Source organism: Serratia sp. NPDC087055, assembly GCF_044900985.1.
In the GTDB taxonomy this organism is placed as follows: domain Bacteria; phylum Pseudomonadota; class Gammaproteobacteria; order Enterobacterales; family Enterobacteriaceae; genus Serratia.
The window spans coordinates 2,069,344-2,127,014 of sequence record NZ_JBJDOG010000001.1 but is presented as its reverse complement, the minus strand read 5'-3'; the positions used below and the strand labels follow the sequence as shown (position 1 = coordinate 2,127,014).

Genomic DNA, 57,671 nt, shown 5'->3' with positions numbered 1-57,671 from the left:
AGCAGCGTATTTTGTCGCTTGCCTGATGTCACTGGCTGTCTCCTCTGCAACCGGTTTGGGCGTGTTGCTGATGGCCACACTATTCCCGCTGATGGTCAACGTGGGGATTAGCCGCGGCGCAGCGGCGGCTATCTGTGCTTCACCGGCTGCCATTATCCTTGCACCTACCTCTGGTGACGTGGTGCTGGCTGCTAAGGCTGCGGAAATGCCGTTGGTCGATTTCGCGTTTAAAACTACCTTACCGATATCCATTGCGGCGATTGTCTGCATGGCCATTGCGCACTTCTTCTGGCAACGCTACCTCGACAAGAAGAACAACGAACAGCACCACATTATGGATGTGAGTGAAATAACTACGCATGCACCGGGGTTTTACGCTGTTTTACCTTTTACACCGATTCTCGGCGTGCTGGTGTTTGACGGCAAGTGGGGGCCGGAACTGCATATCATCACTGTATTGGTGGGGTGCATGTTATTGGCGGCAGTGATTGAGTTCTTGCGCAGCTTCAGTGCCAAACAGGTATTTACCGGTCTTGAAGTGGCCTATCGGGGAATGGCGGACGCTTTTGCCAGTGTGGTGATGCTGTTGGTCGCTGCGGGCGTATTCGCTCAAGGGTTGAGTACCGTTGGATTTATCAGCGGGTTAATCAGTTTGGCACAGTCGTTTGGTACTGGCGGGATTATCATGATGCTGGTGCTGGTGGTGATTACCATGCTGGCGGCAATGACTACCGGTTCGGGAAATGCGCCGTTCTATGCTTTTGTTGAACTGATTCCTAAACTGGCGGCTCAGATGGGGGTAAATCCCGCGTATTTGGTGATCCCCATGCTGCAGGCGTCGAATCTGGGTCGTACGTTGTCACCGGTTTCCGGTGTGGTGGTGGCGGTATCTGGCATGGCGAAAATCTCCCCGTTCGACCTTGTGAAACGTACGTCGGTACCGGTGATTGTTGGGTTGATCGTGGTGATTGTGGCGACGGAGCTGCTGGTACCTCAGCATTTGTAACAGGTGGCCGGGCGATGCCCGGCCCCTGGTTACACCTCGTAGTCAGGCTCTGGTACTGACAGCGGAGTGATCTTCACTTTCAAAATACGATGGCTACTGACTTCCAGTGGTTCAAACAGATAGTCACCAATGCGTAACTGTTCGCCTTCTTGAGGAATACGTTGGCTGTGTTCCATCAGCAAGCCGGCCAACGTGTGGTATTCACGTCTCTCTTCCAGCGAAAGTGGCAGATATAACACCAAATCCTCCAGTGGCATATAACCATTGGCGGTCCAACTGCCGTCAGCATTTTGCTGAATATCATGCCGCGCATCGACCTCTTCACCGGCTTCCGGAAGGTTACCGGCAATGGTTTCCATCACGTCAGTTAGCGTCACAATGCCTTCAACTGAACCGAACTCATCGACGACAAAGGCAAAATGCGTCTGTGCCTGGCGGAATTGCTCCAGCGCGCTCAGCAGGGTTAACTGCTCCGGGAAAATCAGCGGCTGAAGGATTAACGCACGTAAATCGAGCGGAGCCTGAGCCAGTTGCTGTTTCAGTACATCAATAGTATGGATCACCCCGAGCGGTTCATCGCTGGCACTGTTCTCCACCACGACAATGCGCGTATGCTGATTTCTTTCAAGTAGCTGTGTCAGCTTTTCTTGCGGGTCATTCAGCTCAAGATATTCCACATCGTGGCGTGAAGTCATGATGCTGCTTACCGTGCGCTGCGCCATGCCTAACACCCGTTCTATCATATGCCGTTCCTGCCGATTGAAAATCTCACCGTTTTCACTGGTGCTATCGGCCAACAGGTTGGCGGAGTGACTGTCCACTTCCGCTTCCTCGTGTTTACCACTCAACATACGCAATACCGCTTCCGCAGTTCGTTCTCGCAGCGGCCGTACCGTTGACAGAAAACGACGCCGGTTGAACTGGGACAGTTGGTTCAAGGCCTCAATCATCACCGAGAAACCAATGGCGGCATACAGATAACCTTTCGGGATATGGTAGCCAAATCCTTCAGCAACCAGGCTGAAACCAATCATCAACAAGAAGCTTAGGCACAGGATAACAATCGTCGGGTGGGCGTTGACAAAGCGCGTTAGCGGCTTGCTGGCCAGCAGCATCAGCCCGATAGCGATACAGACGGCAATCATCATTACCGCCAGATGATCGACCATGCCGACGGCGGTGATCACCGAATCTAGAGAGAATACGGCATCCAGTACCACGATTTGTGCCACAACCGGCCAGAAACGGGCGCCTTTGCGCGGGCCGTGCTGTTCTTCATCTTTACCCTCCAGCCGTTCGTTCAACTCCATGGTGGCTTTGAACAGCAGGAAGATGCCCCCGACCAACATAATCAGATCGCGGCCGCTGAAAGGGTGCCCAGAGGCAAAGAACAGCGGTTGGGTCAGCGTGGCCAGCCATGAGATAGACGCCAACAGTGCCAAGCGCATCAATAGCGCCAGCAACAGGCCGACGACGCGGGCTTTATCCCTCTGATGTTTTGGTAGTTTTTCCGCCAGAATGGCGATAAAGATAAGGTTGTCTATACCCAGAACGATTTCCAGCACGACCAAAGTGGCCAGGCCGGCCCAAATTGTTGGATCTGCGATCCATTCCATACGCCCAATTTCACCTGTAAGTTCGACGGCTTATGCCGCAGGGGAATGATGGGTGCTGAGGCGGGAAAATTCAACTTTAAAACAGGGATTAGGGGTGACCTGTTTGAAGTATGATGAGATTAAGCAAAATAATGCATAAAAAATCACTCATTTCGAAAGTGTTCAGGTTGTGATGCTGTAAGGAAAGAGGCGTTTTCTTAATAAGGAGCCTATACGCCCAGACAGGGGACCTGATGCCTGTTGATAAAAACAGCGTAAATATAATTTTTAAAAATCAAGTCGTTATAGATGCTATCGGCTGCTACACTTTGTTCACTTTAACCCTGTAGGTAGTCTTATTCTGAAAAGGATAACCAATAAGTATCTTAGGCTTGTATCGATCGGTTAATAGTATAAGAATCTTAGCCATACAAACATTTACAAGTATCACTATTTGGTTATAAACACGTATTTTTTTGCTTTTATGTGACATCTGCGTCACTTAGCAAAGAGCATGGCCTTGAATTTACATTGAAAAGCGATTGGGCTACCTAGTTGCTTCTTAGAAAATGATGACAGTGCATTGGTAGCTGAGAGCCAAGGGCGGTAGCGTGTCTGCACCACTCTGTTCCCGTTTTCATAAGCGTCCCGGATAAGGCTTAGTTCGGCTACGTTAAAATTATTGATTGTGGATGAAAAACATGCAAAAGAGACTGAAGGCTGTGATCCCCGTAGCTGGCTTGGGAACCCGTATGTTGCCTGCGACAAAAGCCATTCCTAAAGAAATGCTACCGGTTGTCGATAAACCATTGATTCAGTACATTGTTAATGAGTGTGTGGCCGCTGGGATTAAAGATATTGTACTGGTTACTCATTCCTCTAAGAATGCGATTGAGAACCACTTTGATACCTCTTTTGAGCTTGAGGCTGTACTGGAGTCACGTGTTAAGCGCCAGCTTCTCGAAGAAGTACAAACTATCTGCCCGGACGATGTGACGGTGATGCAAGTGCGCCAAGGTCAGGCAAAAGGCTTGGGGCACGCCGTTCTATGCGCTAAACCTATGGTCGGTGATAATCCTTTTGTGGTGTTATTACCGGATGTCTTGTTGGATGATTCGACAGCCGATCTACGTAAAGAGAACCTGGCCAAAATGATCCAACGTTTCACTGAAACTGGCTATAGCCAGGTTATGGTGGAACCGGTACCGGAACAGGATGTTTCGAAATACGGCGTGGTGGACTGTGGTGGTGCGGCACTGTCGGCAGGAGAGAGTACTCCGATGACTGCGGTAGTCGAAAAACCTGCCCGTGAGGAGGCGCCATCCAATCTGGCTGTAGTGGGCCGTTATGTTCTGTCTGCCGATATCTGGCCGTTGTTGGAAAAGACGTTGCCAGGCGCGGGTGATGAAATCCAGCTCACTGATGCGATTGCCATGTTGATGAATGCACAAACCGTAGAGGCTTTTCACATGAGCGGCAAGTCGCATGACTGTGGTGATAAGCTGGGTTATATGAAAGCGTTTGTGCAATATGGCTTGCGTCATGCCTCCGAGGGTGAAGATTTTACCCAATGGTTGAAGCAGACATTAAATAGCAAGTAACGGTTGCGGCTGAATATACGATCATAATATTGAAAGAGGATTATCATGAGTAAGTTGAAAGCTGTCATTCCTGTTGCAGGCTTGGGTATGCGCATGCTGCCGGCAACCAAGGCTATTCCAAAAGAAATGTTGCCGATCGTCGATAAGCCGTTGATTCAATATATTGTTAATGAGTGCGTCGCTGCAGGGATCAAAGAAATCATCCTGGTGACACACTCATCGAAAAACGCGATTGAAAATCACTTTGATACCTCATTCGAGTTGGAAGCGATGCTTGAAGCGCGCGTGAAGCGCCAGTTGCTGGAAGAGGTACAGTCAATTACGCCAAAAGGCGTAACGCTGATGCATATTCGTCAGGGGCAGCCAAAAGGTTTGGGGCATGCGGTGCTTTGTGCCAAACCTTTGGTAGGGGATTCACCCTTTGTGGTCCTGTTGCCGGATGTCTTGCTTGACGACGCAAAAGCAGACTTGAAGAAAGATAATTTGCCACACATGATTTCTCGCTTTGAACAGACGGGGTTGAGCCAGGTATTGGTTCAGGCAGCCGATGAGCATGTGCTGTATGATTACTCGGTAGTTGAATGCGAAGCCAGCAAGCTGCAACCGGGGGAAAGTTCTCGCATGACTGCGATTATCGAAAAACCGGGTCGTGAAGTTCAGTTGAAGTCCAATTATTCAGCTGTAGGACGCTATGTTCTCTCGGCTGATATTTGGCCGATCTTGGAAAAAACAGAGCCAGGAGCGTGGGGACGTATTCAACTCACAGATGCTATTGCTGAATTACTGAAACACAAACCGGTCGAGGCGACAGAGCTGGTGGGGGAGTCGTTTAACTGTGGTGAAAAAATGGGCTACCTGCGGGCGTTTGTGACTTATGGTCTGCGCCACCCTACGCAGGGTAAAGCGTTTCGCGAGTGGGTTGAACAGCTTTCCTTATAAATAAAACTACTGAATTTCTTGAGGGCTGACTAAGTACATACTTAGCTGGTCTTCAACTACGTTTGATTGATGTGCATATAGACTGGCATACTCTTTTGTTTGAGTATTATGCAATAATGCTTTCATCATAAAGCTCATACTAGCAGACCAGAATTCAATGCTTGCTCAATGAATGCGAATTGTCATATGTACCTGAGCAGATAACACACAATTTTCTGAGTGCCCGATAAGCGCGCTGGTCGGCTTGGGACTTAGCACCGCAAACATTTTTACTTTGATAGTGATGATAACTCGATGGCAAAAAAACAATGGAAACTGGTACCACTTTTGGTATCAATTAGTGTGATTAGCGGTTGTACAATCGTCCCAGGATCTCATCTTTCAACCAGTGGAAAAGACGTTGTCAAGCAACAGGATAGCGACTTTGATATTGATAAATTGGTGAACATTTATCCAATGACGCCAAGTTTAGTTGAAAAAATGCGTCCAAAACCGGTGATCGCGCAGGCGAACATATCGCTGGATCGAGAACTACAGAATTATGAATACCGCATCGGCGTTGGTGATGTGTTGATGGTGACAGTTTGGGATCATCCCGAACTGACTACTCCAGCAGGGCAATACCGTAGTGCCAGCGATACAGGTAACTGGGTTAACTCAGATGGTACAATCTTCTATCCCTATATCGGTAAAGTAAAAGTTGCTGGTAAAACGATGGTGCAGGTTCGAAACGAAATATCCACTCGTTTAGCACAGTATATCGAAAGCCCACAAGTAGATGTCAGTATTGCTGCGTTTCGTTCTCAGAAAGTGTATGTAACAGGAGAGGTTGTTGCATCGGGAAAACAGCCGATCACGAACGTGCCATTAACCGTTATGGATGCTATCAATGCCGCAGGCGGTTTAGCCGAGAATGCTGATTGGCGCAATGTGGTACTAACTCACAATGGGAAAGAGCAACGTATCTCTCTGCAAGCTTTGATGCAGCGCGGTGATCTTACGCAAAACCATCTACTTTATCCTGGCGATATTCTGTATATTCCGCGAAATGATGATCTGAAAGTGTTTGTCATGGGGGAAGTCAAGAAACAGACAACGCTGAAAATGGATCGTAGTGGTATGACGTTAACTGAAGCACTGGGGAATGCTGAAGGAATGGACCAAACATTCTCAGATGCTACAGGGGTATTTGTTATTCGGCCATTACATGGAAAAGAAAGCAGCAAATTGGCTAATATTTATCAGTTAAATGCATCTGATGCGGCTGCGATGGTTATGGGAACCGAATTCCATCTTCAACCTTATGATATTGTTTATGTTACCACTGCACCGATCGTCCGCTGGAACCGTGTTATCAGCCAACTGGTACCAACTATTAGTGGTTTCAATGATCTTACTGAAGGGACATTGCGTATTCGCAATTGGCCATAGTATTGGACAGATATGGTATCAAAATGTTTAATTCTATTTTGATTGTATGCGTCGGGAATATCTGTCGCTCTCCTACAGGGGAGCGTTTACTAAAGCAGATGTTGCCTACAAAACGAATAAGCTCGGCGGGATTAGGGGCATTAGTAGGAAAGCCAGCAGATGCCACAGCAACAAAAGTAGCAACTCAACATGGTCTTTCCCTGGAGGGACACCAAGGTACACAGCTGACCGCGGCGATGTGTCGTGAATATGATTTGATTCTAGTAATGGAAAAAGGGCATATCGATGCAGTCTGTCGTTTAGCTCCAGAGGTTAGAGGGAAAACTATGCTCTTTGGCCATTGGATTGAGCAGCGTGAAATTGCTGACCCCTACCGCCAGAGTCAAGAATCGTTTGAGTTTGTGTACCGCCTTCTTGATGAATCTGCCCAGAAATGGGTAAAAGCCTTAAGCCGATAGCTAGCCAGGACTTCCAATGTCAGAAAAGAACAGAGTAAATAATTCAGGAAATGATAAATCAGATGAGATTGATCTGGGACGTATCCTAGGAGATTTGATTGATAACCGTTGGCTTATCATTGGGGTAACTACATTATCCCTGACTTTAGGTATATTGTACTGCTTATTTGCGACGCCAATTTATCGTACTGATGCTATGGTGCAAGTTGAGCAGAACATGGGGAATGCGCTGCTTAACAATATTAATCAGATCTTACCTAGTGGCCAACCTGAGTCGGCACCAGAAATAGAACTATTAAAATCGAGAATGATCCTAAATAAAACCGTAGAGGATCTCAATCTTCGGACCATTGTTGAACAAGAATACTTCCCTATTTTTGGTAAAGGTTTTGCTCGATTAACAAAACAAAATCCCGGCAAGGTAGTGGTCTCAAAATTAGAGCTGCCTGATGCATGGGCTGATGATCCATCTATTATATTAACAGTTGAAAATAATAATAAATTTTCAATTAAGAAGGATGATGAAGAGATTGCTAACGGCAGTGTCGGACATTTGCTCCAGAAGGATGGTGTTACCATTCTAGTGAGTGATATCCAAGCTGCACTAGGTACAAAGTTTAAAGTTTCCAAAGTTAGTGAAATTAAAGCAACCAATGATTTATTAGATAAGTTTGAAGTTGCAGATAAAGGCAAAGATACAGGAGTATTGGGACTGGCATTGACAGGGGAAAACCCTATCCTTATAAAGGACATATTGAACTCCATTTCGAAGAACTACTTGGAGCAAAATATTGTTAGAAAATCAGAAGAAGATGCAAAAAGCTTGGATTTTCTGAAAGATCAGCTACCCAAAATTCGTAATTCGCTAGATGCTGCGGAAAACAAGCTTAATCAATATAGACAGCAGAAAGATTCAGTTGATTTATCTCTTGAGGCTAAATCTGTTTTAGACTCAATAGTTGCTGTTGATTCGCAGCTTAATGAATTAACTTTTAAAGAGGCAGAGATCTCTAAGTTGTATACGAAACAGCATCCATCGTATCGAGCCTTGCTTGAGAAACGCAAAACACTAGAAGATGATCGAGACAGACTGAACAAACGTGTAAGTTCGATGCCGAAAACCCAGCAAGAAATACTGCGTTTAAGCCGGGATGTGAAGTCAGGCCAAGAAGTTTACATGCAATTGATGAATAAAGAGCAAGAGTTAGGTATTTCAAAAGCCAGTACAGTAGGAAATGTACGCATAATTGACAAGGCGGTAACAGAGTTAAAACCGGTACAACCAAGAAGTATCATTATAATTCTATCGAGTATTGTCCTTGGTGGTTTACTTTCTGTCAGTTACGTATTATTACGTTCATTCTTACACCGTGGTATTGAAAGTCCAGAACAACTGGAAGTGTTGGGAATCAATGTGTATGCAAGTGTTCCACTTTCGGAATGGCAGCAAAAGAAAGACCAAGAATTTGTATTAAAAAATAGAGGGAAAAAGCTGAATAGTGATTCAAACTCTCTATTGGCGATTGGCAATCCAGCCGATTTGGCTATTGAGGCGATTCGTAGCTTGAGAACAAGTCTCCATTTTGCGATGATGGAAGCTAAAAATAATGTCTTGATGATATCAGGAGCAAGTCCTGGCATTGGTAAAACATTTATAAGTGCAAACTTGGCAGCGGTGGTTGCCCAAACTGCTCAAAAAGTTTTGTTCATTGATAGTGACATGCGAAAAGGGTACATGCATGAAGTTCTCGGTTTAGAGGCTACGGATGGTTTGTCTGATATCTTATCTGGAAGAATATCGATTTCCTCTGCGGTGAAAAGAACTCAACATGAAGGTTTTGAGTTCATATCCAGAGGGCAAATCCCCCCTAATCCATCTGAATTATTAATGCATAGTCGCTTTTCAGAACTGATGGCATGGGCATCAGAAAATTACGACTTGGTTCTAGTTGATACCCCGCCAATTTTGGCTGTCACGGATGCCGCGATTATCGGTAAACATGCCGGTACGTCTCTGATGGTTGCCCGTTTTGAGTTGAATAGCCCTAAAGAGGTTGAGGTTAGTATCAGGCGCTTCGAGCAAAATGGTATTGACATCAAAGGCGTTATTCTGAACGCAGTGATGAAGAAAGCCTCTAATTATTATAACTATGGATATGATTATTACGAGTATAGCTATAAATCAAAAAGCTAAATAAAGTCATTCCAAAGAGGCAGTTAATAGCCTCTTTGGTTTAGCTTGATTCGAATACGGTTAATATGATTTTAAAATCATGCTGATTTTATTGTTTTCTATTTAATATCATTGGTGTTTTTTTCTTTGTAGATTGTGGGAATAAAACCAACTAGACTCGATGTTCCTTTTTCTATGTGAATTTATTGGTTTGGAAATTTTACTAATGGAACAACATAACTGTTCTTAATGTAATGAAGAATACCTGTACGTAGAATGTTTGTGTGGTGTGTTGAGGTAAGATTCTACTAATAAGGAAAAATATATGAGTTCGCTCGCTTACTCAAAAAAAACGAATTTAATAAAATTATCGCTCGCTTTTTCTGACTTCATCTTCTTTACATTATCGTTGAGCATAGCGGTTTATCTTATTGGTTTCTTCGGTTGGGATATCAACGAATTTATTCCTGAGTCAGAGATGTCGGCGCGTTTCTTGACGCATATCATGCTGGCCTTGCTATGTGTTAGCTGGTTCTGGGTTCGGTTGCGTCACTATACTTACCGCAAGCCGTTCTGGTTTGAACTGAAAGAAATATTCCGTACGTTGCTTATTTTTGCTGTATTGGACTTGGCATTAGTTGCCTTTTCTAAGTGGCAGTTCTCTCGTTATGTTTGGATATTAACTTGGGGAGTTGCATTGTTATTAGTACCACTAGCGCGGGCAATGACCAAGCGGATTCTAAATAAATTAAATCTGTGGAAAAAACACACTATCATTATTGGCTCAGGTAAGAACGCCTGCGATGCGTATGCGGCGTTGCAAAGTGAAGAAGTACTGGGCTTCGCAATCTGTTCGTTCTTTTCAAGTAGCAAGATAGGTGAGAAAACCTTGTTCGGTAAGCCGGTAATTGCGGATGAGGCGGAGCTCTGGAGCCAATGCGATCCTGAAACAACGCAATTCATCGTCGCATTGGAGTTTGAGCAGAATGCATTACGCGATGAATGGCTCAAAAAGTTGGCTAAGCATCACTGCCGCTCGGTTTCTGTGATACCGACTTTGCGCGGTGTTCCTTTATATGGAACAGATATGTCGTTTATTTTCAGCCATGAAGTAATGATCCTTCGGGTCAGCAATCACTTGGCGAAAAGAACATCTCGTTTTTTAAAGCGAGCATTCGATATAGTGGGTTCGGCTGGCATCATCGTCCTGTTATCTCCGGTACTGATCATTTTGAGCTATCTGGTGGGTAGAGATGGTGGGAATGCCATCTATGGACATGAACGCATTGGACGTGATGGTCATAAATTTAAATGCCTGAAATTCCGTTCTATGGTGACCAATTCGCAAGAAGTATTGCAGAATTTGTTGCAAAATGATTCTGAGGCCCGTGAGGAATGGGACAAAGATTTTAAATTGAAAAATGATCCACGCATTACTCGGGTTGGCCAGTTCATCCGGAAAACGAGCCTAGATGAGCTGCCGCAGTTGTTCAATGTATTGCGCGGAGAGATGAGCCTTGTCGGTCCTCGTCCAGTGATTGAGAAAGAACTGGAGCGTTACGCCGGTGATGTCGACTACTATCTTATGGCTAAACCAGGAATGACGGGGTTGTGGCAGGTGAGCGGCAGAAACGATGTCGACTACGACACGCGCGTTTACTTTGACGCGTGGTATGTTAAGAACTGGTCACTGTGGAATGATATCGCTATTCTCTTTAAAACTATCAACGTTGTGTTGAAAAGAGACGGGGCGTATTGATTAAGTATGATTCGCTGTCGCGGGATCACAATAAGAAAACGCTGTTTTTTTCCAGCTATTAGAAATGAGCTTGTTTATGGTGCTTGTGTCAATGCTGAAGAATCTAACTCTTTGAGTTTATCTTTATAGTATAATTCAATGAGGATGTATGTTAAAAGACAAGAATGTTGCCATAATTTTCACCGCATCTATTTTAGGCGGCCACGAATTAATGAGTGTTGCTCATATAAAAAAATTTGTTAAAAAGGGATTTTCCATTTCATGCTATCTACCTAGCGACAATCAAAAGCTGATTGATTTATTAAATGCTACGGGTATTGATTACGAGCTGCATCATGTGCACCATAAAAGAATGGAGATCATTCATTCTTTTTTTAATCCTCTACATTTAATAAAGTCGAGCCTTCTGCTCAAAAAAATAAGCCTATCCCATGATTATATGGTAATCATTCAAGGGGATATTGAGCTTGGTGCTGGTTTCTTAAATAGCGGCCGTTTGTTGGGGGTGGGCAACAGAGTTGTTAGCTACATTCCCTATGCGCACAGCTTCGAGACGATGGGGAGCCGACTGGCGAAGGTTAAGGATTTTCTTGCGCGATTTACGTATAAAAGCTGTAGTAACTATGTGACTATTTGCAATCAGTTTCGACATGAGCTGAAAGCAAAGAATAAAACAGCTGATGTAAGAGTGCTGAGAAATTTTGTTGCGAAACCGGTGCGGAAAGATATTCGTGGTATCGGTTATGAGTTTGTCACGGATCCTGCGAGAGTAAAAATTCTGATGGCAGGAAGAGTGTTCTTTCGGCAGAAAGGCCAGGATATTTTACTTGAGGCGCTTAGAGGTATTAATACCAATGTCGATTTGACAGTAATAGGGGATGGACCCGATCTTGATGAGATGAAGAACAATGCTAACAGGCTGGGGTCGAATATACGCGTTGAGTTTTTAGGCTGGAAAAGTAATGTCTGGGATTTTGCATACGACGTAGACTTTATTGTGATTCCATCAAGTTATGAAGGTGTACCTCTGATCATGCTGGAGGCTCTGAAAAGGAAGGTTCCGGTCATAGCCCCCGCCAGAGACGGTATGTTAGATTATCTCAGCAAGGACAGTTTATATTTTATTGACGATGGCGAATCAGAAGTTGATAAGTTAAGAGAAAAAATAAAACTGTTCATCGTTGAAAGAGTGGACTGATGGTATAGCCGTTAATGACTCAAATGAAATTGCATAATGGGATTAAAATGAAGAAGATTCTTATTGATAATCGGTGGAGTGGCTCGGGAGGGATCGGTACATTTTCAGAACAAATAAATGCTATAAATAATTATTCTGATGCTGGCTTTCAGGGTGAGCCATATAGTCCGTTAGACTGTATTAAAACAACTGCCAGGTTGTTTTCACAAAAGGAACGTGTAATATTTTTCCCTGGTTATATCCCACCGCTATTTTCACGCGAGCCTTATGCCTTTACCATACATGATCTCAATCATATTGACAGGCCTGAAAACTCCAGTTTTTTTAAAAGAGTTTTTTATCGATTTGTCATATTAAACGGTTGTAAGAAAGCTAAGTTTATATTCACCGTCTCCGAGTTTTCAAAGAAAAGAATAGTAGAGTGGTCCGGTGTTGACGCTAGCAAGGTCATCAATGTCGGTAATGGTGTATCGGAGGATTTCACTCCGCTAGGCGATACCATGAATTTTCCTTTTGATTACTTTCTTTGCGTCAGCAATCGCAAGGCTCACAAGAATGAGTTCGGCACTTTGGAAGCCTTTAAGCAGGCTAATCTGCCGGAACATGTCAAACTGCTCTTTACCGGTAAGGCTTCCGTGGAGATCGAACGGAAGATCCTTGAGCTGGGACTCAACAATCGGGTCGTTTTTACTGGCTATATCGAAAGCGACGACCTACCAAAACTTTATCGCGGAGCGCGAGCACTAATTTTCGTTTCGTTCTACGAAGGGTTTGGGCTTCCCGTTGTTGAGGCAATGGCGAGTGGCGTACCGGTGATTACCTCAAACAGTACTTCTCTGGGGGAAGTGGCGGGTGATGCGGCGCAATTGGTCGATCCATCTAACATTGGCGAGATCGCCAGCGTTATGGTGAAGGTTAACCATGATGAAGGGTTGCGCGCACAAATGCGACAGGCTGGCCTGCAACGGGCTAAGAAGTACTCATGGAATATGACGGCTAAACAGGTCGATGAGCAGTTGAATAAGATCCTATAAATGATTATATGAGAGAGCTTGTGTGGTCGATAAAAAGGTAATGGCGAAAAATACCTTCATGTTGTATGGGCGAATGTTATTAATTATGTTTGTAACATTCTATACATCAAGAATGGTTTTGAATACGCTTGGGGTCTATGACTTTGGTTTATATAGCGTTGTTGGTAGCATCATCGTTTTATTTTCGTTTATACAAAACGTTTCGGCACTAGCAACTCAGCGTTTTTTATCTGTCGGCCTTGGCCGAAATGATCATAGATGGACCAATAGCGTATTTAATGTCAGCATTATTGTCCATCTCATTATTTGTGGGGTGCTCATAATTCTAGCTGAAACGGTCGGGTTGTGGTTTTTGCTGCATAAATTGAAGGTGCCTGCTGAGCGTTTGGACGATATCTTTTGGGTGTACCAGATTTCTCTCGTCTCGCTACTTTTTCAGATTATGCAAACACCCTTTATGGCCTCGCTGATCGCCAGCGAAAAAATGGATCTTTTTGCTAAGATAGGTATTTTTGACGCATTCCAGCGCTGGTTGATGGTTTTTCTGTTTACTCTGTTTTATTTCCAAAGTAAAATTATAAGTTACGCATTATTCTTGCTGGTTGGATATATACTGGTTTTTATTGTTTACGTTGTAATATGCACTGGAAAACTCAATATATGCAAAATAAATATAAGGATTAAAGAAAACATCGGCTTGATTAAAGAGATATTCTCTTTTTCAAGCTGGTCTATGATTGGTTCTTTAAGTGTGGTTGGGTTATCTCAAGGTATTGCTTTGCTGACTTATTATTTTGTCGGTGTTATTGCTAATGGCTCCATTTGGCTTGCAGAGCAAATTATGGTTGCCTTCAACCGCATTATTGGTACTTTACAAACAGCTATTAACCCGCAAATAATCAAGCAGTATTCCATCGGAAATAGTAAAGATGTAACAACATTAATCTATCTATCATGCAAACTCACTGCATTTGTGGTGATGATATCTGCAATCCCAGTGTTCATTGATGCTGACTATATCGTCAGTCTCTGGCTCGGTCAGACCCCGCTTTATTTGGAGGGGTTGGTAAAAATAGTTGCCATATATATATTGATTGACTCATTATCTGGACCCTATGTCACTGCCATTTACGCTGTCGGAAAACTGCGGAACTATCAATTTGTCGTGTCGGCTATTATGATGTTTTCGCTGTTGTTGACATTTGTAATTTTTCTCCTCGGCTTTTCCGTTTACGCGGCGGTGTCAGCAAGAATTTTTTGTGCCTTCGTCTTATTGGTTTTTAGAGTTATTTACATAAATAAAACTACAGGGGTAAGTGCCAAACAGTTTCTTTTTGACGTTATGCCGAGACTCGGTTTTGTTGCGTGTGTCTCTATTTTGAGTATGCAGTTTTTGAGTGCTTATTTACCTGACAGGTTCGTAGGCCTGGTTCTATTAACTGTTATAAATTTACTCTTTGTTATGTTTATGTTCTCTTTTGTAGTATTGAAAAATGAAGAGAGAAAACAAATTATGCAATTGATTAAGAATCGTTTTTAAATTATTTATAGGTATTTTTAAGGTGGGAATAATGAGTTCTAAGTATAGTGTTTTGACATATGAAAGTGACATTTACGTTAAAAGAAACTGGATTAATTTGGGCGACTATGTACAAAGTACAGCGGCGAAGCAATTCCTTCCCTCTGTAGATACCTTTATTCCCCGTGATCATATGAACGCCTACCATGGCGATTCGGTAAAGATGATCATGAACGCCTGGTACATGGACTTGCCGGAGAATTTTCCTCCGTCGGATGCTATCAATCCTTTGTATGTCTCAATTCATATCAACTCAACGATAGTTGATAAGATCTTTACACCTGAATCCATCGCTCACTTTAAAAAATTTCAACCTATTGGATGTCGTGATTTCTATACGCGTGACTTGCTGATCTCGAAAGGTATCGATGCGTATTACTCCGGCTGCATGACTCTGACTCTTGGCCAGACCTATAAGCGCGATAATGTCACCGATGATGTTTACTTTATTGACGTCATGTATGACTCTATGACGCTATCGGAACTGGTTCGTCAGCCGTTAAGATTTGGCAAACGCCTGTTAAATGGCCGTGCCTTTGAGTTTGCTCATCGTAGTAAAGTATTGAAAAAACACTTCGATGCGGAATTGCTTAAAAACGCTAAGTTTGAAACGCAAATCATTCCGTACATCTCGGCCGAAGAAGGTTTCAAACTGGCTGATGATTTCCTACGCCGTTTGGCGAACGCCAAGCTGGTCGTGACCTCGCGTATCCATACTGCGTTGCCTTGCCTGGCGATGGGTACTCCGGTAATATTTGTTAACGGTGGTTTTAAAAACAAGATCGACAATTGCCGATTTGACGGGCTGTTTGATTTTTTCAATCGTATTGATGTAGATGCCAACGCAGATTCGACAACTAACTTTGAATTTAATGGTGAGAAGATCGGCATGCAAAGCAAAATATCAAATAAAACTCTACATCATGATTATGCTGAGCAACTTATTGAAAAGTGTCGATCTTTTGCTTGATGCAGTGCGCTTTCATTTTGACCATAAAAATATTTTTGTGCATCAATTTTAAGCGCACTTCGGCTTATGTTAATTATGCCTTGGGATTCATGCATATGGCCCAAGGCACAAACGTATAACTTAATAATTGAAGATACTAATTATTTCTTGGTCGGTGGTACGGCTGCTGTTTATTATTACTGTCTTGAGAGCTTTACCATTGCCAATTCTATGTCGTTATAGTGAAGCGCTATTTCGAAGAGCTTACGGTTTTCCATCTAGATATATTGAAAGATTGCTATATCAATCTGATGACTTCTGCTGGTGGTTATCAACTCGCTTTATAGACGCCACCAGGGTAGTGACTTTGAACGATAATAGCTATTTTTTGAGGGATAACCAGACCATGTTTATCCCAGCCAATACCTCCTATATGTTGACGAATCTATGAATGATCTTACTAGAAGTGCTTAATATTCAATCTGGCTTATACCTACGTGAATATAAAATTGATTATTTTTGAGGTTTTGCCAAAAAGGAAAATATCACGTCAAAAACGTTAACGTATTCTAAATTCAGTAATATTTTTGGAATAATGTAAAGTCGACTCAATTTGCGAAACTGAAATATTGAACCAGCGTGGCGATTGTGTATTGACTCGCATGCCAAGGTTGATCTAATTCAGAAAGAAAAAGAAAAAACATTGCAATTATTGCTCAGCGAATAACTTTACTATATGGGCAATGGTACTATATTGCCCATTCTAACGGCTTTGCTTTAATAGCTCCTTTGAAATAAGAACTTTGATAAAAGGTGTAGATATGTCTCGGGATTTAAGTGTTGGATTGGTTGCCGATTGGTTAGTCACTTATGCGGGGGCCGAGAAGGTTATTGCTGAGTTTATCAGCATTTTCCCAGATTCAGATTTGTATTCAGTGGTTGATTTCCTATCTGATGACAATCGGCAGCTTTTCAAAAATAAAAAAGCAACTACTACGTTTATTCAACATCTTCCTAAGGCCAGAAAGAAATACCAGACATACTTGCCATTAATGCCGATGGCCATTGAACAGTTAGATGTTTCAAAACACGATATCATATTGTCCAGCAGCCATGCGGTGGCGAAAGGTGTGCTAACAGGACCGGATCAGTTACATATCAGCTATGTCCATTCACCGATACGTTATGCATGGGACTTGCAACACCAATACTTGCGTGAAGCAGGTATGGATAGAGGCCTGAAGGGAAACCTAGCTCGCTGGTTGCTGCATAGAATAAGGATGTGGGATTGTCGTACAGCGAACGGTGTTGATCATTTTGTTGCTAACTCGCAATTTATTGCTCGCCGTATTAAGAAAGTTTACGGTCGGGATGCAGATGTGATTTATCCTCCCGTAGATGTCGAACGCTTTACCTTAAATGAAAATAAAGAAGACTATTATTTAACGGCATCGCGGCTAGTGCCTTATAAGAGGATCGACTTGATTGTTGATGCATTTAGTCAGATGCCTAATAAAAAACTCGTTGTAATTGGTGATGGCTCTGAGATGTCAAAAATAAAGTCAAAGGCAACAAGTAATGTAGACATCCTTGGTTATCAATCGAATGTTGTAATGCAGGAACACATGCAGAAAGCCAAGGCTTTTGTGTTCGCTGCAGAGGAGGATTTCGGTATTACACCTGTAGAGGCTCAGGCTTGTGGAACCCCTGTAATTGCTTTTGGTAAAGGTGGAGCTTTAGAGACTATCAGGCCGTATGGTGTCACGGAACCGACAGGGATTTTCTTTGAGCAACAAAATGTAGTTGATATTATAAACGCAGTAAATCAGTTTGAAAATGTAAAAGACACTATTTTGTCTTCTGATTGTCGTAAAAATGCACTCCGTTTCTCACAAGAAAGGTTCCAACACGAGATAGACAGTTATATTAAAGATAAATGGAGCCGTTTCGAAGAGAGGAAAAAAATATTTTATTGATTTAAGATTGAGTATATCTGAGTGTTTTCATATTGTATTTGTTAATGTTAAATTAATTACGGTGATCATTTAGGCAGAACGCCGTAATTAATAATAAAATCATCCGTGAATTTGATTTTTATCTAGTGACTATTTTAAAATTCTAGGTTACTTAAATAGTTAAACTTGTCATTTTTTATGTGGATAAATACTGCGCCACCTACGTTTTTGGTTTTCAACTCCGGGAGATTTTTTTATCAAGGCTGAAAAATAATTAACTGTTATTTCTTATATGTTTTATATTCTTCTCCGAATTTATCAAGATCATGGTTTTTTGTTTCTTGGTTGATTACTTACCTAGAATTTTTAAATTATCTACACCTCTCACCGCTTTAATTAGTTTTTCTGCAGAAGCCTGCCAAGAAAAGCGTTTGATATTTTCATTACCCCTTCGAATTAATTCATTTCTCAGATCATCATCCTTAATAATTATCTCCATTGCTTTTACTATTTCACTCTCATCAAATGGATCAAAATACAGAGCGCTATCACCTAATATTTCAGGGATAGATGCTTTATCTGAGGCTAACACTGGACAGCCGCAAGCTTGTGCTTCTAAAGGTGGAATTCCAAAACCCTCGTAAAAAGAGGGGAATATAAAAGCGAAAGCATTTTGGTAAAGTATGATTAATTCATCGTCTTCAACACGGCCTAAAAACTCTATGTTTTCCATGCCGTTTTCAAGGTTATAATTACTATCTAATTCTCTTTTTAATAAATCGCCAATTATTTTTAGTTTTACCTTTTTACCTTCAGATCTACAATTATTGAACTTTAAAAATGCATCAATCATCCCATGCTGATTTTTATGGAATTTCTCAGATGCAACGAATAAGAAATATACCACAGAGTCTTTACGCCGTTTTGATGTGAATTTTATATCGGCAGCATTGTAAATAACAGATGTGTTCTCTCCTGGATAGCGATAAGTCTTAGTTATTTCTCTTTTAGAGAACTCGCTAACAGTCAAAAGATGCTTGGATGAACTAATCATCATAGGAACTAAAAATCTATAAAATAAAATAAAAGGCTTAGAATAACTTTCAGGGTATCTTAAGTAAGTAATGTCGTGGTGTGTGATGATTTTATTTCTATAGATAATAGGACCTGTGCTTCCTAGATTTACCAATAGCGGTGAACCTCTCTGAGATAGGTACAGTGGAAGTTCAATTTGTTCCCATAGATGCCCATGAGACAATCCTATTTGCTCTACCCTTAATTTTTCGGCAACCGATCTCCTCAGAATTCCCTTTGGACATACAAATACAATGTCATCGTACTTCTTACAAAGTTCTAAGGATATCATCTCAGCAAATCGCTGAACCCCAGTTATTTTTTGCGTCAAAAAACGGGCATTAACGTAAATCATGGCATAGTTCTATTATCTTTTTGATATATAAACCCTAGTCTTACAATACTGCGTCATCTTGCTAGCTTAGTCAAGCGATTAGGAATCATAGCGAGTATGTTTCCTTTAGTAGGAACGTTAAAGTGATGAGCATGGAAACTATTCCATCTAAAACTAATAAAAGCCAGTGTCATCATATTGCCATAGCAGTTTTAATCTTAACTCCTTGATACTTATCATAACAAAAAAAACAAACCTGTTTTAGGTTCATAATAATGCGAAGTGTGCTTCGTTGCTGCATTCATGCTGATAAAAAGTTAAAAAAAAACTCTTACCAGCATATTATGCTGCTGTTGGTTTTTTTTTGGATGTTACCCGTTGTCACATTGACAGCTTGAACCTTTTGGACTTTTCTTACCATGACATGAACTGTGCGATTTGTGAACATGCGTAGCATGGTTTCAAGTACGCTGTGGTTAGTGTTTGCAATTATTTGTTTAGGATTGATTTTTCAATTTTGATATTTTGAGGATATGATTATGGCTTCTCAAGTACTGTATTACCAGAAAGAAGTGGCAGCTATATTATATGCAGTTCTCGGCCAAAGTACTTACACAGGGGCTAACGCTTTTGATAGCGCCGCTGGACAAATTCGTACTGGGCAAATTACTACACAAGATTATATTGGGGGATTGATATCGTCATCTGCGGGGCAGGCATTGTATGCTTCAAAAAGCTCATTGGAGATATTAAAAACTATATATACGCAAGCTTATGGTTCTTCACCGGCGGACGCAGTTCTTCAAAATATATTGAATACTACCTCATTGAATGATGCTGTTTTTAATGCCATTGACGGACTTTTACATTATAAAGGCTTTGATAGCGGCACACTTGCGTCTCAATCTGCGTTAGAGAATCATACTGACGCGATGCTCTATAGCGGTTACGGTTCTGCAGCTTGGAACCAATGGAGCGTTGCGTTATCTTCTCAAGAAGAAGTTGCCTCGGTTTATCTTGCATCTGCATACAGAGGTATTGATGCTGGTGGACTTGGGTATTGGACAAATTATTTGATACAGCCAGGAAAAACATTCCAGCTGTTAATTAAAAATTTACTTAGTTCGTCTGAGTTCCAACAAAAGGGAGCTAATTTAACTGGTGATGCTTTCATTCAGCATGTGTATAACGGTATCTACGGAACGGATGCGAGCGCTGCTGTTTTAGCTGTATATCGAGCATTAGGTACAGATAAGACAGTAATTACACAAGCTATTATTAATGACTTACGCAGTTCTACCGCTACTGATGCTGCTACTGTCACCTCGCAGCATGCTTATGAGTACGCAATTGGTACAAGTCTGGTATATAAAACTGCTGCGGCATTGACGGCAACGGCTTCTGGCGGCAATGCTACGGGGACTATTAATAACGGACTCTCACACCAGATTAGTAATGCAGAAACTGCAGTATTGACTGACGTGCAATTAAACGCTAACGCAGCCAGCGTCGTTAATCTGAAGTTTGCCGATCATCTGGCTAACCTGACTATTAACGGTACCAGTGCAGCGACGGTTAACCTGTCTGACAACGGTGTTAACCCGGGTGTAGATGTTACTGTCAATAACGGCAATATCATATTGAACGCAAGTTCTGGTTCAGACGATGTCGTCGTAACTTCAACGGCAAATATCGCAACGGGTACAGCTAAGTTTAATCTTGGCGCTGGTAACGACAGTTTGCAGTGGGCTGGTAACGGGGTAGCAAACGGTGCCAACACAGTAGCCGCAGCTATCAAAGCTGATGGTGGCTCAGGTATTGACTCCATTTCCGCCAACTTTATCACCAAATCTGTGGTGACTAACCAAAACGCTTTGGGTATTCGTACCAGTGCTGTAACCAGTAACGCTAATAACTTCTCGAATTTCGAGCAGATTGACCTGACGGGTTACATTGGTAAATCTGTTGGTACCCTGATTACCACGCCATTGATTGGTTCACCGACTACGACCAGTGTAACGACGCCGATACATGTCTTCGATTTTGGTTTAACCAATGGGACAGCTACGGTTGAAGGGACAACTGGAGGGACCGTGACTCAAGGTGCTGCGGCGACCAACCTGGGCGCACAGGGCTTTGTTATTTCCGGTTTGGCCAATGCCAGTGTGATTAACGCTGCTGGCGGCACTGCTGCACAATTGGAAGTAAAAGGGGACGCAACCTCTGCGAGTACCTTGAGCTTCACTTTTGTCCAGAATGCGACTGACCATTTCAATATTAACTTTGATGCGGTGAGTTCTGCGAACGTGAATGCGGGTGCTATTAGCTTGAACAGCAGCAGTAGCGCATTGCTGGGTACTGCGTTGGGTACGGTAAATATTGCTTCTGGCGGTACGGGAGCATTTAACAACATTATGTCTCTGGCCGGTACCAATGCACAGGTTCAGACGATCAATGTCACAGGTGACCATGCTCTGAATTTAGCGGTAGGTAGCGGTTTCAGTAATGTGCGTGATATCAATGCGTCCACCAATACCGGTGGCCTGAATCTTGATTCAAGCCATGCGGGTACCGGTGATGGTATCATCGTGCAACTGCTGAATGCTCTGCCATTGAGTGCAGTAACTACTGCGCTGTTAACCCCACTGCTGAATACTCTGGGCTTGAATGGTTACCAACTGACGGTTGAAGGTTCGACAACTGCGGATAGTTTCAACATATTGGGCAATACTACGTTGACTGGCGGTGCAGGTGCAAATACGTACGACCTCAAGTCCAGTAATACCCAGGCAGGCGTTACCATTACTGACTTCAGCACCGCGAAGGATAAGATTGTCGATGCCGCATCTGGTTTGACTCTGTCCAATACCGGGACTGCTGTTGGGGACTATGGTACTCGTTCGGCCGATACTTTAGATGCCTTGTTAGGGTCATTAGTCGGTGGTTTGACTACCGGTGTTGTAGGGCTGCTGGGCGGTATTCTCGGCCTGAGCAACCCGAATTCACTGACCTCTAAAGTTGGTGTGGCGTCGGTGGTGTTCAGCGGTACGGGCAATAATGCTGATTCCTATGTGATTATTGATAACAACAATAACCACACATTGGATGCTAACGACACTGTTGTCTATTTGACAGGTCAAAACCATCAGCAACTGGTAGACAACCTGCATTACGCATGAGTGTAAGCACTGCAGGGTAATAGTTTCTAAAGAAACTGTTATTTATTAAATAATACGGGGAGGATATTCTCCCCGTTTTTTTTAATTTGTGATCAGCATCATTATCTATACGTTATTCCTTTCCTTCGTAATTCCCCTTGTGTTCCTCATGTCTTTTATCTTGTTGTTTTTTCTGATTTTAGTTGGCATCACTTCGCTGGTTTTTTTTCGTGTTATACCTTGCTGATATGTGCTTTCTCTACCTATAGTTAAAAAAAGTATCTGCAGTCTCGAGCATGTTTGGGGAGTCTTCTTTAGGATTTTCTTTATTTTCATTATTTTTTAAGAATTTCCTTAGAGGTAATTGATGCGGATTGGGCTGACAGTGCACATGATGTAAGGGCAGAAAGTGAATCAATTTATACCGCGTAATGAAATTGCGGATGTTATACGGACACGTACCAAAGTCTTTTGGACCGTTGGCATATTCACCGCATTTATTAATTTGTTAATGCTTGTTCCTTCAATCTATATGCTCCAGGTGTATGACCGGGTGCTCCCATCACGCAATGAGATCACGTTGCTGATGTTGACGCTGATTATGCTGGGAATGTTCGGCATGATGGCGTTGCTGGAGTATGTGCGCAGCATGGTGGTGATTCGCATCGGCAGCCAATTGGATATGCGATTAAATACACGGGTTTACACCGCTGCGTATGAGTCTAATCTCAAAAATGGTTCCTCTGACGCAGGGCAAATGCTCGGTGATTTGACCACCGTACGGCAGTTTCTGACGGGCAGCGCGTTATTTGCATTTTTCGATGCACCCTGGTTCCCGATTTATCTGCTGGTGATTTTCCTGTTTAACCCTTGGTTGGGGCTGTTTGCGCTGGTTGGTTCACTGCTGCTGATCGCGCTCGCCGTGGTCAACGAGATGGTATCGAAAAAGCCCCTGGCTGAAGCTAGCAAGCTCTCGATCATGTCCTCAAGCTTGGCTAGCACCAATCTGCGTAATGCCGAAGTGATCGAAGCATTAGGCATGTTGCCGAACTTAAAAGGCCGATGGTTTAACCTGCATCAGCGTTTCTTGAATAGTCAGCGTATTGCCAGTGAGCGCGCTACTACCGTAACCTCAATCACTAAGTTCGTTCGCCTTTCTCTACAGTCTCTCGTGCTGGGGTTGGGCGGCTGGTTGGCGATTGACGGCCACATCACTCCGGGCATGATGATTGCCGGCTCGATTCTGATGGGGCGTACGCTTGCTCCTATCGAGCAGGTCATTAACGTCTGGAAAAGCTGGAGCTCGGCCAAATTATCTTATCAGCGATTGGTAAAATTGCTGGATAAGCACCCACCGCGCGGTATGGGCATGTCCTTGCCACGGCCGGAAGGGATTGTCTCTGTAGAAGGGGTGACGGCCACACCTCCGGGATCGAAGGCGGATGCGGTATTACATAATGTCAGCTTTGCCATTCAACCGGGTGATGTGTTGGGGATTATCGGCCCAAGTGCTTCCGGTAAGTCAACGCTGGCGCGTTTGCTCGTCGGTATCTGGCCGGTTAGCGAGGGTATCGTGCGGCTCGATAATGCCGACATATACCAATGGAACAAAGACGAACTGGGGCCCTATATCGGTTATTTACCGCAGGATATTGAGTTGTTCGGTGGCACTATCGCCGAAAATATCGCGCGGTTTAACGAACTGGACGCAGAAAAGGTCATCGAGGCCGCTAAACTGGCCGGCGTGCATGAGCTGATACTCCGTTTTCCAAACGGTTATGACACGATCATCGGCAGCGGTGGGGCGGGATTATCCGGCGGGCAAAAACAACGTATTGGTTTGGCGCGCGCACTGTATGGCGATCCGTCCCTGGTCGTACTGGACGAGCCTAATTCCAATCTTGATGATGCCGGTGAAAAAGCGCTGAATCAGGCAATACTGTTCCTTAAACAGCGTAATAAAACGGTGATTCTGATTACTCACCGTACCAACTTGCTGTCGATGACCAGCAAGCTATTGCTGTTAGTGAACGGCACCGTCAATGCATTTGGCCCTACGCAGCAGGTGTTGCAAGCGCTGAGCAATGCGCAAAAGGCGCAAACCCCGCAGCAAGCGGTGCGTGCAGTCAATTCCGAGCCGGACGAAGGCAATATCCCAAAAACTCAAATTAATTAAGCTGTGAACTTGCCGGCGGCGCTGAGGCGCTGCCTGCAGTCAAAGGAGTTGGTATGTCTACGCACATTGGCGAGCCGCAAGACTCGTATTCAGAACAAATCCCACAGGATGAGCGGCGCTTTACCCGCATGGGGTGGTTAGTGGTTGGTCTTGGTCTGTTTGGTTTTTTCGCATGGGCAGCATTTGCGCCACTGGATAAAGGGGTCGCGTCACCCGGCTCGGTCACCGTTTCCGGCAATCGCAAAACGGTACAGGCACCGGCCAGCGGTATCATCAAAAACATTGCAGTTAAAGAAGGCGACAAGGTTAAAGCGGGCGAGGTGTTGGTGCAATTGAGTCAGGTACAGGCTCAGGCACAGGTTGATTCTCTTCGCGATCAGTATTACACCACATTGGCCACTGAAGGCCGTCTGCTTGCTGAACGCGACGGTTTAAGTAAGGTCACTTTTTCCCCCGTTTTCGAACAAATCCAGGCTCAGCCACGCGTAGCCGAAATCATCGCATTACAAACGCAGTTATTTTCGTCTCGTCGCCAAGGGCTACAAAGCGAAGTTGATGGCTATAAACAGTCTATGGACGGTATGCGCTTTCAACTGAAAGGCTTGCAGGATTCTCGGGTTAACAAACAGATCCAGCTTTCCAGCCTCCGTGAGCAGATGAACAGCATGAAGCAATTAGCCGCGGACGGTTATTTACCGCGTAACCGCTATCTGGAAGTGCAGCGTCAATTTGCGGAAGTGAACAGCAGCATTGATGAAACCGTCGGACGAATTGGTCAGGTTCAAAAACAGCTGCAGGAGTCTCAGCAACGGATCGATCAGCGGTTTGCCGACTATCAGCGCGAGGTCAGAACCCAACTGGCACAGACTCAGATGGACACCAGCGAGTTCAGAAACAAGCTGGAAATGGCGAATTTTGATCTTGGTAATACGGCTATCACTTCGCCGGTGGATGGCACAGTCGTCGGATTGAATATCTTTACTCAGGGGGGCGTCGTGGGAGCGGGTGACCACCTGATGGACGTTGTACCCAGCCAGGCTACTCTGGTGGTTGATTCTCGCCTTAAGGTAGAGCTGATTGACAAAGTGTACAACGGGTTGCCGGTGGATTTGATGTTTACCGCTTTCAACCAGAACAAGACCCCGAAAATCCCGGGGACGGTGACATTGGTTTCTGCCGACCGATTGGTGGACAAAACCAATGGCGAACCCTATTACCAAATGCAGGTTACCGTTTCCCCAGAGGGCATGAAATTGCTCAGTGGGGAAGACATTAAACCCGGTATGCCTGTTGAGGTCTTTGTGAAGACCGGTTCGCGTTCACTGTTAAGTTATCTGTTTAAACCTATTTTGGATCGCGCTCATACTTCATTAACCGAGGAATAATTTTGATTCAATTTAAACGACAGGTTGCTGGCCTTACTATCAGTACCCTCTTGTTTGCGATATCTGCGCCGGTTCATTCGATAGGGATTATAGACGCATATTCGCTGGCACTTGAGAAAGATCCGACCTTCCGGGCGGCAATAAAAGAGAAAGAAGCGGGAGACGAAAACGAAAACATCGGCAGGGCGGGGCTGCTGCCGAAGGTATCACTTAATTATCAGAACTCACCGAGAAACTGGCAGACGCAGAAGTATCCGTCGAGTGACTTTTTTGGCAATGTGAGCGAAGTGACTCAACGGCAGCAGTACCGCAGTTATTCCAGTTCGGTAACGCTGACGCAGCCGCTGTTCGACTATGAGGCTTATGCGCGCTATAAGGCTGGTGTGGCGCAGACCTTGATGTCTGACGAACGCTACCGCGGCAAGTTTCTGGACTTGGCGGTACGGGTGATCTCTGCCTATGTTGAAGTGGCTTATTCCAAAGACCAAATCGCTTTGGCTTCAGCGCAAAAGGCGGCTTATAAAGAGCAGTTGGCACTGAACGACCGTTTAATGAGTGCAGGGGAAGGCACCATTACTGACGTTTCTGAAACTCAGGCTCGCTATAGCTTGGCAGAAGCCCAGGAGATTGAAGCGCGCGATGCGTTAGATTCGGCTCAGCGTGAGCTCGAGGTCATTATTGGCGTGCCACTTAACCAACTGGATGAGGTACAGGTGTTGCGTCCTGGGAAATTCCAGGTAGCGCCATTGATTCCTTCAAAGTTTGAAGAGTGGCAAAAAATCGCTCTCGAAAATAACCCGATGCTGGCTGCATCACGTCACGGCGTTGATGCAGCGAAGTATGAGGTAGAGCGTAACCGCGCGGGCTTTATGCCGCAGGTGCAGCTTTATGCTTCACACTCGGAAAACGACTCCAGTAGCGATAACACGGTCAACCAGAAGTACCGCACCGACAGTATCGGTGTGCAGGTAAGTATGCCGATCTATGCCGGCGGCGGCGTTTCCGCCTCGACTCGCCAGGCGGCGGCACGATATGGCCAAGCGATGTATGAAATGGATACGCAAGTTGGCAGTACGCTGAACGATCTGCGTAAACAATTCAATCTGTGCATCAGCAGTCGAGCAAAGTTGGCTGCATACGAACTGGCGGTTAAATCAGCGACCACGCAGGTAACTGCAACACGTCAGAGTGTCTTGGCGGGGCAGCGCGTTAACGTTGATGTGCTCAATGCAGAACAACAACTCTACAGCGCCCAGCGTGACTTGGCTTCGGCCAAGTACACCTACATAAAATCCTGGATCACATTGTTGAGCGATTCTGGAACGCTGGATGAAAAGGATGTTAAGCGCGTAGCGCAGTATTTTGCTGCAAATCGCTGAACAGATTGGCTGAAATAGGTTGAATGCTTTGCATGAGTATTTATCTGAAAGAGCAGCTCTGAGCTGCTCTTTTTTGTCCCAATACGTTATGTTAGCAACAAGTAGTGCTCTTCCCATTGCCTTCAACACTGATTTTTCAGTATAGGTTACCAATATATGTATGGGCATGTGTCGGCTTAGGGAAGAGTGCGTTTTAACGCGATTGTAACTTTTTGTGTGTAATTGTATGACTTTTATAATGGTGGGTCAGCAGTCTCTAAGCAGTACTCTCATTTATAAGACAGATGACTGGGTAAAGGGTTAACAATGTCAAAACTAATTCCTGTGGTTATGGCCGGTGGTACTGGCAGTCGCTTATGGCCACTTTCACGTGAGTCATTCCCCAAACAATTTTTATCTATCGACGACAGCGGATTTAGCTTGTTGCAGCAGACCCTACAGCGTTTGTCTGGGCTGGAGGGTGTACAGGTTGCAGCGCCTTTGGTGATCTGCAATGAAAATCATCGGTTTTTGGTTGCGGAACAACTGCGTGAAATTGATCAACTGGCGACCAACATTATTCTAGAGCCTGTGGGACGCAATACTGCTCCTGCTGTAGCGTTGGCTGCACATCTGGCCGCAGAAGAAGACGATGACAGCATACTGCTGGTATTGGCCGCCGATCATTTGATTAAAAAGGTGGAAAACTTCCACTCGGCAATAAAAACGGCTGTTCAGCATGCTACCGAAAACAGCTTGGTGACCTTTGGTATTATTCCTGGGCATCCAGAAACGGGTTATGGCTATATCAAGCGTGGCAGTGAGCTTTCTGGCGAATGCTTTAAAGTCGACGCTTTTGTGGAGAAGCCTTGTCTGGAAAAAGCCATTGAATATCTGGCGAGCGGTGAATTCAGTTGGAACAGTGGCATGTTTATGTTTAAAACGGCCAAGTTCCTGCAAGAGTTGGAGCAGTTCAGCCCCGAAATTTTCGCTACAACGCAGCAGTCTGTGGTCGACAGCCAACGTGATATGAACTTTATCCGTGTTGATCAGGAGATATTTAAGCATTGCCCAAGTGATTCTATCGATTACGCAGTGATGGAAAAAACGCGAGATGCTGTGGTGATCCCGATTGATGCCGGCTGGAGCGATGTAGGTTCATGGTCATCTCTGTGGGAAGTCTCTGAAAAAGATGAATTAGGGAATGTGAACGTCGGTGAGATTATTTCCATTGATTCAAACAATAACTATATTTCATCCGATGCTGCGTTAGTTGCTACCATCGGTTTAGACGACCTGATAGTGATCAACACCAATGATGCGTTGCTGATCTCGACTAAGGACAGAGTTCAGGACGTTAAGAAAGTGGTTGATGAGCTAAAAAAACGCAATCTTCATCACTTCCGGCAACATTCCTCCTCCTATCGCCCCTGGGGTAAGATTTGTGATATCGACAGCGGTGAGCACTTCCAGGTAAAAAAAATCATTGTTCGCCCTGGAGAAGGGCTTTCTGTCCAACGTCATCTTCATCGTGCGGAACACTGGGTGGTCGTCAGCGGTACAGCAAAAGTGAATGTTGATGATAAAGCGTTCTTTTTATCAGAAAATCAATCCACCTTCATACCTGCAGGCAGTGTCCATACACTGGAAAATCCAGGGAAAATCGATCTCGAGATCATCGAGGTCAGATCAGGGTTTTACCTGGAAGAAGATGATATTGAGCGTTTGCACGATCGGTACGGCAGAGTCTAATTAAAGGGTTCGGTGATGGAAAAGTTAACGTGTTTTAAAGCTTATGATGTTCGCGGTAAATTAGGTGAAGAATTGAATGATGATATTGCCTACCGTATCGGTCGTGCTTATGGCGAGTTCCTAAAGCCAAAGAGCATTGTGCTGGGTAGCGATGTGCGCCTGACCAGTGAAAGCCTGAAGTTATCCTTGGCAAAAGGGTTACAAGATGCGGGTACCGACGTTATCGACATTGGCATGACTGGGACTGAAGAGGTGTACTTTGCCACTTCACATCTGAAGGCCGATGGCGGCGTTGAAGTCACTGCCAGCCATAACCCGATCGACTACAACGGAATGAAATTGGTTCGCGAAGGTTCGCGCCCTATCAGTGGCGATACTGGTCTGCGCGCTATACAAGAGTTAGCGGAAAACAACCAATTCCCGGCCCCTTCTGCAGTGCGTGGCAGCTATATTCGCCAGGACGTGCTTGGTGCATATGTAGAACACATACTTTCATACGTTGATGTAAAAAACTTCAAACCGTTGAAACTGGTGATCAACTCAGGTAATGGTGCAGCCGGTCATGTGATCGACGCCATTGAAACATCCCTTAAGGCTATGAACGCCCCGTTGGAGTTTATCAAAGTTCATCATCAACCCGACGGTAGATTCCCCAATGGTATTCCCAATCCATTGCTGCCTGAGTGCCGTGCAGATACCGCCAATGCGGTGCGCGAACACGGTGCGGATATGGGGATCGCTTTTGATGGTGACTTTGACCGTTGTTTCCTGTTTGACGAAAAAGGTGACTTTATCGAGGGATACTATATCGTCGGCCTGCTGGCGGAAGCTTTCCTGCAAAAACAACCAGGCGCAAAAATTATTCACGATCCGCGCCTGAGCTGGAACACGATTGATGTGGTGAGCGGGGCTGGCGGTGTGCCGGTAATGTCAAAAACCGGGCATGCTTTTATTAAAGAGCGTATGCGCTCGGAAGATGCCATCTACGGTGGTGAGATGAGCGCCCACCACTATTTCCGCGATTTTGCCTATTGCGATAGCGGCATGATCCCATGGTTGCTGGTCGCTGAATTGGTCAGTGTGAAAGGCCAAACGTTGGGGCAACTGGTGCAGGATCGTATTGCTGCTTACCCATCCTCCGGCGAGATCAACATCAAGTTGACTCAACCTGCGGCGTCTATTGAAAGCGTCAAACAGCATTATTTGGCGCAGGGCGGTGAGGCAGATTATACCGATGGTATCAGCATGGAGTTTGCCGACTGGCGTTTCAACCTGCGTTCATCCAACACTGAACCGGTAGTCCGGCTCAATGTTGAGTCACGTGCTAACGTTGCCTTGATGAAAGAAAAAACAGAAGAAATCCTGGCGTTGTTGTCTCGTTAACAGTGTCGTGGTCATTTGCTTCAAACAGGGCTGCTTGGCAGCCCTGTTTTTTGTTTTGAAGTAATTTTCTTGGACCCAATGTTTTATGGTTTTTTTCTGAAGAAGATTAAAAATTTCTAACTTTAGCGCTTTAGGTGCGCGTAAGGAGTTGTTGATGGCAGTTTTAGTCACCGGCGGTGCCGGATATATTGGATCTCATACCGTCTTGGCCTTACTGGAGCGTGGCGAAAATGTCGTTGTGCTGGATAACCTGTCGAACTCGTCAGAGGAGTCATTGCATCGCGTCGAACAGCTGGTGGGCAAAGCAGCCACTTTCTATCAAGGTGACATCCTGGATGGAGAATGCCTGCGTCGTATTTTTGATACCCATGGTATTTCTTCGGTGATCCATTTTGCTGGCTTGAAGGCCGTCGGTGAGTCAACCCGCAAGCCGTTGGAGTATTATCAGAACAACGTTGCCGGGACTTTGGTATTGCTGGATGAAATGCGACGGGCCGGTGTACATCAATTTATCTTCAGCTCTTCAGCGACGGTATATGGTGCGAACTCCCCAGTTCCCTATGTAGAAACCACGCCAATCGGTGGTACCACGAGCCCTTACGGCACTTCAAAGTTGATGGTTGAGCAAATTCTGCAGGATTTCGCCAAAGCGGAGCCGGAGTTTTCCATAATCGCTTTGCGTTACTTCAATCCGGTAGGTGCACACGAATCTGGTTTGATTGGTGAAGATCCCAACGGTATTCCAAACAACTTGTTGCCTTATATCTCTCAGGTAGCGATTGGCAAGCTTGAGAAGCTGGGCATTTTTGGTGGGGATTATCCAACGGAAGATGGCACCGGGGAGCGTGATTACATCCACGTGATGGATCTGGCAGAAGGCCACCTGATGGCCATGGATTACCTGAAGAAAGTCGAGGGTTTTAAAGCTTACAACCTGGGCGCGGGGATAGGGCACTCGGTATTGGCGATGGTGCATGCTTTTGAAAAAGCATCTGGGAAGGAAATACCTTATCAAATATTACCGCGCCGTGACGGCGACCTACCTGCATTTTGGGCTGATGCGAATCTTGCACGCCGTGAACTGGGGTGGGAAGTTCGGCGTGGCATTGATGAAATGATGCGAGATACCTGGAACTGGCAGAAGAACAACCCGCAGGGTTACCGGAAGTAATACAGATGGATGGTGGGTGTGCGCTCTAGAAGTAGTGGTTCGTAACTCATCGCTAAATTGGTAAATATTACAGCATAATATGTAACCATATACGCTGCCTAAATTTCGGTTTTGGTGGCGATTAAAAATTAAAGTAAATGAAAAACATGCGGTTAAGATTGATTTTGTTCAGAGGAGTGCAACCGCTATGCATTTTTTTTACGTTACGATATCGGATGTTTTTGCAAATTGTGCTAGTCTCACAGGCCTTCGTAGACCCTATATTATTTCTGTCATACGTATGCGAGTTTGTTTAAGGTTCATTCATAAATGCCTTAACAGTGGTGTGTAAACTCAGTGAAAGCGTACGTTCATAAGCATAATTCGAGGTCTCTGGGTAAAGTTTTTGTGGGCAGGTTCCTAATGAGAGTAATTGAGACACAGGTCGCAGGTGTAAAGCTGATTGAACCCAAGGTTTTCGGCGATCACCGCGGTTTCTTCATGGAAACATTTCAAAAGAGTCGGTATCAGGAGTTGCTCGGTATTGATGCCGAGTTTGTACAGGACAATCATTCCCGATCTTCGCAAGGTGTCTTGCGCGGATTGCATTTTCAGACTGCTAAACCGCAAGGCAAGTTAGTACGCTGTGTTCGTGGTGAAGTCTTTGATGTGGTTGTTGATATCCGCTCTGATTCGCCAACCTTCAAAAAATGGGTTGGGGTTTACCTGTCAGAAGAAAACAAAAACCAGCTTTGGGTTCCGCCAGGACTTGCACATGGTTTCGTTGTCATTTCAGAATCTGCTGATTTTGAATATAAATGTACCGATTACTATGATCCAAGTAATGAAGGTTGCCTGCTTTGGAACGATCCAGAAGTCGGTGTAGATTGGCCAGTCAGCGATCCATTGCTGTCGCCGAAGGATCTGCAGGGAAAACTGTTTAGAGAGCTTTTCTGATGCGTGTACTTTTGACCGGGGCTGCAGGGCAGTTGGGACGTTGTTTTATTGACCGGCTTCCTGCTGATTGGACCCTAATGGCAGCAGATAGCCAGAAATTAGATATCACCGATGCTACAGCAGTATTTGCTGCCGTCACACAGTTCAAGCCGGATGCTATCGTCAATGCTGCTGCCTATACTGCGGTAGACAAAGCGGAATCGGAACCCGAGAAAGCTAAAGCGATTAATGCGGAAGGACCCGGTTTTTTGGCAGCAGCAGCAGCAAAGCTGGACATTCCATTCGTACATATTTCAACCGACTATGTTTTTGATGGTACTGCATCAGATCCTTACTGTGAAAATACCCCATGCTCACCAAAAAGCGTCTATGGTCAAACCAAACTTGACGGTGAACTTGCAGCGTTGAAAGCTAACCCGAAAACTATAGTGATCAGAACAGCTTGGGTCTTTAGCGAATACGGCAACAACTTTGTGAAAACGATGTTGCGGGTCGGCGCGCAGCGAGGCGAACTCGGTGTGGTGAGCGATCAGTATGGTTGCCCAACCTATGCCGGCGACATTGCAGCAGCAATTATTGCAATGCTGTCAAAATCGCAATTGTCTTATGGTGTTTATCATTTTTGCGGTGATACCGCAGTTTCTTGGTTTGATTTCGCACAAACTATCTTCGAAGAAGCTCAAGCTTGTGAGTTGTACCCACACCAGGTGAAAGTTAATCCGATTGCCAGTCATGAGTATCCAACACCAGCGTCCCGACCAGCGTACTCGATTCTCAGTACTGACAAGATATGTGCTTTGAACCTCAGGCCAAGCCCGTGGAAACAACAGCTTAAAACAGTGCTACAGAAGATATTATCACAGTAATGAGCCTTCAATTGGATTAGATTAAAGGGGATAATGTTATCCCCTTTGATGTTTCTGCGAGAGGTAAAACGCCAGCTTTTCGCATAGATCGACATTGAGTCTTATAACCACCCTTATAGCATGAATTTTCGGTCATAATGGGTTGAGGAATTAGATACAGCATGGCTGTTGAACAAGAAAGATTTCAGATAGTTGCATCGATCGTTTTATTTAACCACAGCTATGAGCAAGTGGAGGAGACGCTGACCTCACTCCTTAACGAGCAATGCGTTGGAAAAATTGTCCTCGTCAACAACGGTGGCGCTGATTGGGCAGCTTCTTTGGGCAATGATCGAATAGATTACATCCATTCTACGATTAACGGTGGCTTTGGGCATGCTCATAATCTGTGCATGCGCAGTTACCTCGATCGTTGCGACTATTTCCTTATCTGTAATCCTGATATCAGCTTTGAAGCTGGTGCTTTAGCGCGCTTATATAACTTTGCTCATAAAGAGGGGCATAAGTTTGTTTCCCCACGTATACGCTACAGCGATGGGCGCTTCCAACATAGCTGCAGGCTATTACCTACGCCGGCTAACCTCTTCCTAAGACGTTTTCTGCCTAAATGGGGCAGTAAAATGGACGTTGCTTACGAATTACATCAGGCCGACTATCAGCAAACCTTTGCTGTTCCTTCAGTTTCCGGTTGTTTCATGCTGTTGAAATCAACACTCTTGGAACAGTTGGGTGGATTCGATGAAAGATATTTTATGTATATGGAAGATGTGGACCTTTGTCGACGCGCGTTGAAGTTGACGGATATTGTTTATTTTTCGGGAACGACAATCACACATGTGTTCGGGAAAGGTTCTTATAAGAGTTTGACTTTGTTGGGATATCATATGCGTTCAGCAATATTGTATTTCAACAAATGGGGATGGATTTTTGACCGTGAACGCAGTCACTACAATCAAAAGTACTTAAAGACGATTCCGATAACCTCTTTGCGTGATGGCCTCTAAGTCTTGGTTGTTACGTCTGATTGAATCTAAGGTATTGATTATGTTTATTTATATCGATTATAGCGTCATTGCGTGCGTTGTTGGCGAAGCCTCGGAGGTTGGTAAATGAATAACCCTCATAAAAAAGCGCCTTTAACTCCGTTCGCATTGGTACGCACTTTGTGGGGTTTTAAGTCGCTAATTTTACAAATGACCAAGAGAGAGGTAGTTGGCCGTTATAAAGGCTCTACGATGGGGCTGGCTTGGTCTTTTTTGAATCCGTTATTTATGTTGATTGTTTATACATTTGTATTTTCAGTAGTTTTTAAAGCTCGTTGGTCAGTTGGGGGCGATGAGAGCCGTACACAATTTGCCGTCATACTGTTTGTTGGCATGATTGTCCATGGTTTCTTTGCCGAAGTGATAAATCGCGCACCACAAATCATTCTGGGTAACACTAACTACGTTAAAAAAGTGGTTTTCCCCTTGGAAACCTTGCCGGTGATTGGGCTCTGTGCCGCGCTTTTTCATACGTTGATAAGCTTGGTGGTTTTACTGTGTGCCTTTTTCATGTTTAACGGTTTTCTGCATTGGACGGCGGTATTTATCCCGTTGGTATTTTTACCATTAGTTATTTTTTGTCTCGGATTAGGCTGGATATTGGCTTCGCTCGGTGTCTTTATCCGTGATGTTGGTCAGACTACAGTGATTATTACCACAGTAATGATGTTTTTATCGCCGGTTTTCTTCCCGATTACTGCCTTGCCGGAAAAGTACCGAATCTGGATCATGCTTAATCCGCTGACTTTCATTATCGAACAGGCCCGTAGCGTATTGATTTGGGGTCGTTTGCCTGATTGGCAAGGGCTGGCGGTATATACGGTTGCCGCCGCCGTAGTGGCATGGCTGGGCTATGTATTCTTCCAGAAAACCAGAAAGGGGTTTGCAGATGTCCTCTAACGAAATTGCTATAGAAGTCAAAGGATTAAGCAAATGCTATCAAATTTACGATCGTCCACGAGATCGTTTAAAGCAATTCTTTGCTCCTAAACTTCAGCGAGCTGTGCGCCGCGATTCCCGACGTTATTTTCGCGAGTTTTGGGCGTTGAGAGATGTCTCTTTCAGCATAAAAAAAGGCGAAACTGTTGGCATTATCGGCCGAAATGGCGCCGGAAAATCAACCCTGTTGCAGATGATTTGTGGCACGTTGACCCCAACTGATGGGGAGATTCAGGTGAACGGTCGCATCGCTGCTCTGCTTGAGTTGGGGGCTGGATTTAATCCGGAGTTCACGGGTCGTGACAACGTTTATCTCAACGGTTCCGTTTTAGGATTCTCGCGTGAACAGATTGATGCACGCTTTCAAGAGATCATTGATTTTGCAGATATTGGCGAATTTATTGATCAGCCGGTAAAAACCTATTCCAGCGGGATGTATGTCCGTTTGGCGTTTGCCGTTCAGGCCTGTGTTGAACCGGAAATATTGATTGTCGATGAGGCGCTAGCTGTAGGTGATATCGGGTTCCAGTATAAGTGCTATAAACGTATGGAAGCCCTGCGTGCCAAGGGGGTGACTATTATTATGGTTACCCATTCCACCGGCAGCATTCTAGAGTATGCCGATCGTTGTCTGGTCATGAATAATGGGCAACTAGTAGGGGACACCAATGATGTATTGGCGGCGGTTCTTGCTTATGAAAAAGGTATGTTGCTGACCCAGGCTCCCCCTAAAGAAAGACGTCAGCATGCCGACAGTTCTGCTGTTAAGGACGTGGTTACGCTTCAGGCTATTCAGTCAGAACAGATCAACGTTGAAATAGGGGAAAAGCGCTTTGGTACCGGACGGGCTATTATCGAAAGTTTACAAATCTATAAGTCAGACGGTACTCCGCTTTCAGACAAACCGTTGGTTCGTGCTGGTGAAGAGCTGACTTTTGACTACACGCTATTGTCTTCAGAGGTCATTGAAGACATCGCGCTTGGCGTTTCAATTTCTAAAGCGCAGGGCGGAGATATTTGGGGTGATAGTAATATTGGTGCTGGAGTTCCAATCACCCTAAAACCGGGTGAGCAACACATCGTGTATAAAGTCAAGTTACCGATAAATTCTGGTGACTATTTGGTGCACTGTGGGCTGGCGCGGGTTGGTAAAGGGGAGCGGGAAGAGCTTGATCAGCGTCGTCCAATGATGAGGTTGAAGTTCTGGTCGTCGCGTGAGTTGGGTGGTGTCATTCATGCTCCGGTACAAATTTCGCTGGAAGAGGAGTAACGCTATGCTGGCCGTTTTTTTACCGCCTTACTCTTTTCGAGGTACCAAAGCGCCTTACCTGTGGGTGTTTTATCGCCTACTGAGTACGTTGAATGAAAAAAGCCTCTTTATTACTGGTAGTGATTATTTACGCGATCCGCTCGAGCTGCGTGAACAAGGGCGTTGGGAGTTTGACATCCCTACGATGCGTAACCTAGGCTATTCGCTGCCAGATCTCGATACCTTCAAGCAGCATGAATTCAGCATGCTTGATGATGGTCTATTTACTCGTTTACTGAACGATTATCACCATAATCCAATGGCGGTATTCCAAGCATTCCTGACGCAAAGTATTCCTGAACTGGAGTCGGAGCTGCGTAAAGTATTACTGGCGAAAAAAGACTTAGGAATCAAAGCTGTACTTAGTATCTGCAACTGCCCGTCGCTGGAGAATATTGCGCGGGAATTGTCGATCCCAGTGATTCACTTTGAGGTTGGTCCTCTACGTGCTCCTATGTACTTGGGGACGGGCTATATTGATTTCAGTGGCGTGAATGGCAATACTGAGGCGCATTCGCGCTACCTGAAAGTGGCAGAAAATTGCCAAGTTCAGCTTACGATGACTGAGTTGCATCGATTTTTTGCGCAAGTTTTATTGCCCCAAAAAGGCAATGCAGAGTTTGAGCTTGGACTGGCCATGCAGGTCGAAGATGATTCGAACATTATTGCCTATAGTAATGGTTTCAATAATTTATCATTGCTGTCTTATGCGCAAACTTTGTGTCCCAGCGAGAATATGCTGATTAGGCTTCACCCCGGAAGCCGCTTCCAATTGCAAAATGTGCAGTCAGAAATCGATAATTCACCAAACAGTCTTGAGTTCCTGCATCGCTGCCAGCGGTTAGTAACAATAAACTCAAGTGTGGGATTGGAAAGCCTGTTACTTGACATTGACGTTGAGATATTAGGTGACAGTTCTTATAGATTTATCAACGATGTGACGGATAATGCTGAACGTGCCAACAGAATGGCGTTCTATCTGTTTGCTTATCTCGTGCCATTTGATCTGATATTCAATGCGGATTATCTGCACTTCCGTCTGTCTGAACCGGCGGAAATCGACATAGTGCGTTACCATGTTAATTATTATTCAGCAGGAACTGACGAATTGACAAGCATGAAAGGAATGACTATTGGCGAGCTAATATCTGACCGTGTCAAGCGGGACAATGACGTTCGTGCAGAAATTTTCCGTGTTATCGATGAGCAGAAAAACAGCATTGATGAGAAACATCAGCTGATAGAGTCTTTGGAAGAACAACTACAGCAGAGGAAAACGCAGCTGCAGCTGCAATTGGAGGAAAATCTGCATTTGCAGGCATCGCTATTGCAAAAACAGAGCCAGCATGAGGAAGCATTGCTGCAGCTGAAAGTTATCGAGGAAAACTCCCGGGCAAAAGAGCTCGAGCAAGAGCTTGATGTATTACAGTCAGAGGTGGGAGCGAAAACGCATGAGATTTATACGCTGCATTCTGCACTGAGCCAAAAAGATGGTATTTTGAATCAGCAACATTCTGCAATGGCCCAGATGCGTAGTAGCTTGTCGTGGAAGTTGACGATGCCAGTGAGAATGATTGGTCGCGTGGTGCGCGGTGAGTTTGGCGTTATTCGTGATTTTACTCGCCACTACTTTACACAGCGATTTGACGGCAACCGTTCCTTAGCTTCAAAAGTTTGGCTCGCGTTCCGTAGCCACCCGCAACCCTATCGTGCGTTGGGACGCAAGGCAAAAACGGCTTTCAGCTTGGTCGCAAAGGGACAATTTTCCGAGTTGAGGTCCAGCCTGCGCCGTATTGCGCAGAATACTGCGGACACGCCGATGCCGCTCACTTACATCGATACCCAGCATGTGGTGATACTGGCTTCCAGGCATACCCTCTATGTCGCTCATCGAGTGCAAAAGTCGCTGACTGATATTGGGTTGGGAGTTACCATAATTCATGCATACTCTGCAGTGGCCGATAGCGGGCAAATGCATATTGTAATCTGCCCACAAATGTTCCCGGAATTGCCGCAGAATTTTGTGGCTTTCCAGATGGAACAATCAATCAACCCACGTTGGTTTACGGCGGAGTATTTTGCCATTCTGGAGCGAGCGATTGCTATCTTTGATTACTCATTGACCAATATAGACTTCCTGCTGCGGCATGGCGTACCTTATCAAAAATTGTTCTACATGCCGGTATCTTCTTATGATCGTTATGCCGAACACTTGAGTCATACAGGTTATAATTTGCAACCTGCAAAAGATGAGCAGCCAATAGATGTTCTATTCTATGGTGATCCTAACTGCGAGCGCCGACAAAATTATCTGCAGCAGTTAAGCAAGCGCTTCAATGTGTACATTGCCTCTGAGGTGTTTGGCCAGGATCTTACTCGTTTGGTACAACGAGCGAAATTGATCGTCAATATTCATTATTATGAAGATGCTTTACTGGAGACTACGCGGTTATATGAGACGCTGTCTCTGGGCACGCCAATTGTTAGTGAAACCAGTTCTGATATTCAGCATCATGACAATCTAACTAGCGTGATTGATTTTGCGGCAGTGGGTGACATTGACGCGATGGCTGATAAAATTGAGCGGTTGTTGGCTGACGATAGTTTCTATATGCGTCGTCGCCAAGATATTGCTGATTTCACGCGTAAAGATATGCAGTTTGATAATTATTTCAAACGTTATCTGTTGGCTAATGATCTAATTGATTTTCAGGCTTACAAGAGCAGCGTCGATTTTATTCCGCATAATGAAGTAGATATTCCTAAGCTATGCCTGTCACTGACTGAAACGCCGGTGCGTAAGCAAGCATTTCTTAGTAAGCCGACGCATGGTTTTCAAGTGATCGAGGGTGTTCGCCATCGGATTGGTTGGATTGGCTGCGGGATGAGCTATAAATATATGTTGTCGACGTTGGCGGATCGCAAGACCGAAATGGCGATGATTTGTGAAGATGACGTGCTGTTCCCAACAGATTTTGATATTCAGCTTGAAAAGGTTGTTGGGCATTTGCGAACGACGGAGTGGGATTGGCATGTGTTTGCCGGCATTATCGCGCACTTGCATGATGACACCAGTATCTTAGCGGTGAAAGAAATTGACGGTATTGAATATGTTTATATTAACCGCATGACTAGCATGGTTATGAACATTTATTCTCGCCGCGGTATTGAACTAATTAGCCAGTGGGATGAGAAGAATATCGACTCCCAGAACAATACCATTGATCGATATCTTGAGTCAGCACCAGGGTTGACGGTGGTCACGACACTGCCATTCATGGTCGGTTACGCTGAAGATCAGCACTCAACGCTGTGGGGGTTCGTTAACACGCAATACACCGACATGATCCGAAACAGTGAAAGATTGCTAGCGGAAAAGGTTAAGGCGTTTAAAGAACGCCAGGCCGAAGTGGTCGGCGCATAATAGTCCTTTTGTCAGGTCACATAAAAAAACCGGCCAATTTTAGATTGGCCGGTTTTTTTATGTGACCTGTTAACAGAATGATTTCAGATTAAAATTCAATCGCCTAAAACACATTATGTGACCTATCGCACCAATCACTACCCACGCGGCTCAATCCTGAGTTAACATGTTGACCACATCACAAAACCTGTTGGCCAAAGTTGTTAACAGGGTCATCCTCAGACAGGAGTTCTTCAATGTCCAAGCAACAAATCGGCGTTGTCGGCATGGCGGTAATGGGCCGCAATCTGGCACTGAACATCGAAAGCCGTGGTTACACCGTTTCGATCTTTAACCGTTCAGGCGATAAAACTGATGAAGTTATTGCTGAGAATCCAGGTAAAAACCTGGTGCCGCACTACACCGTCGAAGAGTTTGTAGAATCTCTGGAAAAGCCACGCCGCATTTTGCTGATGGTGAAAGCGGGTGAAGCGACAGACAAGACCATTGCTTCCCTGACGCCACACCTGGATAAAGGCGACATTCTGATCGATGGTGGTAATACCTATTATCAAGACACCATCCGTCGTAACCGCGAACTGTCTGATCAGGGCTTCAACTTCATCGGTACTGGCGTGTCCGGTGGTGAAGAGGGTGCACTGAAAGGGCCTTCAATCATGCCTGGCGGCCAGAAAGAAGCTTACGAGCTGGTGGCGCCAATCCTGAAGAAAATCGCCGCGGTAGCGGAAGGCGAGCCTTGCGTGACCTATATTGGTGCTGATGGTGCCGGTCACTATGTGAAGATGGTACATAACGGTATCGAATACGGCGACATGCAGCTGATTGCTGAAGCATACTCGCTGTTGAAACAGGCGCTGAACCTGAGCAATGAGCAGTTGGCTGAGACCTTCGCCGAGTGGAACGAAGGTGAACTGAACAGCTACCTGATCGACATCACCAAAGATATCTTCACCAAGAAAGATGAAGAAGGTAAATACCTGGTTGATGTGATTCTGGACGAAGCCGCCAACAAAGGCACCGGCAAATGGACCAGCCAGAGTTCTCTGGATCTGGGCGAGCCGCTGTCACTGATCACCGAATCGGTATTCGCGCGTTACCTGTCCTCACTGAAAGACCAGCGCGTTGCTGCGTCTAAAGTACTGACCGGTCCTAAAGCGACGCCAGTCAGCGGTGACAAAGCTGAATTCATCGAGAAAGTACGCCGCGCACTGTATCTGGGCAAAATCGTTTCTTATGCACAGGGCTTCTCACAGCTGAAAGCCGCTTCCAAAGAAAACAACTGGGATCTGCACTACGGCGACATTGCCAAGATCTTCCGTGCCGGTTGTATCATCCGCGCCCAGTTCCTGCAGAAGATTACCGACGCTTACGCACAGGATGCGGATATTGCTAACCTGTTGTTGGCGCCGTACTTCAAGCAGATCGCTGATGAATACCAGCAGGCACTGCGTGACGTGGTGTCCTACGCAGTACAAAACGGCATTCCTACGCCGACCTTCTCTGCGGCTATTGCTTACTACGACAGCTACCGTTCAGCAGTACTGCCGGCTAACCTGATCCAGGCGCAGCGTGACTACTTCGGTGCTCACACTTACAAACGTATTGATAAAGAAGGCGTGTTCCATACCGAGTGGATGGAATAATCCCGACGTTTGAAGCATAAAAAAAGCCGCCGAGGTTAACGCCCGGCGGCTTTTTTATTGCCTGCAAAATGGGGTTACTTTTGGTGCCGCTCGCGCAGCCGGCCAATCACCTTGCTCAAGTCCAAATCCTGATCCTGCAACAGCACCAACAGGTGATAAATCAGATCAGAAGCTTCGTTGGTCAACTCTTCACGATCGTTTACCGTGGCGGCCAGCGCGGTTTCCACGCCTTCTTCGCCCACTTTCTGCGCGATGCGTTTGGTGCCGCTGGCGTACAGACTTGCCGTGTAAGAGCTGTCTGGGCTGGCGGTCTTGCGTTCAGCCAAGAGTTGTTCCAATTGATAGAGGAAACCCCAATCGCTGTTGGCTGGGTAGAAACAACTGGTGTTACCCAGGTGGCAGGTGGGGCCGATTGGGTTCACCAAAATCAGCAGCGTATCGTTGTCACAGTCCGGGGTGATACTGACCACATTGAGGAAGTGCCCGGAACTTTCCCCTTTAGTCCACAGCCGTTGTTTGGTGCGAGAGAAGAAAGTGACTTTGCCGCTTTGCTCCGTCGTGCTCAGGGCTTCCTGGTTCATATAACCGAGCATCAACACTTCGCCGGAGACGGCGTGCTGCACGATAGCGGGCATCAGGTTGTCGGTTTTTTCCCAGTCCAGCTGGTTTCTCTGTTGTTCTGTTAACACACGCGAATCTCCACGCCTTGTTCGACCAGGAACCTTTTCAGGTCGCCAATATTAATGATTTGTTTGTGGAATACTGACGCAGCCAGTGCGCCATCAACGTCCGCATCACGGAACGCTTCCAGGAAGTGCTCCATGGTGCCTGCGCCGCCGGAGGCGATCAACGGCACCTTACAGACTTCCCGTACCTGTCGCAGCTGTTCCAAATCGTAACCGTTGCGCACGCCATCCTGATTCATCATATTCAGTACAATTTCGCCGGCACCGCGTTTTTGCACTTCTTTAACCCAATCCAGGGTTTCCCACTGGGTGACGCGGGTACGGCTTTCATCGCCAGTGTACTGGTTGACGTGATACTTGCCGGTTTCGCTGTCAAACCAGGTATCAATACCCACAACAATGCATTGCACGCCAAAACGATCCGCCAGACGGCTAATCAATGTCGGGTCAGCCAACGCCGGAGAGTTGATAGAAATCTTGTCGGCGCCGAAAGAGAGGATCTGACTAGCATCTTCCGGACTTTTGATGCCACCTGCGACGCAGAACGGGATATCGATCACTTCTGCTACCCGTGATACCCAGCTTTTATCCACAACCCGGCCGTCGGAGGACGCGGTAATGTCGTAAAACACCAGTTCATCTGCGCCTTCTTGCGCATAGCGCTGCGCCAGCGGTACGATGTCACCGATGATTTCGTGGTTGCGGAACTGCACGCCTTTTACGACTTGCCCGTCTTTAACATCCAGGCAGGGGATTATCCGTTTTGCCAGCATGCGATAGCCTCCTCAACGCTAAACTTACCTTCCAGTAGGGCACGCCCTACAATCACACCCTCAACGCCACTGCCACGTAGCTGGGCAATGTCGTCCAGATTGCCGATGCCGCCGGACGCCTGGAAGGCGATCTGCGGATAGCGCTGGCTGATTTCCTGGTACAGTGCGACGTTGGAGCCGGACAGTGTACCGTCACGGGAAATATCGGTGCACAGTACATGCTTCAGGCCATAAGGCAGGAATTGTTCAACCACCTGTTCCAGCGTGGCATCAGAGTTTTCTTGCCAGCCACTGATGGCTACGCGTTTGGTGCCGTCGGTATCGATGCGTACATCCAGCGCAAGCACCATGGCATCAGCGCCGTAACGTTCAAACCAGCCTTGCACCAATTGCGGTTGTTTTACTGCGGTAGAGCCGATCACTACGCGAGAGGCACCGGCCTCCAATAAAGCAGAAACGTCTTGTTCATTACGAATGCCGCCGCCAACTTGCACCGGCACATTAACGCCTGCCAGCAGTTTGCGCAGCAGAGGGATCTGGCGTGCAGTAGGATCTTTGGCACCGGTCAGATCGACCAAATGCAATACCTGCGCACCTTGTTGTTGGTAGTCCTGCAAACGCAGCAGCGGATCGTTGCCATAGTCGCGTTGCTGGCCGTAATCGCCCTGATGCAACCGCACCACGTTGCCGTCGATCAAGTCCAAAGCTGGAATAATCATGCTGCCTACATCTCCAGAAAGTTTTTCAACAGTTGCGCACCGGCCGCGCCAGATCGCTCTGGATGAAACTGCACGCCGAAGAAATTGTCTTTTTGCACGGCGGCGGTGAAGGGCTCGCCGTAGTTCGCCTGGGCGATGGTGCTTGGGCATATCGGCATCGCATAGCTGTGAACGAAGTAGAAGTAAGCACCGTCTTCGATGCCGCGGAACAGATGATGGCCTGCCTGAGCAGAAACCTGGTTCCAGCCCATGTGCGGCAGCGGCAGGCCGAAGTCGGTCATCTGTACCACCGGGGTATCGATAATGCCCAGCGTATTGATGCCACCGTTCTCTTCGCTGCTTTTTGCCAGCAACTGCATACCGAGGCAAATGCCTAACACCGGCTGGGTACAGGCCTTAATCAGTTCAATCAACTCGCGCTGTTTCAACTGATCCATGGCGGCCTGCGCGGTGCCGACGCCGGGTAGAAAAAGCTTGTCGGCACGCAATACGATCTCCGGGTCACGGCTCACCTCTGGCTGGTAACCCAACCGCTGCACCGCGTAGGTGACCGAAGACAGGTTGGCGCAGCCGGTGTCCAAAATCACCACGTTCATCACAGCACTCCTTTCGAGCTCGGGAGGGTGTTGCCCTCTACGCGGATTGCCTGGCGCAGCGTACGACCAAACACTTTGAACAGGCTTTCGACGCGATGATGGTCGTTTTTGCCTTTGGTTTTCAGGTGTAGCGTGCAACCCATGGTGTAGGACAATGAGCGGAAGAAATGCTCGACCATTTCGGTGCTGAGATCGCCAACACGTTGGTAGTTGAACTCGGCCTTATATTCCAGGTGCGGACGCCCGGAGATATCCAGTGCGCAGCGCGCCAGACATTCATCCATCGGCAATACAAAGCCGAAGCGTGCGATACCGCGTTTGTCGCCCAGCGCTTTGTTTAATGCTTCGCCGAGTGCCAGCCCGGTATCCTCTACCGTGTGGTGGTCGTCAATATACAGATCGCCTTTCACATCGATATCCATGCGGAAACCGCCGTGGGTGGCTATCTGATCCAGCATGTGGTCGAAGAAGCCGACGCCCGTTTTGATCTTGCTGCCACCTTCACGATCCAGCCAGACATTGACGTCTATTTGGGTTTCTTTCGTTACACGGTTAACTCGCGCGTGACGATCACGCTGGGTCAACTGGCGAACGATTTCCTTCCAACCCAGCGTTTCACGTTGATAACGCAATCCCTGAATACCCATGTTTTCGGCCAACTGCACGTCGGTTGGCCGATCGCCGATCACATAGCAATGGGCCGTTTCCATCGCGCCAGGCTCGAGGTAGCCCTTCACTAGCGCGGTTTTCGGCTTGCGGCAGTCGCAATTATCCGCAGGGAGGTGCGGGCAAATCAAAATATCGTCAAAGTGAATGCCTTGCGAACTGAGGATCTGCATCATCAGGTTGTGCGGTGGGTCGAAGGTTTCCTGCGGGAAACTGGCGGTGCCGAGCCCATCCTGATTGGTGATCATCACCAGCTGATAACCTGCCTGCTGCAAAGCCAGCAGTGAAGGGATCACGTCCGGCTCCAGCGCAAGCTTATCCAGACGATCAACCTGGAAGTCTTCTGGTGGTTCGGCAATCAACGTACCGTCACGGTCAATAAAGAGGATTTTTTGGCTCACATTGGCTCCTGGCGAGTCTTGTTGGCGCCGGGCAGGGCAGACAGCGCGTCAACCACGCGTTGGCATTCATCACGGGTGCCTATCGTAATACGCAGGCAGCCGGATAACCCGGGCTGTTTATTTTGGTCTCTTAAGATAATGCCCTGATCCCACAAGGTTTTAAACACATTACTTGAAGCGGTGAAACGTACCAGCAGGTAATTACTGTCGCTGGTGAAAACCTGCTCGACGCAGGCGCAGTTTTGCAGCGCCTGCTGTAGCACACTGCGATTTGCGGCGATCTCTGTAACCCGTTGACGCATCACGCGGATGCCTTCGGTGCTGAGCGCTTGCGCAGCGATATCGGCGACCGGGGTAGACAGCGGATAAGGGGCGATCACCTTAAGCAGCAGGGCGATCAGATCTTCATTACCCAAGGTAAAACCACAGCGTAAACCGGCCAACGCAAAGGCTTTAGATAAGGTACGCAGAATAGCCAGGTGCGGGTAGTCGCTCAGCCAGCCAGCCACACTGGCCTGCGGGCAGAATTCGATATAGGCTTCGTCAACCGCGACGATTGCCTTGTCTTTGGCCATTTCCAACAGAGTGCGCAAATCGTTCGGGTCGATCAGGTTGCCGGTCGGGTTATTAGGGCTGCAGACGTAAATCAGTTTAACGTTGTCCAGGCTGTCGGCGATGGCGGGCAAATCCAGTTGCCAATCCTGCTTGGCCGCCACGGTGCGACGCTCCACGCCAAAGGTTTCAGCGCTGACGGCGTACATCCCGTAGGTCGGTGGGCAGAACAGGATGGCGTCTTTACCCGGCTCGCAAAATGCGCGGATCAACAGCTCTATGCCTTCATCGGCGCCGCGGCTGACCAGCACCTGTTCCTTTTTAACCCCGGCGTAATCGGCGTAGCGCTCGATTACCCGCGCCGGTTGACACTCCGGGTAGCGGTTGAAGGTCTGCGCGGTCAGTTGAAATTCCGGGGCGATCGGGTATTCGTTGGCGTTCAACCACACGTCGCCGTTCCCCCCCAAGCGGCGGGCTGATTGATACGGGATCAGCTCGCGAACGTTGGCGCGTGCCAGATTTTCAATGCTCATGCTTGCTCCTTCAGTGCGGCAACGCGCAGGGTTACGGCGTTTTTGTGGGCAATCAACTGTTCGGCGGCGGCCAGCGTTTCAATGGTGGCTGCCAGATTCATGAAGCCCTGCGGCGTAAGCTCCTGCACCGTCATGCGCTTCTGGAAATCCGCCAAGCCCAAGCTCGAACAGGTGGCGGTGTAACCATAGGTCGGCAATACGTGGTTAGTGCCGGACGCATAATCACCGGCAGACTCCGGTGACCAGTCACCGAGAAACACCGAACCGGCGCTGGTGATGCTGTCGACCAGGGCGCGGGCGTTGCGAGTCTGAATAATCAGGTGTTCCGGGCCATACTGATTGCTGATTGTCACGCATTCGGCCAAATCTTTAGCGACGATCAATCGGCTGCTGGCCAGCGCTTGCCGTGCTGTTTCAGCCCGCGGCAATAGCGCCAGTTGTTGTTCTACCGCTTCAGCCACGGCCTGCGCCATTGCGGCATCGGGTGTTAACAGGATCACCTGTGAGTCCGGGCCGTGTTCCGCTTGTGACAGCAGATCAGAGGCAACGAATGCCGGGGTCGCACCAGCATCGGCGATCACCAGCACTTCAGAAGGGCCGGCTGGCATATCGATGGCCGCCCCGTCCAGACGTTGACTGATTTGGCGCTTGGCCTCGGTGACAAAAGCATTCCCCGGGCCAAAGATTTTCGCCACACGCGGCACCGAATCGGTGCCGAATGCCATGGCAGCAATTGCCTGTGCGCCACCGACCTGAAACACCTCCGTCACGCCGCAAAGTTGTGCGGCATACAAGATTTCATCGGCAATCGGTGGTGGAGAACATAACACCACGCGACGGCAGCCGGCGATGCGTGCCGGTGTCGCCAGCATCAAGACGGTAGAAAACAGCGGGGCAGAGCCGCCGGGAATATACAGACCAACCGAATCGATCGGGCGGGTTACCTGCTGGCAACGCACACCTGGCTGGGTTTCTACATCAACCGGCGGCAGCTTTTGCGCATTGTGGAAGGTTTCCACGTTGGCAACGGCTATTGCCATTGCCTGCTTGATCTCGTCACCCAGACGCGCGCTTGCTGCGGCGATCTGCTCGGCAGTGACGCGTAACGTACCGACTTCTGTTTTATCAAATTTGGCGCTGTATTCACGCAGCGCCTGATCGCCATTGGCCTTCACGTTGTCGAGTATGTCGCTCACCGTGCGGGTGATGCTGTCCGAGGCGGACATCGCCGGGCGCATCAACAGCGCTGTGCGCTGTTCGGCGCTGCAGTCTGCCCATTTGACCAGAGTATTGAAGTTCGGCATGGCGTTACTCCATCATCTTCTCAATAGGTAACACCAGAATCGAACTGGCACCGAGCGCTTTCAGTTTTTCCATGGTTTCCCAGAACAGAGTTTCACTGCTGACCATGTGCATTGCGACGCGGTTTTGCGCACCGGCCAGTGGCAGGATGGTAGGGCGTTCGGCACCCGGCAGCAGCGCGACGATTTCGTCCAGACGCTCGCTCGGGGCGTGCAACATGATGTACTTGGATTCGCGCGCCTGAATCACACCCTGAATACGGGTCATCAGGCGGTCGATCAATTGCTGTTTGGCTTCGGGCATTTCGCCGTCGCGTTGAATCAGGCAGGCTTTCGAGCGATAGATGACTTCAACTTCACGCAGGCCGTTGGCTTCCAGCGTAGCCCCTGTGGAAACCAGGTCACAGATCGCATCGGCCAGGCCAGCACGCGGTGCGACCTCGACTGAACCGTTCAACAGGCAGGACTTGAAACGCACGCCTTGCTTGTCGAGGTACTGTTTCAACAAGTGTGGGTAAGAGGTGGCGATACGAGCATCTTGCAGGCTCTGTGGGCCGGTGTATTCACTGTCGAGTGAGGTAGCCAGCGACAGGCGGCAACCCCCGAAGTCCAGGCGACGCAGAGTGAAATAGCGCGGGTCTTCGCCCTGGGCGCGGCGAGTGAGCAGTTCTTCTTCCAGCACGTTCTCACCAATAATGCCCAGATCAACCACGCCGTCCATCACCAGGCCCGGGATGTCGTCGTCACGTACGCGCAGGATATCAATCGGCATATTCTCCGCGAAGGCAATCAGACGCTGTTGCTGCAGGTTAATTTTGATGCCACAGCGCGCCAGCAACTCCTGGGATTCATCACTCAGGCGGCCCGATTTCTGCATTGCTATCCGTAAACGTGTTTTGTCCAGCATGGTAACCTCTGTTTAATCTGTAAATTTATGAATTTATTTTAAAAATTATTTTTTCTGTCTGTCCGGAGCCAAAAAAAAACCCTCGGAAGAAATCTTCCGAGGGCTCTCTCTTGCATTCTGCGCGCCACTGGAAGATTAAAAAACCGTCTTCCAGCACTCATCGCCTGAAAGACTAGTCAGGGTGATGGTGATGATGGTGGCTGAACTGAATGCGTGTCATGGTGTTTTCTCTGTATAAAGTCGCTACAAACTCAATTGCTAATTAACCTAAACTATCCGCTGTCTGTCGCGCAACCCTTTTTTATCGTCATAAATTTAATTTATTGAAACAGGTTGAGTTATTAGCCAGACGCGACTTTACCTAAGCTTAAGCAGAGTAGATTGTATCACCCTACGGAGTGGCGTAGCCTTAACGGGCAAAGCGCTGCAATCTTCAAGAGAGGAAGATAATGAAAAAGGTCGCCATTATTGGTTTGGGCTGGCTGGGGATGCCGTTGGCCTTGTCGCTGATGAGCCGTGGTTTTGACGTTGTTGGCAGTAAAACGACGCCAGACGGCGTTGAAGCCGCGCGGATGAGCGGCATTGAATGCTATCAGTTGGAAATGACGCCAGAGCTAATTTGCGAACCGGACGATTTGGAACCGCTGCTGCGCGTTGACGCGCTGGTGATAACGTTGCCAGCCCGTCGCACGGTTGAAGGCAGCGAGAACTACTTTAATGCGGTGCGCATGCTGGTGGACAGTGCAATGGCATTCGGTGTGCCACGCATCCTGTTTACCAGTTCAACCTCGGTGTACGGTGAAACCACGGGTACGGTACGTGAGGATTCTCCGCTGAAACCGGTGTCACCGTCGGGGCAAGTGTTGGCCGAGTTGGAGCGCTGGCTGCATGAATTACCCAATACCTCAGTGGATATTTTGCGTCTGGCGGGGTTGGTGGGGGTTGATCGCCATCCAGGGCGTTTTCTCGCTGGCAAAGTCGATGTCAAGGGGGGCTCGCAAGGGGTCAATCTGGTGCATCAGGACGATGTGATCGCTGCCATCCAACTGTTACTGAAATTACCGAAGGGTGGCCACGTGTATAACTTATGTGCGCCGGGCCACCCGACAAAACGCGAGTTTTACCCGGCATTGGCTGAACAGTTACACCTGACGCCGCCGCAGTTCGCCGCCGAAGCTGAGCAAGACGGGCGATTGGTCGACGGTAGCCGCATCAGCAATGAACTCGGATTTGAGTATCAATATCCCGACCCTGCGCGTATGCCGCTAAATTAATCTCGCTATCATGGCCCCGCTTCAACGGGGCTTTTTGTTTGCGACCTTGGCGCCAATCGATCCAAATCCTCCATCAATGCCAACAACGCTTCTTTCGGCGGTTCGTGCCGGGTTACCAGGCTCAGCGCTGCCTGATAGGAAAGCGCCTGCCCGCCTAGCTGCTTTAGGACGCCTTGTTCTACCCAACGCGCGGCGTAATGGGTGGGCAGGTAACCGAGATATTCACCGCTGAGTATCAGATGGGCGACCCCTTCCATATGATGAGCAATGGCACTGAGGTTTGGCGGTGCCAGCGGGCAGAGTTGCTGTGCCAGCAGATAACCCCGTTTGACCCAACGGGCATTCTCAATTTGTTCGCGTCCCGGCCGCTTTACGGCAAACAGCGGGTGTTCGCTGCTGCAATAGACCGCCTGCGTTTCGCTGATCCAGGGTTGATACTGCAACGTTTCCAACTGTTGACCAAAATAACCTATGCCCAAATCGAGTTGCTGATTCAGCAACCCCTGTTCTATTTCGCCAGGGGCGCAGATTCGGCATTGCAACTGCACGTCCTGATGACGGCGTTGAAACTGTTTGATCGCGTGGCTGAAGGGATTGCCCGGCAGCGACACCAGATTGTCCACCAGGCCGATTTGCAGATCGCCGGTCAACAGGCCGTTCAATGACTGGCTGACGCGGGTGAAATCGCGCGCGGCGTTAAACAGGGAGCGACAGGCGATCAGGATGCGCTCTCCTTTAGGGGTCAGCATAAAACCGGATCGCCCTCGCTGGCAGAGGCGAAACCCCAGCCGGGTTTCCAGCGTCGCAAGATGGGTGCTGATGGTCGACTGATTCATCAACAGAGATTCTTGGGCTGCACTGACGCCCTGGGCTTCCGCGACGGCAACGAATACCCGCAGCAGCCGCAGATCGATATCGCTTAGGTTGGTGAGCATCGCTTCCTCCGCAGAATCGCCTTCGTTAACTTATTGTTTACATCACCAGATTGGCCGCAATGGGTCGGTGGTGGTCTTTTTATGTCATAAGTTCACAATAAAAACCAATGGTTCAACGCGTTACAAAACATTGGTGTTTTCAATGCTTACATTTCAAAGATGGAATGGTAGCCGTGTCTGGCGTCGGGGTAGCCTGTTTTTGTTATCAAAATGTTGAAACTAAATGATGTCAGAACAAGGAAAACACATGCTCAATCAACCCCAAAGTGGTAACGACATGCCGCGTTTTGCCGGTATCCCTACCATGATGCGCCTGCCGTCTGCCGAAGATGCGCGGGGCCTGGACGCGGCCTTCGTTGGCATTCCTCTCGATATTGGCACTTCAAACCGTAGCGGTACACGCTATGGGCCTCGGCAGATCCGGCAGGAGTCGGTGATGATCCGGCCTTACAACATGGGCACCGGTGCCGCGCCTTTTGAGCGGCTGCAGGTGGCCGATCTGGGGGACGTCGCCATCAATCCCTACAGCCTGGAGGACAGTGTCCGCCGCATAGAGCGGGCTTATAACGGCATTCTGGCCCACGGTTGCATCCCACTGACGCTGGGGGGCGATCACACGCTGACGCTGCCGATCCTGCGTGCCGTAGCCAACCGTCATGGTCCGGTCGGTTTAATCCACGTCGATGCCCACTCCGATACCAATGAAGAGATGTTTGGTGAGCAACTGGCGCATGGCACAACTTTCCGTCGTGCCTTTGAAGAAGGGCTATTGGCACCGCAACGGGTGATACAGATAGGCCTGCGGGGCAGCGGCTATGCCGCCGCCGATTTCGACTGGTCGCGCCAACAGGGGTTTCGCGTGGTGCAGGCGGAAGCCTGTTGGTATCGCTCTTTAGCGCCGCTGATGGCGGAAGTGCGTGAGCAGATGGGCAATGCACCGGTTTACCTCAGCTTCGACATTGACGGTCTGGATCCGGCATTCGCTCCAGGCACCGGCACGCCGGAGGTTGGTGGGTTATCGGTCTGGCAGGGCATGGAGATTGTCCGAGGATGCCGGGGACTGAATCTGATCGGAGCCGATCTGGTGGAAGTCTCGCCGCCTTACGATCGTTCCGGCAACACGGCGCTGCTGGCGGCCAATCTGCTGTTTGAAATGCTGTGCGTGCTGCCTGAGCGATAAGGCGTCGCTATAACCTGACCGGCGGAGCCGTTGCGCCTGGGAGCTCATAACAATAATAAACATGTGGAGTGACTCATGAATCTCGATCTGCTGGTAGTGGTGCTTTACTTTTTGGTGATAGGGGCGGTGGGGTGGCTTGGCGTTCGCCGGGCGACAACCAAAGAGGATTATCTGGTGGCCGGGCGTAATCTGGGGCCCTGTTTGTATCTGGGCACGTTGTCGGCGGTGGTGCTAGGCGGTGCATCAACCATCGGCAGCGTCAAACTGGGTTACACCTATGGTATCTCTGGTGTGTGGCTGTGCGGCGCGTTGGGCGCGGGCATTGTGGTGTTAAGCATGGTGCTGGCAAAGCCTTTGCTCAAGCTAAAACTCTATACCGTCAGTCAGGTGCTGGCACGGCGTTACCATCCAGCGGCCAGGGTCACCAGTGGCGCTATCATGTTGGCTTACGACTTGATGGTCGCAGTGACGTCGATCATTGCCATCGGCAGCGTGATGCAGGTGATGTTTGATCTGTCGTTCACCGTTTCAATTCTGCTCGGCGGCGGCTTGGTTGTGCTGTATTCAACGCTGGGGGGCATGTGGTCACTGACGCTGACCGACATTATCCAGTTCATCATCATGACCGTCGGCATGATGCTGGTGCTGATGCCGATGAGCATCGTCAAAGCCGGTGGCTGGGCGGCTTTCAGCAGCATGCTGCCGGACAGTTACTACCGGTTGTCGTCGATCGGGCTCGATACCATCGCGGTGTTTTTCCTGATCTACTTCTTCGGCATTTTGATTGGTCAGGATATCTGGCAGCGGGTCTTTACCGCTCGCAGTACCACTGTTGCCCGCTACGCCGGGCTGGGTGCCGGCGTGTACTGCGTTCTTTATGGCGTGGCCGGTGCGTTGATCGGCATGGCCGGCAAGTTGGTGCTGCCGCAACTGGTAAACACCGACGGTGCCTTTGCCGCCATTGCACAGGCGGTGCTGCCGGTCGGGGTCAGTGGGGTGGTGGCCGCCGCCGCGCTGGCGGCACTGATGTCTACTGCCAGCGCCTGCCTGTTGGCGTCATCGACCATCGCACTGGAGGACGTATTGCCGGCCATTCGCAAGCGCCCCTCGGGCGGTCTGGCGGCCGGACGGATCACGACGCTGCTCATGGGCTGCGTCATGCTGGGGTTGGCGTTTGTGGTACGAGACGTGATGGCGGCGCTGACCCTGGCCTATAACCTGCTGGTGGGGGGCATGCTGATCCCGCTGATGGGTGCAATTTTCTGGCGACGAGCCACCAGCGCTGGTGCCATTGCCAGCATGCTGGCTGGCAGTTTGTGCGTCCTGGGATTGATGTATTGGCACGGCATCGAGGCCAACAGCCCAATCTACGGTGGGTTGTTGGCCGGCGGGGCGGTCTTTGTGCTGGTCAGCCTGCTGAGCAGGGTGACTCCGCAGTTACAGACATTCACCGAGCATTGAAACGATAATAATAACGACGAGGAAGTTTCATGAACAACCGCACCGAGGCGTCACGCCCCAAAATTGAAGTTCGCTCGATCGACTACGTTCCCCGTCGTGAGCGACATGGCAAGGTTTGGCACCAGGCGCCTTTCTGGTTTACCGGCAACTTTGTCCTCACCACAATGGTGGTGGGTTTTACCGGGCCGGCACTGGGTTTGGGGGCCGTATATTCGATGTTGGCCATCGTCATCGGCGTTTGCTTCGGCACTTTTTTTATGGCCTGTCATGCTAACCAGGGCCCGCGAATGGGGCTGCCGCAGATGATTCAGTCACGTGCGCAGTTCGGGTTGCGTGGCGCTATCGTACCTTTCACCGCCGTGGTGTTTGTTTACGTCGGTTTTAATGTTTTCAACGTCATTCTGGCGACCGATGCGATTAACACCGTTTGGCCGGGTCATCGGGTGCCCTGGTACCTGTTATTGATCGCAGTGGCGGTATTGCTGGCGGTTGTCGGGCACGATCTGCTGCACAGCGTGCAGCGTTGGTTGACCTACGTGATGATGGCGGTGTTTGGCGTACTCACCGTCAGCGCCGCGCTGAGTTTACAGATGGACGCGGTCGTGGGCAGCGGTCATTTTTCATGGGCGGCATTTCTGATCCAACTGTCAGCCGCTGCGGGATACCAAATCAGCTATGCGGTATACGTTTCCGACTATTCGCGCTACTTGCCGCATGAAACCTCATCCGCCCGGGTGATTTTCTGGACTTACCTCGGCGCGGCCGGATCGGCGCTTTGGTTGATGTCGCTGGGCGCCTTCCTGGCATCGGCCCTGCCTACCCCGGATGCTATTGGCAGCATCCGCCAGGTGGGAAATGCATTCTATCCTGGCTTTGGCACCCTTGCTGTCTTGATTGCGGTACCGTCATTGGTCGGCATCATGGCCGTCAATTGTTATGGCGCGATGCTCACCAGCCTCAGCGCCATCGATGCATTTCGCAAGGTTGCGGCGACGCTCAGGTTGCGGGTTATCGGCATTGGTACGATCGCCGTAGTGGTGTTTGTGGTGGCTCTGGCGATCCCGCAAAGCTACCTCGTCAGCTTCAATACCTTCGTGCTGTTGATGCTGTATTTTCTGATACCCTGGACTGCGGTGAACCTGGTTGATTTTTACATCGTGCGCAAGGGTCAGTATGCGATTGGTGAAATTTTCAATCCTGAGGGGATCTACGGCCACTGGGGGTGCCCTGGTTTGGTGGCATACGTGACAGGTTTATTGGTGATGCTGCCGTTCATGTCGTTGAGTTTTTACACCGGCCCTTTCGCTGTGGCATTGGGCGGTGCGGATATCGCTTTTCTGATTGGTTTGCTGGTTGCCGGGGGCACATATGCATTCCTGTGTCGGGCGCTTGATCTTGAGGCTGAACGGCAGGTTGCTGTGCATAATGAACGTTTACTGGAGGGAGGTAATGATGGTTAAGGCGATCGTAGCATGTTGCCAATTGGCGCCAAGAGTGGGGGATCCTGCCCACAACCTGCAAATCTCCACCCAGGCAATCCGCAACGCGGCAAAGCGCGGAGCGAATATCATCGTATTGCCGGAGCTGGTTAACAGCGGATATGTCTTTCAAGATCGGGCGGAGGCCGCAGCGCTCTCGGAATCTTGCGACGGGCCCAGTATCTGTCAGTGGGTGGCTTTGGCGCGGGAGTTCGATGTGGTTATCGTCGCCGGTTTCTGCGAACGCCTGGAGGCAGGGCAGGTGGCAAATAGCTGCGCGATGATCGATGCGAGCGGCGTGCGTGCGGTTTACCGCAAGGTTCATCTGTGGCATGAGGAAAGCGGCATCTTTACGGCAGGCGATCAGCCGCCACCGGTTATCGAGACCCGTTTCGGGCGGCTGGCCATGATGATTTGTTATGACCTCGAGTTCCCCGAATGGGTACGTTTGCCCGCGTTGTCGGGGGCACAGCTGCTGTGTGCGCCGGTCAACTGGCCGTTGGCATCGCGTCCAAAGGGCGAGCGGCCGGCTGAAATGGTGAAGGTTCAGGCCAATGCTGCCGTTAATCGCCTGTTCATTGCGGTAAGCGATCGCTGCGGGGAGGAGCGCGGCGTTGACTGGATCGGGGGTTCAGTGATTGTCGATGCTGACGGCTATCCGCTAGCGGGGGCAGAAAACCTGTCGGGTGAAGGTCTGCTGCTGGCTGAGATGGATCTCAGTGTCGCCGATGATAAAAGTATTGGGCTTTACAATCATGTGCATCGGGATCGGCGTGTCGGGCTTTACTGACAACGGGGTATTCAGTTTGCCCATGACCTTTAGCGGCGCACATAAGCGCCGCTTTTGCCATTAGAGCCAGCCGGATTTTTTCAGCTTCTGATACAGGAAGAAGCAGCCGACGGCGGTCACCCCGAGAATCGTGTGATAGGCCCAGGGGAACTTCAGTTCCGGCATATTGGCGAAGTTCATCCCATACAAACTGAATATTACCGTTGGGATTGCCAGAATTGCCCCCCAGCCGGCGAGCCGTTTCACGACTTCGTTCTGTTTCACGGTGACGAGGGCCAGATTGACGTGCATCGCGTTGGTCAGCATTTCGCGCATGTCGTCGATGTTACTGACAACCTGGCGCGCGTGGTCCTGTACGTCACGCACATAGGCGCGCAGTTCTTTCGGGATCACCTCTTCATGCAGGCGAATAAGCTGGTTGCAGATCTCCTCCATTGGCATTGCCGCATTGCGCAGGGCCAGCAGGTGTCGCCTCAGCGTATAAACGTTCTCAATGGCAGCCTCGTCAAACTCTGACTTGAACATGTTGGCTTCGATGGCTTCGATATTTGCCTCGAACCTTGCCACGACGCTGCGGTAGTTATCCACCACAAAGTCCATCACTGAGTACAATGCAAAACCCGGCCCGCGGCACATTTGTTTATGGTTTTCTTCAGCCTTGGCACGAATTGGCGCGTAGCTGGGGGATGCACCATGGCGTACCGTGATCAGGAAATTCTTGCCCACGAAAAAGTGTGTTTCACCGTACTCGACTTCGTCTTTACCCCACTGTGCGGTTTTAACCACGATAAACAATGAATCACCGTAGGTTTCAAGTTTCGGGCGCTGGTGGGCGCACAACGCATCCTCAATAGCCAGGTCATGCAGCCCAAACTCTTCCTGCACCTTGCGCATGAAGGCGTCTTCCGGCTGCCATAAGCCGAGCCAGACAAAGGTATCCGGTTGTTTCACTACCTCACTGATGTCGTCAATGGTCACTTCACCTAGCCGTTTACCGGCTTTGTATGCCACGCAGTTCACAACCATGGTTGTGGTTTCCATCAGGTCACCTGTTATTCAGTCAATGTTTTGGTAAGAAAGTAGCATTCATGCTCTGTCGGGTAATTTTGCAGCGTCATCCGCAGTTGATAGCCGAGCTTCTCGTAGAAAGGGCGCGCCTGGAAACTGAACGTATCTAAACGGACATAACGACAACCACGTGCAAGCGCTTCTTGCTCCGCCGCCAACAGAACTTTACGGCCCAACCCGCTACCCCGTTGCGAATCCGCCACCCACAACCAGTCAACGCTTAACCAGTTACCCCACGTTTCCGCCGTCACGCCGGCGATAACCTGGCCGGCCTCATCTTGGCTGTAGACAGCAAGCGGCTTGCGCTGAGTGGGATCAATGTACGGGCTATTGTGGGCGCGTAGCCCCTGTCTGATGGCGTCGAGGACTTCTTCGCTGAGTGAATCGGTTACGGTAATGTGCATACATCCTCCTTGTTTACCCGTTAACTTAAGCACAGTCTGGCTAAAAGACAACATATTGAAAATTAAAACAAACGTTGCAAGTGGTCTGCTGGACTACACTGAATGGACCCGTTTCTATTCAGGAGGATGCCATGCGGAGAGTCACGACGATGATGGCACTGCTGTTATTCAGCGGTTTGCTGCATGCTGCGCTGAAGGTCACGCCATTACAGGATAAATTGGAGCACCCTTGGTCGCTGGCATTTTTGCCCGGTGAGCAGGGCATGTTAATCACAGAACGACCGGGCCGCCTGCGGCTGTGGCAACAGGATAAAGGTTT

Annotated in this window: 46 protein-coding genes and 1 other annotated feature (2 of these 47 only partly in view); of the genes, 32 read left to right on the top strand and 14 right to left on the bottom strand. The window is 48.0% G+C overall.

The genetic code is table 11. The features are described 5' to 3' along the window. Window positions 1-1,006, top strand: the 3' portion of a protein-coding gene (gene dcuC, locus ACI2J2_RS10070) for an anaerobic C4-dicarboxylate transporter DcuC (protein WP_404760011.1). Its footprint begins 353 nt before the window's first position; only the last 1,006 of its 1,359 coding nucleotides appear in the window; its start codon lies off the left edge, out of view; the stop codon is at window positions 1,004-1,006. A gap of 29 nt (window positions 1,007-1,035) precedes the next feature. On the opposite strand, the gene ACI2J2_RS10065 is transcribed toward dcuC, so the two are convergent. Then, window positions 1,036-2,622 carry a TerC family protein gene (locus ACI2J2_RS10065; protein ID WP_404760010.1) on the bottom strand — a complete coding sequence of 529 codons (1,587 nt, stop codon included), beginning with the start codon at window positions 2,620-2,622 and terminating at the stop codon, window positions 1,036-1,038. A 680-nt stretch (window positions 2,623-3,302) separates the two neighbouring features. Between ACI2J2_RS10065 and galU the strand changes: the two genes are divergently transcribed. The 11 genes from galU (at window position 3,303) to ACI2J2_RS10010 (ending at window position 17,698) form a co-directional block, all read left to right on the top strand. After that, window positions 3,303-4,202 carry a UTP--glucose-1-phosphate uridylyltransferase GalU gene (gene galU / locus ACI2J2_RS10060; RefSeq protein WP_404760009.1) on the top strand — a complete coding sequence of 300 codons (900 nt, stop codon included), beginning with the start codon at window positions 3,303-3,305 and terminating at the stop codon, window positions 4,200-4,202. Between the two features lie 45 nt (window positions 4,203-4,247). Continuing rightward, window positions 4,248-5,141 (top strand): UTP--glucose-1-phosphate uridylyltransferase, encoded by an 894-nt coding sequence (locus ACI2J2_RS10055; RefSeq protein WP_404760008.1) that lies wholly within the window; start codon window positions 4,248-4,250, stop codon window positions 5,139-5,141. Window positions 5,142-5,435: 294 nt separating this feature from the next. Next, window positions 5,436-6,572, top strand: coding sequence for a polysaccharide export protein (locus ACI2J2_RS10050; protein ID WP_404760007.1), 1,137 nt, complete (start codon window positions 5,436-5,438; stop codon window positions 6,570-6,572). Window positions 6,573-6,595: 23 nt separating this feature from the next. Next, on the top strand, window positions 6,596-7,030 hold the full coding sequence (locus ACI2J2_RS10045) for a protein tyrosine phosphatase (protein WP_404760006.1): 435 nt from the start codon (window positions 6,596-6,598) through the stop codon (window positions 7,028-7,030). Window positions 7,031-7,046: 16 nt separating this feature from the next. Further along, window positions 7,047-9,224, top strand: coding sequence for a tyrosine-protein kinase Wzc (wzc, locus tag ACI2J2_RS10040; RefSeq protein WP_404760005.1), 2,178 nt, complete (start codon window positions 7,047-7,049; stop codon window positions 9,222-9,224). A 304-nt stretch (window positions 9,225-9,528) separates the two neighbouring features. Further along, the gene (wbaP, locus tag ACI2J2_RS10035; RefSeq protein ID WP_404760004.1) at window positions 9,529-10,962 is read left to right on the top strand and encodes an undecaprenyl-phosphate galactose phosphotransferase WbaP; all 1,434 of its coding nucleotides are present in this window, start codon (window positions 9,529-9,531) and stop codon (window positions 10,960-10,962) included. 148 nt (window positions 10,963-11,110) lie between these two features. Beyond that, window positions 11,111-12,160 carry a glycosyltransferase gene (locus ACI2J2_RS10030; RefSeq protein ID WP_404760003.1) on the top strand — a complete coding sequence of 350 codons (1,050 nt, stop codon included), beginning with the start codon at window positions 11,111-11,113 and terminating at the stop codon, window positions 12,158-12,160. A 47-nt stretch (window positions 12,161-12,207) separates the two neighbouring features. Next, a complete protein-coding gene (locus ACI2J2_RS10025) occupies window positions 12,208-13,194 on the top strand; it encodes a glycosyltransferase family 4 protein (RefSeq protein WP_404760002.1) in 987 nt (328 codons plus the stop codon). Between the two features lie 22 nt (window positions 13,195-13,216). Then, complete coding sequence (locus tag ACI2J2_RS10020) at window positions 13,217-14,734, top strand: hypothetical protein (RefSeq protein WP_404760001.1); 1,518 nt, start codon at window positions 13,217-13,219, stop codon at window positions 14,732-14,734. A 31-nt stretch (window positions 14,735-14,765) separates the two neighbouring features. Further along, window positions 14,766-15,743 carry a polysaccharide pyruvyl transferase family protein gene (locus tag ACI2J2_RS10015; protein WP_404760000.1) on the top strand — a complete coding sequence of 326 codons (978 nt, stop codon included), beginning with the start codon at window positions 14,766-14,768 and terminating at the stop codon, window positions 15,741-15,743. 800 nt (window positions 15,744-16,543) lie between these two features. Next, window positions 16,544-17,698: a glycosyltransferase family 4 protein gene (locus ACI2J2_RS10010; protein ID WP_404759999.1), complete on the top strand. Its 1,155-nt coding sequence runs from the start codon at window positions 16,544-16,546 to the stop codon at window positions 17,696-17,698. A 328-nt stretch (window positions 17,699-18,026) separates the two neighbouring features. On the opposite strand, the gene ACI2J2_RS10005 is transcribed toward ACI2J2_RS10010, so the two are convergent. Further along, window positions 18,027-19,106, bottom strand: a complete 1,080-nt coding sequence (locus ACI2J2_RS10005) for a glycosyltransferase family 4 protein (RefSeq protein WP_404759998.1) — start codon at window positions 19,104-19,106, stop codon at window positions 18,027-18,029. Between the two features lie 518 nt (window positions 19,107-19,624). Between ACI2J2_RS10005 and ACI2J2_RS10000 the strand changes: the two genes are divergently transcribed. From ACI2J2_RS10000 to gndA, 14 genes are all read left to right on the top strand, one after another. Further along, complete coding sequence (locus tag ACI2J2_RS10000) at window positions 19,625-22,264, top strand: beta strand repeat-containing protein (RefSeq protein WP_404759997.1); 2,640 nt, start codon at window positions 19,625-19,627, stop codon at window positions 22,262-22,264. Between the two features lie 388 nt (window positions 22,265-22,652). Beyond that, the gene (locus ACI2J2_RS09995) at window positions 22,653-24,419 is read left to right on the top strand and encodes a type I secretion system permease/ATPase (protein WP_209632464.1); all 1,767 of its coding nucleotides are present in this window, start codon (window positions 22,653-22,655) and stop codon (window positions 24,417-24,419) included. A gap of 53 nt (window positions 24,420-24,472) precedes the next feature. Then, the gene (locus tag ACI2J2_RS09990) at window positions 24,473-25,804 is read left to right on the top strand and encodes an HlyD family type I secretion periplasmic adaptor subunit (protein ID WP_209632465.1); all 1,332 of its coding nucleotides are present in this window, start codon (window positions 24,473-24,475) and stop codon (window positions 25,802-25,804) included. Window positions 25,805-25,806: 2 nt separating this feature from the next. Then, on the top strand, window positions 25,807-27,183 hold the full coding sequence (locus ACI2J2_RS09985) for a TolC family outer membrane protein (RefSeq protein WP_404759996.1): 1,377 nt from the start codon (window positions 25,807-25,809) through the stop codon (window positions 27,181-27,183). 306 nt (window positions 27,184-27,489) lie between these two features. Beyond that, a complete protein-coding gene (locus ACI2J2_RS09980) occupies window positions 27,490-28,914 on the top strand; it encodes a mannose-1-phosphate guanylyltransferase/mannose-6-phosphate isomerase (protein ID WP_209632467.1) in 1,425 nt (474 codons plus the stop codon). Between the two features lie 15 nt (window positions 28,915-28,929). After that, complete coding sequence (gene cpsG / locus ACI2J2_RS09975) at window positions 28,930-30,297, top strand: phosphomannomutase CpsG (RefSeq protein ID WP_404759995.1); 1,368 nt, start codon at window positions 28,930-28,932, stop codon at window positions 30,295-30,297. A 154-nt stretch (window positions 30,298-30,451) separates the two neighbouring features. Next, a complete protein-coding gene (gene galE, locus ACI2J2_RS09970) occupies window positions 30,452-31,468 on the top strand; it encodes a UDP-glucose 4-epimerase GalE (protein ID WP_404759994.1) in 1,017 nt (338 codons plus the stop codon). Between the two features lie 402 nt (window positions 31,469-31,870). After that, a complete protein-coding gene (gene rfbC / locus ACI2J2_RS09965; RefSeq protein ID WP_404759993.1) occupies window positions 31,871-32,404 on the top strand; it encodes a dTDP-4-dehydrorhamnose 3,5-epimerase in 534 nt (177 codons plus the stop codon). Beyond that, window positions 32,404-33,270, top strand: coding sequence for a dTDP-4-dehydrorhamnose reductase (gene rfbD, locus ACI2J2_RS09960; RefSeq protein ID WP_404759992.1), 867 nt, complete (start codon window positions 32,404-32,406; stop codon window positions 33,268-33,270). The genes rfbC and rfbD overlap by 1 nt, the downstream gene beginning before the upstream one ends. Window positions 33,271-33,431: 161 nt before the next feature. Beyond that, complete coding sequence (locus ACI2J2_RS09955; RefSeq protein ID WP_404759991.1) at window positions 33,432-34,274, top strand: glycosyltransferase; 843 nt, start codon at window positions 33,432-33,434, stop codon at window positions 34,272-34,274. A gap of 105 nt (window positions 34,275-34,379) precedes the next feature. Then, window positions 34,380-35,213, top strand: coding sequence for an ABC transporter permease (locus ACI2J2_RS09950; RefSeq protein ID WP_404759990.1), 834 nt, complete (start codon window positions 34,380-34,382; stop codon window positions 35,211-35,213). Further along, window positions 35,203-36,522, top strand: coding sequence for an ABC transporter ATP-binding protein (locus ACI2J2_RS09945; RefSeq protein WP_404759989.1), 1,320 nt, complete (start codon window positions 35,203-35,205; stop codon window positions 36,520-36,522). Before ACI2J2_RS09950 ends, ACI2J2_RS09945 begins: the two co-directional genes overlap by 11 nt. A 4-nt stretch (window positions 36,523-36,526) precedes the next feature. Then, entirely contained in the window at window positions 36,527-39,985 is a 3,459-nt protein-coding gene (locus ACI2J2_RS09940) for a hypothetical protein (RefSeq protein WP_404759988.1), read from the top strand. 236 nt (window positions 39,986-40,221) lie between these two features. After that, complete coding sequence (gene gndA / locus ACI2J2_RS09935; protein WP_265555267.1) at window positions 40,222-41,628, top strand: NADP-dependent phosphogluconate dehydrogenase; 1,407 nt, start codon at window positions 40,222-40,224, stop codon at window positions 41,626-41,628. A gap of 74 nt (window positions 41,629-41,702) precedes the next feature. Here gndA and hisIE read toward each other — a convergent pair whose 3' ends face one another. The 9 genes from hisIE to hisL form a co-directional block, all read right to left on the bottom strand. After that, window positions 41,703-42,317, bottom strand: a complete 615-nt coding sequence (gene hisIE / locus ACI2J2_RS09930; RefSeq protein ID WP_404759987.1) for a bifunctional phosphoribosyl-AMP cyclohydrolase/phosphoribosyl-ATP diphosphatase HisIE — start codon at window positions 42,315-42,317, stop codon at window positions 41,703-41,705. After that, a complete protein-coding gene (hisF, locus tag ACI2J2_RS09925) occupies window positions 42,311-43,087 on the bottom strand; it encodes an imidazole glycerol phosphate synthase subunit HisF (protein WP_061807141.1) in 777 nt (258 codons plus the stop codon). The genes hisIE and hisF overlap by 7 nt, the downstream gene beginning before the upstream one ends. Continuing rightward, window positions 43,069-43,806, bottom strand: coding sequence for a 1-(5-phosphoribosyl)-5-[(5-phosphoribosylamino)methylideneamino]imidazole-4-carboxamide isomerase (hisA, locus tag ACI2J2_RS09920; RefSeq protein WP_404759986.1), 738 nt, complete (start codon window positions 43,804-43,806; stop codon window positions 43,069-43,071). Before hisA ends, hisF begins: the two co-directional genes overlap by 19 nt. A gap of 5 nt (window positions 43,807-43,811) precedes the next feature. Then, window positions 43,812-44,402 carry an imidazole glycerol phosphate synthase subunit HisH gene (hisH, locus tag ACI2J2_RS09915; RefSeq protein WP_209632484.1) on the bottom strand — a complete coding sequence of 197 codons (591 nt, stop codon included), beginning with the start codon at window positions 44,400-44,402 and terminating at the stop codon, window positions 43,812-43,814. Continuing rightward, window positions 44,402-45,469, bottom strand: a complete 1,068-nt coding sequence (gene hisB / locus ACI2J2_RS09910) for a bifunctional histidinol-phosphatase/imidazoleglycerol-phosphate dehydratase HisB (RefSeq protein ID WP_404759985.1) — start codon at window positions 45,467-45,469, stop codon at window positions 44,402-44,404. The genes hisH and hisB overlap by 1 nt, the downstream gene beginning before the upstream one ends. Beyond that, window positions 45,466-46,554 (bottom strand): histidinol-phosphate transaminase, encoded by a 1,089-nt coding sequence (gene hisC, locus ACI2J2_RS09905; RefSeq protein ID WP_404759984.1) that lies wholly within the window; start codon window positions 46,552-46,554, stop codon window positions 45,466-45,468. Before hisC ends, hisB begins: the two co-directional genes overlap by 4 nt. Further along, window positions 46,551-47,858, bottom strand: coding sequence for a histidinol dehydrogenase (hisD, locus tag ACI2J2_RS09900; RefSeq protein WP_404759983.1), 1,308 nt, complete (start codon window positions 47,856-47,858; stop codon window positions 46,551-46,553). Before hisD ends, hisC begins: the two co-directional genes overlap by 4 nt. Window positions 47,859-47,862: 4 nt before the next feature. Continuing rightward, entirely contained in the window at window positions 47,863-48,762 is a 900-nt protein-coding gene (gene hisG / locus ACI2J2_RS09895) for an ATP phosphoribosyltransferase (protein ID WP_012006049.1), read from the bottom strand. Between the two features lie 70 nt (window positions 48,763-48,832). Continuing rightward, window positions 48,833-48,959, bottom strand: a sequence feature (His leader region). Further along, window positions 48,935-48,982: a his operon leader peptide gene (gene hisL / locus ACI2J2_RS09890; RefSeq protein WP_101495319.1), complete on the bottom strand. Its 48-nt coding sequence runs from the start codon at window positions 48,980-48,982 to the stop codon at window positions 48,935-48,937. It overlaps the preceding feature by 25 nt. A gap of 229 nt (window positions 48,983-49,211) precedes the next feature. On the opposite strand from hisL, the gene ACI2J2_RS09885 reads away from it, so the two are divergent. Then, window positions 49,212-50,036, top strand: coding sequence for an SDR family oxidoreductase (locus ACI2J2_RS09885; protein ID WP_209632488.1), 825 nt, complete (start codon window positions 49,212-49,214; stop codon window positions 50,034-50,036). Window positions 50,037-50,044: 8 nt separating this feature from the next. Here ACI2J2_RS09885 and ACI2J2_RS09880 read toward each other — a convergent pair whose 3' ends face one another. Continuing rightward, window positions 50,045-50,971: a LysR family transcriptional regulator gene (locus tag ACI2J2_RS09880; RefSeq protein WP_404759982.1), complete on the bottom strand. Its 927-nt coding sequence runs from the start codon at window positions 50,969-50,971 to the stop codon at window positions 50,045-50,047. 247 nt (window positions 50,972-51,218) lie between these two features. Between ACI2J2_RS09880 and speB the strand changes: the two genes are divergently transcribed. The 4 genes from speB (at window position 51,219) to ACI2J2_RS09860 (ending at window position 55,880) form a co-directional block, all read left to right on the top strand. Continuing rightward, a complete protein-coding gene (gene speB, locus ACI2J2_RS09875; protein WP_404759981.1) occupies window positions 51,219-52,151 on the top strand; it encodes an agmatinase in 933 nt (310 codons plus the stop codon). A gap of 75 nt (window positions 52,152-52,226) precedes the next feature. Further along, window positions 52,227-53,612 (top strand): sodium:solute symporter, encoded by a 1,386-nt coding sequence (locus ACI2J2_RS09870; RefSeq protein ID WP_404759980.1) that lies wholly within the window; start codon window positions 52,227-52,229, stop codon window positions 53,610-53,612. Window positions 53,613-53,641: 29 nt separating this feature from the next. After that, window positions 53,642-55,072: a purine-cytosine permease family protein gene (locus tag ACI2J2_RS09865; RefSeq protein ID WP_404759979.1), complete on the top strand. Its 1,431-nt coding sequence runs from the start codon at window positions 53,642-53,644 to the stop codon at window positions 55,070-55,072. Beyond that, window positions 55,062-55,880, top strand: coding sequence for a nitrilase family protein (locus ACI2J2_RS09860; RefSeq protein WP_404759978.1), 819 nt, complete (start codon window positions 55,062-55,064; stop codon window positions 55,878-55,880). The genes ACI2J2_RS09865 and ACI2J2_RS09860 overlap by 11 nt, the downstream gene beginning before the upstream one ends. Window positions 55,881-55,940: 60 nt before the next feature. On the opposite strand, the gene corA is transcribed toward ACI2J2_RS09860, so the two are convergent. After that, window positions 55,941-56,921, bottom strand: a complete 981-nt coding sequence (gene corA / locus ACI2J2_RS09855; RefSeq protein WP_209632492.1) for a magnesium/cobalt transporter CorA — start codon at window positions 56,919-56,921, stop codon at window positions 55,941-55,943. Between the two features lie 11 nt (window positions 56,922-56,932). Next, the gene (locus ACI2J2_RS09850) at window positions 56,933-57,352 is read right to left on the bottom strand and encodes an N-acetyltransferase (protein WP_209632493.1); all 420 of its coding nucleotides are present in this window, start codon (window positions 57,350-57,352) and stop codon (window positions 56,933-56,935) included. A 131-nt stretch (window positions 57,353-57,483) separates the two neighbouring features. On the opposite strand from ACI2J2_RS09850, the gene ACI2J2_RS09845 reads away from it, so the two are divergent. After that, window positions 57,484-57,671 carry the 5' portion of a PQQ-dependent sugar dehydrogenase gene (locus tag ACI2J2_RS09845; RefSeq protein WP_404759977.1) on the top strand. 910 nt of this gene lie beyond the right edge of the window, so the window shows 188 of its 1,098 coding nt (coding positions 1-188); its start codon is at window positions 57,484-57,486; its stop codon lies beyond the right edge, outside the window.

What these genes read in the sequence shown, in the direction of transcription:
- ACI2J2_RS10065 (WP_404760010.1), bottom strand. Translation starts at nt 2,622, where the DNA reads ATGGAATGGATCGCAGATCCAACAATTTGGGCCGGCCTGGCCACTTTG.
- galU (WP_404760009.1), top strand. Translation starts at nt 3,303, where the DNA reads ATGCAAAAGAGACTGAAGGCTGTGATCCCCGTAGCTGGCTTGGGAACC.
- ACI2J2_RS10055 (WP_404760008.1), top strand. Translation starts at nt 4,248, where the DNA reads ATGAGTAAGTTGAAAGCTGTCATTCCTGTTGCAGGCTTGGGTATGCGC.
- ACI2J2_RS10050 (WP_404760007.1), top strand. Translation starts at nt 5,436, where the DNA reads ATGGCAAAAAAACAATGGAAACTGGTACCACTTTTGGTATCAATTAGT.
- ACI2J2_RS10045 (WP_404760006.1), top strand. Translation starts at nt 6,596, where the DNA reads ATGTTTAATTCTATTTTGATTGTATGCGTCGGGAATATCTGTCGCTCT.
- wzc (WP_404760005.1), top strand. Translation starts at nt 7,047, where the DNA reads ATGTCAGAAAAGAACAGAGTAAATAATTCAGGAAATGATAAATCAGAT.
- wbaP (WP_404760004.1), top strand. Translation starts at nt 9,529, where the DNA reads ATGAGTTCGCTCGCTTACTCAAAAAAAACGAATTTAATAAAATTATCG.
- ACI2J2_RS10030 (WP_404760003.1), top strand. Translation starts at nt 11,111, where the DNA reads ATGTTAAAAGACAAGAATGTTGCCATAATTTTCACCGCATCTATTTTA.
- ACI2J2_RS10025 (WP_404760002.1), top strand. Translation starts at nt 12,208, where the DNA reads ATGAAGAAGATTCTTATTGATAATCGGTGGAGTGGCTCGGGAGGGATC.
- ACI2J2_RS10015 (WP_404760000.1), top strand. Translation starts at nt 14,766, where the DNA reads ATGAGTTCTAAGTATAGTGTTTTGACATATGAAAGTGACATTTACGTT.
- ACI2J2_RS10010 (WP_404759999.1), top strand. Translation starts at nt 16,544, where the DNA reads ATGTCTCGGGATTTAAGTGTTGGATTGGTTGCCGATTGGTTAGTCACT.
- ACI2J2_RS10005 (WP_404759998.1), bottom strand. Translation starts at nt 19,106, where the DNA reads ATGATTTACGTTAATGCCCGTTTTTTGACGCAAAAAATAACTGGGGTT.
- ACI2J2_RS10000 (WP_404759997.1), top strand. Translation starts at nt 19,625, where the DNA reads ATGGCTTCTCAAGTACTGTATTACCAGAAAGAAGTGGCAGCTATATTA.
- ACI2J2_RS09990 (WP_209632465.1), top strand. Translation starts at nt 24,473, where the DNA reads ATGTCTACGCACATTGGCGAGCCGCAAGACTCGTATTCAGAACAAATC.
- ACI2J2_RS09980 (WP_209632467.1), top strand. Translation starts at nt 27,490, where the DNA reads ATGTCAAAACTAATTCCTGTGGTTATGGCCGGTGGTACTGGCAGTCGC.
- cpsG (WP_404759995.1), top strand. Translation starts at nt 28,930, where the DNA reads ATGGAAAAGTTAACGTGTTTTAAAGCTTATGATGTTCGCGGTAAATTA.
- galE (WP_404759994.1), top strand. Translation starts at nt 30,452, where the DNA reads ATGGCAGTTTTAGTCACCGGCGGTGCCGGATATATTGGATCTCATACC.
- rfbC (WP_404759993.1), top strand. Translation starts at nt 31,871, where the DNA reads ATGAGAGTAATTGAGACACAGGTCGCAGGTGTAAAGCTGATTGAACCC.
- rfbD (WP_404759992.1), top strand. Translation starts at nt 32,404, where the DNA reads ATGCGTGTACTTTTGACCGGGGCTGCAGGGCAGTTGGGACGTTGTTTT.
- ACI2J2_RS09955 (WP_404759991.1), top strand. Translation starts at nt 33,432, where the DNA reads ATGGCTGTTGAACAAGAAAGATTTCAGATAGTTGCATCGATCGTTTTA.
- ACI2J2_RS09950 (WP_404759990.1), top strand. Translation starts at nt 34,380, where the DNA reads ATGAATAACCCTCATAAAAAAGCGCCTTTAACTCCGTTCGCATTGGTA.
- ACI2J2_RS09945 (WP_404759989.1), top strand. Translation starts at nt 35,203, where the DNA reads ATGTCCTCTAACGAAATTGCTATAGAAGTCAAAGGATTAAGCAAATGC.
- ACI2J2_RS09940 (WP_404759988.1), top strand. Translation starts at nt 36,527, where the DNA reads ATGCTGGCCGTTTTTTTACCGCCTTACTCTTTTCGAGGTACCAAAGCG.
- gndA (WP_265555267.1), top strand. Translation starts at nt 40,222, where the DNA reads ATGTCCAAGCAACAAATCGGCGTTGTCGGCATGGCGGTAATGGGCCGC.
- hisF (WP_061807141.1), bottom strand. Translation starts at nt 43,087, where the DNA reads ATGCTGGCAAAACGGATAATCCCCTGCCTGGATGTTAAAGACGGGCAA.
- hisA (WP_404759986.1), bottom strand. Translation starts at nt 43,806, where the DNA reads ATGATTATTCCAGCTTTGGACTTGATCGACGGCAACGTGGTGCGGTTG.
- hisH (WP_209632484.1), bottom strand. Translation starts at nt 44,402, where the DNA reads ATGAACGTGGTGATTTTGGACACCGGCTGCGCCAACCTGTCTTCGGTC.
- hisC (WP_404759984.1), bottom strand. Translation starts at nt 46,554, where the DNA reads ATGAGCATTGAAAATCTGGCACGCGCCAACGTTCGCGAGCTGATCCCG.
- hisD (WP_404759983.1), bottom strand. Translation starts at nt 47,858, where the DNA reads ATGCCGAACTTCAATACTCTGGTCAAATGGGCAGACTGCAGCGCCGAA.
- hisG (WP_012006049.1), bottom strand. Translation starts at nt 48,762, where the DNA reads ATGCTGGACAAAACACGTTTACGGATAGCAATGCAGAAATCGGGCCGC.
- ACI2J2_RS09885 (WP_209632488.1), top strand. Translation starts at nt 49,212, where the DNA reads ATGAAAAAGGTCGCCATTATTGGTTTGGGCTGGCTGGGGATGCCGTTG.
- ACI2J2_RS09880 (WP_404759982.1), bottom strand. Translation starts at nt 50,971, where the DNA reads ATGCTCACCAACCTAAGCGATATCGATCTGCGGCTGCTGCGGGTATTC.
- speB (WP_404759981.1), top strand. Translation starts at nt 51,219, where the DNA reads ATGCTCAATCAACCCCAAAGTGGTAACGACATGCCGCGTTTTGCCGGT.
- ACI2J2_RS09870 (WP_404759980.1), top strand. Translation starts at nt 52,227, where the DNA reads ATGAATCTCGATCTGCTGGTAGTGGTGCTTTACTTTTTGGTGATAGGG.
- ACI2J2_RS09865 (WP_404759979.1), top strand. Translation starts at nt 53,642, where the DNA reads ATGAACAACCGCACCGAGGCGTCACGCCCCAAAATTGAAGTTCGCTCG.
- ACI2J2_RS09860 (WP_404759978.1), top strand. Translation starts at nt 55,062, where the DNA reads ATGATGGTTAAGGCGATCGTAGCATGTTGCCAATTGGCGCCAAGAGTG.
- corA (WP_209632492.1), bottom strand. Translation starts at nt 56,921, where the DNA reads ATGGAAACCACAACCATGGTTGTGAACTGCGTGGCATACAAAGCCGGT.
- ACI2J2_RS09850 (WP_209632493.1), bottom strand. Translation starts at nt 57,352, where the DNA reads ATGCACATTACCGTAACCGATTCACTCAGCGAAGAAGTCCTCGACGCC.